General features: G+C 49.2%; 44 protein-coding genes and 2 rRNA genes (2 of these 46 only partly in view). 33 read left to right on the top strand and 13 right to left on the bottom strand.

Going from position 1 to position 57,671, the window contains the following annotated elements; all coding sequences use genetic code 11:
- The 7 genes from ACJJIE_RS20225 to glpQ form a co-directional block, all read left to right on the top strand.
- A protein-coding gene (locus ACJJIE_RS20225) for a VWA domain-containing protein (protein WP_413664370.1) crosses the window boundary here: on the top strand, positions 1–682 show its 3' portion. 323 nt of this gene lie to the left of the window's left edge; 682 of the gene's 1,005 nt are visible here — the last part of the coding sequence; the start codon falls outside the window, past its left edge; its stop codon occupies positions 680–682.
- Between the two features lie 23 nt (positions 683–705).
- Complete coding sequence (locus ACJJIE_RS20220) at positions 706–1,368, top strand: hypothetical protein (protein WP_282934292.1); 663 nt, start codon at positions 706–708, stop codon at positions 1,366–1,368.
- Positions 1,369–1,380: 12 nt separating this feature from the next.
- On the top strand, positions 1,381–2,043 hold the full coding sequence (locus ACJJIE_RS20215; RefSeq protein WP_444892778.1) for a hypothetical protein: 663 nt from the start codon (positions 1,381–1,383) through the stop codon (positions 2,041–2,043).
- Positions 2,044–2,073: 30 nt separating this feature from the next.
- Positions 2,074–3,537, top strand: coding sequence for a M48 family metalloprotease (locus tag ACJJIE_RS20210; RefSeq protein WP_444892777.1), 1,464 nt, complete (start codon positions 2,074–2,076; stop codon positions 3,535–3,537).
- Positions 3,538–3,637: 100 nt separating this feature from the next.
- A complete protein-coding gene (locus tag ACJJIE_RS20205) occupies positions 3,638–5,269 on the top strand; it encodes a long-chain fatty acid--CoA ligase (protein ID WP_444892776.1) in 1,632 nt (543 codons plus the stop codon).
- Between the two features lie 459 nt (positions 5,270–5,728).
- Positions 5,729–6,148: a hypothetical protein gene (locus ACJJIE_RS20200; RefSeq protein WP_444892775.1), complete on the top strand. Its 420-nt coding sequence runs from the start codon at positions 5,729–5,731 to the stop codon at positions 6,146–6,148.
- 165 nt (positions 6,149–6,313) lie between these two features.
- Positions 6,314–7,402 carry a glycerophosphodiester phosphodiesterase gene (gene glpQ, locus ACJJIE_RS20195; protein WP_444892774.1) on the top strand — a complete coding sequence of 363 codons (1,089 nt, stop codon included), beginning with the start codon at positions 6,314–6,316 and terminating at the stop codon, positions 7,400–7,402.
- A gap of 43 nt (positions 7,403–7,445) precedes the next feature.
- Here glpQ and ACJJIE_RS20190 read toward each other — a convergent pair whose 3' ends face one another.
- The 3 genes from ACJJIE_RS20190 to ACJJIE_RS20180 all read right to left on the bottom strand — a co-directional run bounded on the left by ACJJIE_RS20190 (position 7,446) and on the right by ACJJIE_RS20180 (position 10,696).
- The gene (locus ACJJIE_RS20190) at positions 7,446–8,225 is read right to left on the bottom strand and encodes an enoyl-CoA hydratase (RefSeq protein WP_444892773.1); all 780 of its coding nucleotides are present in this window, start codon (positions 8,223–8,225) and stop codon (positions 7,446–7,448) included.
- 214 nt (positions 8,226–8,439) lie between these two features.
- The gene (locus ACJJIE_RS20185; protein ID WP_282934299.1) at positions 8,440–9,360 is read right to left on the bottom strand and encodes a dimethylarginine dimethylaminohydrolase family protein; all 921 of its coding nucleotides are present in this window, start codon (positions 9,358–9,360) and stop codon (positions 8,440–8,442) included.
- 88 nt (positions 9,361–9,448) lie between these two features.
- The gene (locus ACJJIE_RS20180; RefSeq protein ID WP_444892772.1) at positions 9,449–10,696 is read right to left on the bottom strand and encodes a Zn-dependent hydrolase; all 1,248 of its coding nucleotides are present in this window, start codon (positions 10,694–10,696) and stop codon (positions 9,449–9,451) included.
- A gap of 129 nt (positions 10,697–10,825) precedes the next feature.
- On the opposite strand from ACJJIE_RS20180, the gene ACJJIE_RS20175 reads away from it, so the two are divergent.
- Entirely contained in the window at positions 10,826–11,608 is a 783-nt protein-coding gene (locus ACJJIE_RS20175) for a tryptophan 2,3-dioxygenase (RefSeq protein WP_444892771.1), read from the top strand.
- 126 nt (positions 11,609–11,734) lie between these two features.
- Here ACJJIE_RS20175 and ACJJIE_RS20170 read toward each other — a convergent pair whose 3' ends face one another.
- Both ACJJIE_RS20170 and ACJJIE_RS20165 read right to left on the bottom strand, forming a co-directional pair.
- Positions 11,735–12,160: an ExbD/TolR family protein gene (locus ACJJIE_RS20170; protein WP_413664360.1), complete on the bottom strand. Its 426-nt coding sequence runs from the start codon at positions 12,158–12,160 to the stop codon at positions 11,735–11,737.
- Between the two features lie 185 nt (positions 12,161–12,345).
- Positions 12,346–12,798, bottom strand: a complete 453-nt coding sequence (locus tag ACJJIE_RS20165) for a methylglyoxal synthase (RefSeq protein ID WP_444892770.1) — start codon at positions 12,796–12,798, stop codon at positions 12,346–12,348.
- 272 nt (positions 12,799–13,070) lie between these two features.
- Between ACJJIE_RS20165 and ACJJIE_RS20160 the strand changes: the two genes are divergently transcribed.
- Positions 13,071–13,475 carry a hypothetical protein gene (locus ACJJIE_RS20160; RefSeq protein ID WP_282934304.1) on the top strand — a complete coding sequence of 135 codons (405 nt, stop codon included), beginning with the start codon at positions 13,071–13,073 and terminating at the stop codon, positions 13,473–13,475.
- A 1,184-nt stretch (positions 13,476–14,659) separates the two neighbouring features.
- Positions 14,660–15,577: a hypothetical protein gene (locus tag ACJJIE_RS20155; protein WP_444892769.1), complete on the top strand. Its 918-nt coding sequence runs from the start codon at positions 14,660–14,662 to the stop codon at positions 15,575–15,577.
- 70 nt (positions 15,578–15,647) lie between these two features.
- Here the strand turns inward: ACJJIE_RS20155 and ACJJIE_RS20150 are convergent, their stop codons facing one another.
- The 4 genes from ACJJIE_RS20150 to ACJJIE_RS20135 all read right to left on the bottom strand — a co-directional run bounded on the left by ACJJIE_RS20150 (position 15,648) and on the right by ACJJIE_RS20135 (position 22,058).
- On the bottom strand, positions 15,648–16,568 hold the full coding sequence (locus ACJJIE_RS20150; RefSeq protein ID WP_444892768.1) for a phosphoribulokinase: 921 nt from the start codon (positions 16,566–16,568) through the stop codon (positions 15,648–15,650).
- An 83-nt stretch (positions 16,569–16,651) separates the two neighbouring features.
- Entirely contained in the window at positions 16,652–19,801 is a 3,150-nt protein-coding gene (locus tag ACJJIE_RS20145; protein ID WP_444892767.1) for an efflux RND transporter permease subunit, read from the bottom strand.
- The gene (locus tag ACJJIE_RS20140) at positions 19,798–21,003 is read right to left on the bottom strand and encodes an efflux RND transporter periplasmic adaptor subunit (RefSeq protein WP_444892766.1); all 1,206 of its coding nucleotides are present in this window, start codon (positions 21,001–21,003) and stop codon (positions 19,798–19,800) included. Before ACJJIE_RS20140 ends, ACJJIE_RS20145 begins: the two co-directional genes overlap by 4 nt.
- A gap of 344 nt (positions 21,004–21,347) precedes the next feature.
- A complete protein-coding gene (locus tag ACJJIE_RS20135; protein ID WP_444892765.1) occupies positions 21,348–22,058 on the bottom strand; it encodes a Crp/Fnr family transcriptional regulator in 711 nt (236 codons plus the stop codon).
- A gap of 345 nt (positions 22,059–22,403) precedes the next feature.
- Here ACJJIE_RS20135 and ACJJIE_RS20130 point away from each other — a divergent pair, with 345 nt between their 5' ends.
- The 4 genes from ACJJIE_RS20130 to ACJJIE_RS20115 all read left to right on the top strand — a co-directional run bounded on the left by ACJJIE_RS20130 (position 22,404) and on the right by ACJJIE_RS20115 (position 29,890).
- Positions 22,404–23,624 carry a TonB family protein gene (locus ACJJIE_RS20130; RefSeq protein WP_444892764.1) on the top strand — a complete coding sequence of 407 codons (1,221 nt, stop codon included), beginning with the start codon at positions 22,404–22,406 and terminating at the stop codon, positions 23,622–23,624.
- A gap of 150 nt (positions 23,625–23,774) precedes the next feature.
- Positions 23,775–25,835, top strand: coding sequence for a M13 family metallopeptidase (locus ACJJIE_RS20125; protein ID WP_444892763.1), 2,061 nt, complete (start codon positions 23,775–23,777; stop codon positions 25,833–25,835).
- 170 nt (positions 25,836–26,005) lie between these two features.
- Positions 26,006–27,892 (top strand): MFS transporter, encoded by a 1,887-nt coding sequence (locus tag ACJJIE_RS20120; RefSeq protein ID WP_282934313.1) that lies wholly within the window; start codon positions 26,006–26,008, stop codon positions 27,890–27,892.
- A gap of 174 nt (positions 27,893–28,066) precedes the next feature.
- The gene (locus tag ACJJIE_RS20115; protein WP_444892762.1) at positions 28,067–29,890 is read left to right on the top strand and encodes an MFS transporter; all 1,824 of its coding nucleotides are present in this window, start codon (positions 28,067–28,069) and stop codon (positions 29,888–29,890) included.
- Between the two features lie 78 nt (positions 29,891–29,968).
- Here the strand turns inward: ACJJIE_RS20115 and ACJJIE_RS20110 are convergent, their stop codons facing one another.
- A complete protein-coding gene (locus ACJJIE_RS20110) occupies positions 29,969–31,900 on the bottom strand; it encodes a cytochrome c/FTR1 family iron permease (RefSeq protein WP_282934316.1) in 1,932 nt (643 codons plus the stop codon).
- A 171-nt stretch (positions 31,901–32,071) separates the two neighbouring features.
- Here ACJJIE_RS20110 and ACJJIE_RS20105 point away from each other — a divergent pair, with 171 nt between their 5' ends.
- The 14 genes from ACJJIE_RS20105 (at position 32,072) to ACJJIE_RS20040 (ending at position 47,845) form a co-directional block, all read left to right on the top strand.
- Complete coding sequence (locus ACJJIE_RS20105; protein WP_282934317.1) at positions 32,072–32,551, top strand: glutathione peroxidase; 480 nt, start codon at positions 32,072–32,074, stop codon at positions 32,549–32,551.
- Positions 32,551–33,030 carry a MarR family winged helix-turn-helix transcriptional regulator gene (locus ACJJIE_RS20100; RefSeq protein WP_282934318.1) on the top strand — a complete coding sequence of 160 codons (480 nt, stop codon included), beginning with the start codon at positions 32,551–32,553 and terminating at the stop codon, positions 33,028–33,030. The genes ACJJIE_RS20105 and ACJJIE_RS20100 overlap by 1 nt, the downstream gene beginning before the upstream one ends.
- Positions 33,031–33,412: 382 nt before the next feature.
- On the top strand, positions 33,413–34,948 hold the full coding sequence (locus ACJJIE_RS20095; RefSeq protein ID WP_282934319.1) for a 2-isopropylmalate synthase: 1,536 nt from the start codon (positions 33,413–33,415) through the stop codon (positions 34,946–34,948).
- Positions 34,949–35,737 carry a uracil-DNA glycosylase family protein gene (locus ACJJIE_RS20090; protein ID WP_444892761.1) on the top strand — a complete coding sequence of 263 codons (789 nt, stop codon included), beginning with the start codon at positions 34,949–34,951 and terminating at the stop codon, positions 35,735–35,737.
- Positions 35,734–36,210 (top strand): ribosomal protein S18-alanine N-acetyltransferase, encoded by a 477-nt coding sequence (rimI, locus tag ACJJIE_RS20085; protein WP_282934322.1) that lies wholly within the window; start codon positions 35,734–35,736, stop codon positions 36,208–36,210. Before ACJJIE_RS20090 ends, rimI begins: the two co-directional genes overlap by 4 nt.
- A 123-nt stretch (positions 36,211–36,333) precedes the next feature.
- Positions 36,334–37,716, top strand: coding sequence for an MATE family efflux transporter (locus tag ACJJIE_RS20080; protein WP_282934323.1), 1,383 nt, complete (start codon positions 36,334–36,336; stop codon positions 37,714–37,716).
- A gap of 205 nt (positions 37,717–37,921) precedes the next feature.
- A complete protein-coding gene (locus ACJJIE_RS20075; protein ID WP_444892760.1) occupies positions 37,922–39,232 on the top strand; it encodes a YHYH protein in 1,311 nt (436 codons plus the stop codon).
- Positions 39,233–39,611: 379 nt separating this feature from the next.
- Entirely contained in the window at positions 39,612–40,967 is a 1,356-nt protein-coding gene (locus ACJJIE_RS20070; RefSeq protein ID WP_282934325.1) for a YHYH protein, read from the top strand.
- A 30-nt stretch (positions 40,968–40,997) separates the two neighbouring features.
- Positions 40,998–42,536 (top strand): YHYH protein, encoded by a 1,539-nt coding sequence (locus ACJJIE_RS20065; protein ID WP_444892759.1) that lies wholly within the window; start codon positions 40,998–41,000, stop codon positions 42,534–42,536.
- Positions 42,537–42,566: 30 nt separating this feature from the next.
- Positions 42,567–43,109, top strand: coding sequence for a hypothetical protein (locus ACJJIE_RS20060; protein WP_444892758.1), 543 nt, complete (start codon positions 42,567–42,569; stop codon positions 43,107–43,109).
- A 285-nt stretch (positions 43,110–43,394) separates the two neighbouring features.
- Positions 43,395–44,678 (top strand): YHYH protein, encoded by a 1,284-nt coding sequence (locus ACJJIE_RS20055; RefSeq protein ID WP_444892757.1) that lies wholly within the window; start codon positions 43,395–43,397, stop codon positions 44,676–44,678.
- A 232-nt stretch (positions 44,679–44,910) separates the two neighbouring features.
- Positions 44,911–45,435 carry a hypothetical protein gene (locus tag ACJJIE_RS20050; protein WP_444892756.1) on the top strand — a complete coding sequence of 175 codons (525 nt, stop codon included), beginning with the start codon at positions 44,911–44,913 and terminating at the stop codon, positions 45,433–45,435.
- Positions 45,436–45,706: 271 nt separating this feature from the next.
- Complete coding sequence (locus tag ACJJIE_RS20045; protein ID WP_282934330.1) at positions 45,707–47,164, top strand: ATP-binding protein; 1,458 nt, start codon at positions 45,707–45,709, stop codon at positions 47,162–47,164.
- A 6-nt stretch (positions 47,165–47,170) separates the two neighbouring features.
- Positions 47,171–47,845 (top strand): response regulator, encoded by a 675-nt coding sequence (locus tag ACJJIE_RS20040; RefSeq protein WP_444892755.1) that lies wholly within the window; start codon positions 47,171–47,173, stop codon positions 47,843–47,845.
- 42 nt (positions 47,846–47,887) lie between these two features.
- On the opposite strand, the gene ACJJIE_RS20035 is transcribed toward ACJJIE_RS20040, so the two are convergent.
- On the bottom strand, positions 47,888–49,654 hold the full coding sequence (locus tag ACJJIE_RS20035) for an aminopeptidase P family protein (RefSeq protein WP_444892754.1): 1,767 nt from the start codon (positions 49,652–49,654) through the stop codon (positions 47,888–47,890).
- A 276-nt stretch (positions 49,655–49,930) separates the two neighbouring features.
- Between ACJJIE_RS20035 and ACJJIE_RS20030 the strand changes: the two genes are divergently transcribed.
- From ACJJIE_RS20030 to ACJJIE_RS20010, 5 genes are all read left to right on the top strand, one after another.
- The gene (locus tag ACJJIE_RS20030) at positions 49,931–51,514 is read left to right on the top strand and encodes a peptide chain release factor 3 (protein WP_444892753.1); all 1,584 of its coding nucleotides are present in this window, start codon (positions 49,931–49,933) and stop codon (positions 51,512–51,514) included.
- A 62-nt stretch (positions 51,515–51,576) separates the two neighbouring features.
- Positions 51,577–52,194 carry a lysophospholipid acyltransferase family protein gene (locus ACJJIE_RS20025; protein WP_282934334.1) on the top strand — a complete coding sequence of 206 codons (618 nt, stop codon included), beginning with the start codon at positions 51,577–51,579 and terminating at the stop codon, positions 52,192–52,194.
- 11 nt (positions 52,195–52,205) lie between these two features.
- Positions 52,206–52,973, top strand: coding sequence for a TSUP family transporter (locus ACJJIE_RS20020; protein ID WP_444892752.1), 768 nt, complete (start codon positions 52,206–52,208; stop codon positions 52,971–52,973).
- 4 nt (positions 52,974–52,977) lie between these two features.
- Entirely contained in the window at positions 52,978–53,328 is a 351-nt protein-coding gene (locus tag ACJJIE_RS20015) for a hypothetical protein (RefSeq protein ID WP_282934336.1), read from the top strand.
- 30 nt (positions 53,329–53,358) lie between these two features.
- Complete coding sequence (locus tag ACJJIE_RS20010) at positions 53,359–54,768, top strand: M20/M25/M40 family metallo-hydrolase (RefSeq protein ID WP_444892751.1); 1,410 nt, start codon at positions 53,359–53,361, stop codon at positions 54,766–54,768.
- A gap of 793 nt (positions 54,769–55,561) precedes the next feature.
- On the opposite strand, the gene rrf is transcribed toward ACJJIE_RS20010, so the two are convergent.
- Positions 55,562–55,677, bottom strand: a 5S ribosomal RNA gene (rrf, locus tag ACJJIE_RS20005).
- Positions 55,678–55,884: 207 nt separating this feature from the next.
- Positions 55,885–57,671 (bottom strand): 23S ribosomal RNA (locus ACJJIE_RS20000); it runs 1,095 nt beyond the window's last position.

Below are 57,671 nucleotides of genomic sequence, written 5' to 3'. Positions count from 1 at the left end.
AGGGCAAAGTGAGGATGGCAAACTCAAAGGTGAGCTGACCATTGCACTACAATCCATCACTGATGAAATGCGTCGCCTACTGGGCGAGAACTACCAGCGTAAAAACAATGTTATTGGCGGAATCCCTGTCGACAGCGAATACATTCTCTTCATTATCGACACCTCCGGCAGTATGTTTAATTACGGCTGGGACCGAATGATGGCGGAGATGGTCAATACTCTAGACCTTTATCCCAATGTTAAAGGTATCCAGGTCATGAATGATATGGGGGACTATATGTTCTTCAATTATCGAAACAAGTGGATACCTGATACCCCAGGGCGCCGCCAAGCGATACTAAAGCGGTTGAAGTCCTGGAATCCTTTTAGTAACTCCAGCCCTGTTGAAGGTATCCAGAAAGCCGTCCGCAGCTTTTATGATCCCAGTAAGAAAATCAGTATTTATGTGCTTGGCGATGAATTCACCGGAAAATCAATCCGCAGGGTTATGTTAGCTGTCGAACGGGTAAATGCTAAGCACGGTGAGGGAAAACGAAATATCAGAATCCATGCAGTAGGATTCCCTGTACAGTTCTCTCGCCCTCCACACCTACAAACCACAGGACTGCGCTTTGCGGCCCTTATGCGCGAACTCACCTATCGAAACGGCGGCACTTTCGTGGGGTTGAATGACTTTCGCTAGTTAAATGATTCAAGGAGGAACATATGAGGTATAGGTCGACTTCCTTTGGACACCTAAAGGTACTTATTCTTGTAAGTTTCTTCCTGGGTGCTTGCAGTCATACAGTACAGGTGGATGGCAATTACCCTGCCCCAATAGGCGATCAATTGCCAATAACAGTAGGCTTCTACCTCAGTGAGGACTTTAAAAGTTTCACTTATAAAGAAGACAGTGAAGATCGTGAAGAATGGAATATAAGCACAGGCAGAGCACAAAAAAATCTGTTTGAAACAGTATTGGGTTCCATGTTTACCGATACCGTATCTCTATCCAGTTATCCACAAGAAGTCCCCGCCAATGTCGAACTGGTGATAGTTCCAGAAGTGCGAGAGCTGCAGTTCACAATGCCCAGAGAGACAAGAGTCAATATTTTTGAGGTATGGATTAAATACAACATGACCGCATTTGACCCCAGTGGCGGACAGGTTGCCAACTGGGTAATAACCGCATACGGAAAAACCCCTACCGCATTTTTACAGTCCCAGGAACAGGCATTAACTCAGGCGATAAATATCGCCCTGCGCGATGCCGGAGCAAATCTCTATACCGGGTTTGGGAAAGTTCCTGAACTACAGGCCTTTCTCTCTGGGAAGCGCCGATCGCTATCACTGAGAGAAATCAAGGTGAAAGCCAAAAAGGCTGAATAAGAGGAGTAAATCGTGTTCAAGCCACTTCTAGTTGCAGCGATAGTCTTTATTAGCGGTTGTACCACTGTCGTAATTGATGAGTATCGACGCTCCGATGGTGAGCTTGCCGAAGGAGATTCCGTCGTCATCCTCGGCCGTCGTCATTCCAGTGAATATGAAACAGAGCCTGATTTAATTGCTTGTGTTGGTAGAGAACTACACAACCCTGAGTTAGGTGTAAACATTATTCCAGAGCAAGACTTTGTCGATCTTATGTACCCCTGGTTTGAACCCAGGACAGCACCTATGCATGTTCGCTCCCTAGATCGCCTGATGGAAAATGAAAGTGTCCGTGAGCGAATGGAAACCTATGGAGTGAAGTACATCGTCTGGATTGATGGTTCGACGGAGACCACAGCCAGTGCCGGCTCTATCAGCTGTACCATCAGTACCGGGGGTGCAGGGTGCTTTGGCTTTGGGACCTGGGATAAAGAATCTGACTACGAAGCAGCAGTATGGGATTTCAGGGACCGCGAACTGTCTGGGAAACTTAGCGCAGATGCCAAAGGAACCTCCTATATGCCCGCAATCGTGGTTCCAATACCACTAATCGCCAGAGTCCAGAATAATGCCTGTAAAGGAATGGCGCTGCAGCTCCAACAATTCTTGATGCCAGCAGTAACACCCAGTTCATAAAAATTAAGACGCTACGGGAGGCCAGGGGTAATGAAATTTATCGAGCGTGTTTTTGCCAGCGCTATCCTAATACTCAGTGCAGGCTGTGCATTTAACCCTGCCACCAATAAGCCTGACCTGGTTCTAATGTCTGAGGACAAGGAGATCTCCATCGGTCGGGAGATGCATGAAAAGCTGATAGAGAGCACTCCAATCTATAAAGACCCAGTCCTAACCGCTTATGTTAATCATGTCGGGCAAAAAGTTGCCGCCGCCAGCGACAGACCGGATATCAAGTACCAATTTACGATCATCGACAGCCAGGATATCAACGCATTTGCCCTTCCCGGTGGGTATATCTACATCAACCGAGGCCTTCTAACTTACCTGCACTCAGAAGCTGAAATGGCCGCTGTACTAGCTCATGAGATTGGCCATATCACCGCCCGTCATGCGGTAAGGCAAAAAACAGCTGCGACCGGAGCCAGCGTTGTATCAGTATTGTCAGTTTTGGTTACCGGTAGTGGTGTAGTCGGAGATGTTGCAAATTTATATAGCACCGCTGCAGTGAAGGGTTACGGCCGCGAGATGGAACTGGAAGCCGATCGCTTCGGCGCCCAGTATATGTTCAACGCTGGTTATGACCCCCAGGCTATGATCAATGTTATTGGGCTATTAAAGGATCAGGAGACATTTGCCCGACGCCGTGCCCGTATTGAGGGCAAGAAACCGCAAACTTACCACGGTGTTTTTGCATCTCACCCTAGAAATGACCTTCGCCTACAGGAAGTTGTAAACGCTGCGGGCCAGCTTCCCGAAGATAACAAAGAAACCAAAGTAGAATACTATCGGGAAAAAACAGATGGCCTTGTGTACGGACAAAACACACAGCAGTCCACTAAAAATCGCTACAATCACAAGCGGCTGGGCTTCTCCCTTTTATTTCCCGATGGCTGGTTGGTAGAAAATCAACGTTCAGCCATTGTCGGCTCTGCACCTGATAAAAGTGCACAAATTACCATTACAGTTACCCAACGCGATGGCAACCAGCCCGCTGACATGGCTCTGCGCTCAGAGTTCGATCTACGACAACTGGAGAAAGGGGAGAAACTCAATCAATATCGACTTGAAGGCCATACCGGAAAAATTCCACCGCTTGAAAAAGAGGATGCAGATCCAGACAGAATTGCGGTAATTTTTTATGGTAGCAGACAATTTGTACTGCAGGGAAAAGTCACAAATGATGAAGACTCAGATCCAGAAGCTATTGATAAATATGACAATTTATTCCTGACCAGCATTAGAAGCTTCAGGCCGCTACGACAAACTGACATTGTAGAAGAGAAGGACATCAAACGCTTGCGCTACGTCCAGGCCAATGAAAAAACTACTTTTGCCTCCCTGGCAAAACATATGGAAATCGGCGAATATGCAGAGGAGCAATTACGCCTCTTAAATGGTTATTATCCCCGAGGAGAACCCAAGCCCGGAGAATGGATAAAGATCGTTCAATAATTTTATAAGAATCAGCCCCTAATCCTTTTTCTATCACCCCCCAAAATTTTGGAGGGTTAGTGTCTATCTGAAAATAAAAGATAATAATAAGGAGTAAGTGATGAATGGCATGATGATGCAATCCCAGCTCATCCTCACCGGTATTATGAAGCATGCTCTAAGCAACTCACCGGATAGTGAGATTGTTTCAGTTACCTTGGATAACCCCGATTTTCGTTATAGCTATCAACAAGCTTTTGAGCGAGTCTCGCAATTGGCAAATGCACTACAAAAGCTTGGAGCCAATGATGGAGATCGAATTGGTACTCTTGCCTGGAACGATCACCGGCATTTTGAACTCTACTACGCAACTTCTTGCAGCGGGCTCATTTGCCATACCATTAACCCCCGGCTTTTCCCTGAGCAAATATCTTACATTATTGAGCATGCCGCAGATCGATGGCTGTTTATTGATCCACTATTTATGCCCCTAATCGAATCTCTGGCAGAATATCTAGATTCGATTGAAGGCATCATTGTGCTAACTGATAAAGCACATATGCCCGCCACAAGCCTGAGCAATGTTTACTGCTATGAAACATTGATTGCAGCAGAGCCCACTGAGTTTCAATGGCCTGAATTAGAGGAAGAGAGTGCAGCAGCACTCTGTTATACATCAGGCACAACAGGCAATCCCAAAGGGGTGCTTTATTCCCATCGCTCTCTGATGCTGCATACCTACGGCGTATTGATGCCAGATGTCTTTGCGATTAGAAGGGACGAAGCCATATTGCCTGTTGTTCCCATGTTTCACGTCAACGCCTGGTCAATACCCTATGCGGCACCGGCTGTTGGAGCAAAACTCGTGTTACCTGGCCCCAAAATGGGGTGTGGAGAAACGCTCAGTCAATTAATTCAAAAGGAAGCCGTTACTATCGCTGCCGGCGTTCCAACCGTTTGGCTCGCCCTGCTCAAGTACCTGCGGGAAAGTGAAGAGACCCTACCCAGCTTGAATCGAGTAGTCGTGGGTGGATCGGCTTGCCCCTGGAGTATTATGGAGGAATTCGAGCAAAAGCATGGGGTATATACCCATCACGCCTGGGGCATGACTGAAATGAGCCCGCTGGGAACCTACAATGCCCGCATACCTGAGAACCTCTCTAAAGACGAAGCACAGGCCCTCAGGCTCAAGCAGGGTCGAGCGGGCTTTGGGGTCGAGATGCGTATTGTAGACCCCGAGGGAAATACCTTGGCACAAGACGGGCTGGCTTTTGGAGCCCTTCAAGTGCGTGGTCCCTGGGTCTGTGAGCGCTACTACCAATCCAAAGAGTCAGCACTTACCGAAGACGGCTGGTTTGATACTGGTGACGTTGCCACGATCGATGCTGACGGCTACCTGACAATCACTGATCGCACTAAGGATGTTATCAAGTCCGGCGGCGAGTGGATTTCCTCTATTGAGCTGGAGAATTTTGCTATGACACAGGCGGGAGTAGCCGAAGCCGCTGTTATTGGGGTTGCCCATGAAAAGTGGGCTGAGCGGCCTCTCCTGATCATTGTTCCTGCTGAAGGCAAAACACTAAAAACTGAGGAGATTCTGGCATCCTTTAAAGGGCATTTTGCCAACTGGTGGATTCCCGATGACTGTGTCATTGCCAAGGAAATCCCCCATACGGCTACAGGCAAAGTCAGCAAAAAAGACCTTCGAGAAATCTATGCCGACTATCTATGGTCTCACGAAGCCACTGTGTGAAGGGGATTAAGACGCTTTTGGCAGGCATCATCGCGGCATAGCAAAGCGTTGCACTGTAATAACGCAATTTTACCTACCTCAAGTCTTGATTAAATTTTGACGGCGCCGAAATAGCGCCGTTTTAGAGTGCTTAACTTCCTGTTAATACCTAAACCAGCGGTTCCTCTGTAGGCGACAATCTTTGCTTGCTGACTATTAACCCTTATCGATTCATGGTTTCCGGGCTGACTGGATATCGGTTTATCTTCTATTGACTTACCTAGGCGCACTAGCCAACCAGAATTGTCTAGAATTATCTTGAGTAGAAGTATCTGACTGTGGATATCCTGGAATATCTCAGTCCATGTGAGAGGGAATAGGGAATTTACACTTCCTTGCGTTGGATGGCACTGGCTTACAATCTAGCCATTATCATACTCCTCACAGCAACGGCATTTACTCATTAACGAGGAAGTCACAATGAAGAAATTATTCAGTTTGGTAATCGCTGCAATAATTACCATTTCTGCAAATACCCTAGCTTGGGCAGATAATGACCATGCCGCACAACTTGCGGAGCGCTTAGAGGCAACTAAAGCCAAGCTTAACCTCTCTGATGAGCAGGTAGAAAAAGTAAAGCCAATCCTGGAATCAGCCAATGAACAACGCCGCCAAGTGCTTGCAAAATACGGCGTTAACATAGAAAGTCCCTCTGGCGCTATCCAAAAGATGAGCTTTCGTGAGAAGCGCCAGTTAGGCAAAGAAATGGCCGCTATCAGAAAATCTACGCTCAGTGAAATGTCCACCGTACTGACGGATCAGCAATTAGCAGAGTTCAAAAAACTTCAAGAAGAAAATCGAGCAGCCTTCAAAGCCAAGCTTCAAGAGAGAAGAAATTAGAGTGTCCAGGGTTCATAATGCCTATCAGATAGACGAAGCCGCGCTGAATAGCTCTACGCTCGCTCTGCGAAAGCCTCGCCCCGACGGGGCTCTCGTATTCAGTTATATCCCTGTCATATTTCTCTGCTAGAAAGTGCCCCACAATTCATCACGGGCCTTTATCACATGTTAAAAAACCTTCTATCAGTAGTGTTGATTGGCTTTTCTGTAGCCGCAACACTAACCTGCGCGGACAACTTTGATCAGAGAAATAAACAAACTATTGTGGTAGCTCATAGAGGTGCCTCAGCCTACCTACCTGAACACACCCTCGAATCCAAAGCGCTGGCTTACGGTATGCGTCCAGACTATATCGAGCAAGATTTGGTACTCAGCAAAGATGATCACTTGATCGTAATGCACGATATTTATCTAGATAGCGTAACTAATGTCGCCAACGTTTTTCCCCAGCGCGCTCGCGATGATGGTCACTTTTACACTATCGATTTTACCCTGACCGAACTTAAACAGCTTCAGGTATCAGAGCCCTTCATAGATAGTGAGGATGGACTTCAAGCAAAATACCCTGAGAGATTTCCAATATGGAAATCTAGCTTTAAGCTGTCCACCTTTGAGGAAGAACTGGAATTGATCCAGGGGCTTAACCGATCCCTGGGCTACGATATTGGCATCTACCCGGAGATTAAAAAACCCTACTTCCATCACTGGGAAGGAAAAGATATTGCCTCTATAGCTTTGCAATCACTCAAAAAATACGGCTATACCGATCGCGATCACAAAGTTTTCTTCCAGTGCTTTGACGCAGAAGAGCTCCAGCGAATTAAATTTGAACTAATGCCCTCCATGGGGATGGATCTATCATTAGTTCAATTGATCGCCGCCACCGACTGGGGGGAAAAATTGGTCGAAGTGAATGGAGAAATTGAAAAGTACAATTATGACTGGATGCTGCAACAGGAGGGCTTGCGCAAAATCGCCACCTACGCAGATGGGATTGGCCCCTGGTATCCTATGTTAATGGAAGTGACGGATGGCCAACCAAGAGCTAACAGTGTTGTCCGCCGGGCACACCGCAGACAACTAGAGGTTCACCCCTACACCTTCCGCGCCGATACAGGCAAGGTTCCCGAAGAATTTGAAAGCTTCGAGGACTTCCTGCATTTCGCTGTATATCAACTGCGCATTGACGGTCTCTTTACCGACCACCCCGACAGAGCCGTTAATTATCTTTCCCGGGGACATAGGGATCGTTAAAAATGAAATCAAAAAAAAGGCCGCATAGCGCGGCCTTTTTTACTTAATCAAACTTGGAGAAGTCCGCTGGTCTCTTCTCCATAAAGGCCATAGCAGCCTCTTTAAACTCATCAGAGGCGAGGCGCTCCTTAAAGTAACGGCCTTCGTCTTGAATAAACTCTAACCCTTTCTCTTGAGTTGCTCTGCGCAAAAGCTGCTTAGTTAAACGCAGGGCGGCCGGAGCTTTCCTCGCTAACTCAGCTGCGGCTTCACGTGCTCGAACTATGGCCTGTTCTGGCGCCACTGCGGCATTACAGATACCAATCTCAACGGCTTCCTGAGCACTAAAACGCTTGCTCAACAGTAATAGTTCAGAAGCTTTAGCATGGCCGGCGATCCTGGGCAATAAGTAGCTGGAGCCATACTCTGGACACAGCCCCAGGTCCACAAACGGCATCTGGAACATGGCGTCGTCTCCAGCAAAAGACAGGTCGCAATGCAACAGCATGGTCGTACCAATACCTACTGCGGGGCCATTAACAGCTGCAACTACCGGCTTGGGGAAGTGGTAAAGAGCACTCATAAACTGGAAAACCGGAGACTCCTCCCCTTCGGCAGAGCCGCCCAGGAAATCTGTCAGGTCGTTACCACTGGTGAATATGCCCTCAGCACCGGTAATAATCGCGACGCGAACATCCGGGTTTGTAGCTGCGCTATTCAATAACCCTGCCATCGCGGTATACATGGCCATAGTCAGGGCATTTTTGCGCCCGGGTCGATTAATCGTAATCTCGAGGATGCGGTCCTTAAGCTGAGCCTGAATTTCAGCGCATTCGCTTTGCATATTGTTCTCCGGGGTAAGAAGTAGATTGGGCTACTTCAGTAGCCTAATTATGGAACCCCAACGGAAGCCACTTTTAATCCGCTGTAGGCCATCTATTTAGGAGATTCATATTAACCGCTACTCCCAGAGGTTCGAGTTCCTAATCAACCACTTTCGTTGACGGGATTAACCCGGTCACCAGTGACCGGGCCCTCTAGGTAACCAGCAACAGTAATCAAACTTTATTGGCTGAATCCCGGCGCAGAGGTTGGCACATGCAATGAACGCCACCGCCCCCCGGAGTGATCATAGAAATATCCGGGTCGATAACTTCCAAACCATGTGCGCGACACTTCTCCGCCAGCCCAGTATTGGTCTTAGGCAGCATCACTCGATCGTTCCCCAGGGCAACGACATTCACTCCAAGTTCCAATACCTGCGGGAAGGGAATATCGATAATCTCTATATTTCGGCTTTTAAACCACTGCACCAGCTCCGGCTCAACGGCATCAATGCAAATCGCTGCCAGCTTTTCCGCAAGCATGGCTACCATCACATCAATATGCAGGAAGAACGGATCGAACTGGTAGCCTTTAACTTCCCAGCCCTCTTTTTCCACCCAACTTTTCATCTGCTCAAACCCCTGCGGGCTGGTGCGTTCGCCGGAGTAGCCACACAGAATGACGCCGGGCTCTAACACCATAAAATCACCGCCCTCCAGAGAGCCTGCGGTGATAATGTCGTAAATAGGGATATCCAGCTCTGCATATTTCTTCACTATGGGCGCCCACTCACCACGGCGCCAAGGGCTGAACATCTGAGTCACGATAGGCCCCCAAGGGGTCATTACCGAAGAATCGCGACCGTAAATTTGGTAGGGCAATGTGCTGTCCGCTGGAATTAGGTGCGTTTTCACTCCCGCGTGGCGGTAGGCATCGAGCATTTCTCCATGCTGTGCCACTGCCACCTTGTGATCAAACTTCATCCCAAGACGCTCAGCACGTCGTGCACTCGCATTGCCAGTGCGCCAACTGAAGTTATCCACAGGTCCAATTAGAACATCCCGCAGCACACCGTATTCTGAATCCATCCCCCACTCACTCAGGGGGGCCGTACCGCCGTTATCCTGACGGTACTTCAAAGTAAAATTACCCATTCGCCTATATTCCAACTTGTTATCAATTATGCCGAAACAAAGACAGTGCATCGCCTGCAGATCGCAGAAGCACTACCTTAACTGCTACCTATACCAATTCCGCACTGTTTAGCATTGCATGAAGCAACACATTACAACCTGCCTCCAGGTGATCTGGTTCAGCCGACTCCGCCTCATTGTGCGACAGCCCTCCTTTACAGGGCACAAAGATCATAGAGACAGGGGCAACTCGGGAGACGTATACAGAATCGTGCCCAGCACCTGAGACCATCTTGCGATTGCTATACCCCAAGGTCTGCACAGCGCTGCTAACCGAATCAATGCAATGCGTATCAAAGGCGACTGGAGGTGAGTACCACTCTTCGCGGATATCTATTCTGGTACCCGTCTGTTCCTGCACTTTTTCAGCTGCTTTATACAAAGCTTCATGCAGGTGGTTTAGCCCTTCGGGCAAGGGGTGTCGTAGATCCAGTGCCAATACAACCTCTTCGGGAACAGTGTTGCGACTACCCGGCGCCGCCCTTAGATCCCCGCAAGTCATACGTGCATCTTCTGAATACTCTCGAACTTCGCGATACAGGCGCTCACATAAAAGAGACATTGCCTGGACTGGGTCGCGGCGATCCTCCATCGGGGTGGGGCCAGCATGACAAGGCATCCCGTAAAAAGTTACGTCATACCAACGAATGCCCTGCACGCCGGTAACAACACCAATAACTTGATCCTGCTTCTCAAGAATTGGACCCTGCTCGATATGCGCTTCAAATGAAGCCTTAATAACCCTCGGCTGAGCGGGCTCACTACCTAGATAACCGATCCGCTCCAACTCTTCACCGATGGTGATACCCGATTTGTCCGCGCGGCTGTGCCCATACTCCAAGCTAAATTCGCCAGCCCAAACCCCAGAGCCTACCATTGCAGGAGAGAAGCGTGCCCCCTCCTCATTAGTCCATACAACCACCTCTAGCGGGGCCTTGGTCCTGATGCCCTGATCTTCTACAGTGCGCAGAACTTCCAGGCCGGCAAATACGCCATATACACCGTCAAATTTGCCACCCGTGGGTTGGGTATCCAAATGAGAACCAGTCACTACCGCAGGCAAGCTGTTATCTGCTCCCGGTCGACGGGCAAAAATGTTGCCCATCTGGTCCACTCTGACCTCACAGCCTATATCTCGGCACCAGCGCACGAAAAGGTCGCGCCCTGCACGGTCTTCATCTGTCAGTGCTTGTCGATTGCATCCACCCGCTGGGGTCGCACCTATCTCAGCAATTTCCATCAGGCTATTCCAAAGGCGAGAGCCATTGACACGTAGGTTTTGTGCAGGGTTTTCCATTCAAAGAGCTCCGGGCTTTATAATGGGTCTAATATTAATCACTTTGCCGTAATTTTTGTTTTGATCCACACCGGCTAAAGAGAGCATTATTTTGTAACTGGTCAAAACACACTCAGGAAGCAGCTGACTATGACAATAACTTATAGCTCTTACCTAAAAGTAGACGAGCTTTTGCAGTGCCAGAAACCTCTTTCCGATGGCCCCGAGCACGACGAACTACTTTTCATTACTATTCATCAAAGCTACGAGCTCTGGTTCAAGCAAATGTTGCATGAACTGGATTTCCTGGTGCGACTGTTCAATGCAGGGGATCGCAATCGCGCTTTGCATACGCTAAAGCGTGTCGACACGGTTTATCGTACATTGATTCAACAGGTCGATATCCTGGAAACCCTCACCCCACTGGAGTTTATGTCTTTCCGCGATCGGCTATCCACAGCTAGTGGTTTTCAGTCGTACCAATTTCGCGAGTTGGAATTTCTTTATGGAGCCAAGGACCCGAAAAAGCTGGAAAACTATACCCCTGGCTCAGAGCACTACCAGCGCTTGATGAAGCGTCTTGAGGCGCCGACCCTTTGGGATGCTTTCCTAAACTTTTTGGTTCACGAGGGGCATAAGGTACCTATTACTGAGCTTGAAAGGGATTTTAGCCAAGTTGCGGAGCCTTCTTCAGCCGTCCAGAAAATACTGATCGATGTCTATCGAAATGATCCACTGGTAAGTGAAATCTGTGAGGCTTTGGTGGACATCGATACTTCGTTACAACAGTGGCGTTACCGACATGTAAAAATGGTCGAGCGAACAATTGGCAGGAAAATGGGGACTGGTGGATCGAGCGGGGTAGGTTATTTACAGGGAACCCTATTTAGACCGGTTTTCCCCGACCTCTGGGCAATTCGTTCAGAATTCTGATATCGGATTTGATTTGAGGGGTACTTAAGTACCCCCCCAATTTGTGACCAGTTCAAAACCATAATTCACAAATGAAAAAAGCCAGCAATATGCTGGCTTTTTAAGCGCGGGTAACTCACTGGGAACTTAGTCCTCGTAAGGTACCAGGGAGACCTGAATACCCAGGCTCACTTCCTTCGCGGCATCCGCAATCTGTACGTAAGTATCCGCACTAGACTTGTTGTGTGCACGCACAATCACCATTGCCTGCGGGTTCTCCGCATACATCTGGGCGATACGGGCCCGTACAGCACGGCTGTCAATACGGCTGCCATCCGCCATGGTGATTTCATCATTTGCGCTAACCATCAACAGAATATTCTGCTTGGTAGGATCTGGCTCAGCATTGCTGGTCTCATTCGGATCAGGCACATTCACATCCAGCGCCTTCTCTTTAACAAATGAAGCAGTCACGATAAAGAAGATCAACATGATAAACACAACGTCCAACATGGGCGTCAGGTCGATATCTGCCTTTTCTTCTTCTACGGCCTTTCCGCGTCGTCTACTCATAAAACACCGTGCAATTTTCAAATATCAGGGGTGCCGGATTGACCGGTCTAATCTGGTGGGCAAGATTGCCGCGATTTCGCAAGCATTGCAAGTGCGAGCGATAACACAGATAAATAAACTTTTAAAATCAATAAGTTACAGAATCGAGCCAACAGAAAAGATCAAATTTTAAGCAAAAATTCCGACTAACGTCCTGCTAGATAGCTGTGATAGTCAGGCACCTCATGCTCGAAGGATTGGTCCATCAATGGTGACTGTACCACCATATCTGCACTGCTCTGGTTGCAAGCCACTGGGATATTCCACGCTGCAGCAATACGCAGTAGTGCCTTGACGTCTGGGTCATGGGGCATGGGCTCAAAGGGGTCCCAGAAGAATATCAGTAAGTCCACCTGCCCCTCGCTAATCCTCGCTCCGAGCTGCTGATCACCTCCCAGAGGGCCACTTAAGAGCTTTTCGACACTTAAACCCGTCGCATCTTCAATTTTTTCACCAGTAGTCCCCGTAGCCAATAACTGGTGTCGTTTGAGCAGATTGTGATGTCTGAGACACCACTGAATCATGGCGTCTTTACGGTTGTCATGGGCTACCAGAGCCACTCGCTTTGTCGCCGGCAGTGCTTTAGCAATAAATTCCATTTGAACCTCAATATCAAGAGTCTCTTCTATAGTATCTCAAATAAGCACCGACAGATTTGATTTTCCCGTAGGTTTAGTCCCTGTTATCGCAACCCAACTCCTTTATAAAGACTTCCAAAATTACTACAAAACGATTCATTAGATTCGAAGAAGTAATGTGGATTAATTCAAAGACCTCTTTATTCATTGTTATCTAGAGTAAGATCCCCCTGAACACAGCCCCCCTCGCTATAATGCAACAGCAAGAAACCGGACCTTTATAAGGAGTAAGTATGAGCGTAGGAGCCTGGGAGCCACAGGTAAGTGGCCCACAGAATGAAACCAGTGAAGAATTCAACAGGGAGCAGTTGCTCAGACTTATCGAAATTGCAGAGTCAGATAAACCTTTTACAGAATCAGTAGGGGCGTTTGAAAAAGTACCCTCCACACTTATTCGCCTTCCCTTCCAACACTGGATCGAAGAGAGCGAACATTGGAACAGTGCCCAGCTGTGGCAACTGATTCGCTTCTTTACCTTGGCAGAAATGAATCTGCCAGGCTGGGACGCCGGCGCTGAGTCTGCAGTAATTCCCCTCGCCAAAGTACTCAAGCAACGCTCGACGCCATTAACAAAAGAACAACTGTTATGGATTCGCCAGAATTCCAACAATCGTTATTTGCCCTACGGGCCACTATAAAGCTACACGATTGACTCCATATCACCCCAGTGACAGAGATATTCTGTTACTGGGTCAGTCCTCTCCCCCTCTCCCATTGCAAAACTCATAAGGTTGCCTTTGGTAAGAGCAGCCACTCCAAAGCAGAAGCATTGCCCATAAAAATATCATTAAGATTGTTGATCAACGTACGGATAATCAGGACTGCATTCAAATAGCTTCTGGTATTACTTGCCTCTGAATAACTGCCCTCTACTCCTTTTATGACTAGCAGGGATGTCACGTGATAGCAAAACAAATGACTGGAGACCAAGCGCTCGCTTTCTCGGTAATTAAAAAGGCCTCGACTGAAGAGCACAAACTAATACAGTTCCGTCCCATTATATACATGGTTATAACTAGATTTATCACTGGTTTACTTTCCGCCATGTAAAAGTAAACCTCGCAGCAGCAATGGCAGATCCCGGCAGCCAAGCCCCCAAATACCCCAACCGGTTGGTACTTATATACGGGGCACTAGATCCCGTACATGAGTGTGAGTTCTCCCCCAGTTTTTAATTCCTTACTAAATACCAGGGTACGGCAATAGGACTCAAGCTGTCTCTGACATCTTGACACTTGCCAACTTTCCGCAATTTGAATATCACACTTCAATACGCAAGGTTACACAACCAGCTATGGAAGTTGCCTGCTATTTGTCGCAGGCTAAAGCTCGCAGTTAAGTTTTGTTAATCCGGCTCTCTGTTAATTGATGAACAGAAACTATCTGCCACTATCAAAATCCAACTATAAAAGCCAAAACAACTAAACCAACAGGTTCATAAAACTTACAAAATTACTCAACTATTTAACGCCACAGATACTGACTTGATACAAGGAATATTGAAGTTAAAGAATCACCAGTAATGAGTGCTTTCAAGTTCCCAAAAAGATCAAAAACACAGTTCAAACGGCCCCCATTTGAAAAATATGTAAAAAAAAGCCATTTTTTTTACATTAAATAGAAAAAAACCATCTAAAGGACTTGCAATTAGGTATACAAATAAGCTGCAATTAGCGCCGCTAGCTTGGGGGGACTCACTATCAATTGTTTTCTGCCGAAAACATGCATCTTGGACGGTGCCTAATTCCGTTAAAGATGGCTGAGAATAATTGATAGGAATGCCCCCACTTACTAAAACAATTCATTTTGCAGGGATATTTAAATGGCTACTAAAAAAGCTGCTCAAGTCGCTACCAGCGACGTCGCAAAAATGGAAGCGGAGCTACGCTCCCTTACCGCTAAACTGGAAACTGCCCGCCTTAAGCAGGAAAAAGACCTGACTGTCAAAGCCGAGAAATTGGCAAACAGTGCCAAGAAGGCTGCTGCTAAAGCAAAAACTACTCAAGATAAAGTAGCGACTGTTAGAGCTAAGAAAAAGACTGCTGCTCAACAGCAACAGCTGAAAAAAGCACGTGAAGCCGCCGCTGCAGCTAAAACTGCTGCAACTGAAGCCAAAACTGCCGCAACTGAAGCCAAAGATGCACTGGCTGAAATCAAAGCCGCCAACAAGCTGGCTTCTCAGGTAGCTAAGATCGTCGCTAAAGAAGAAGCTGCTGTAGCTAAGAAACTGGCTGCTGCTGAAAAGAAAAAAGCCGCTGCCGAAGCGAAGAAAACTGCTGCTGCCGCTAAAAAAGCCGCTGCTGCTGACAAGAAGAAAGCCACCGCAGCTAAGAAAAAGCCCGGCCGCCCAGCTAAAACTGAAGAAGCCAAGAAGAAGCCTGGTCGTCCCGCTAAGACCGAAGAAGCTAAGAAAAAGCCTGGCCGTCCCAAAAAAGACGCCACTGAAGCCAAAAAGAAGCCCGGTCGCCCAGCAAAAACTGAAGCCGCTAAGAAAAAGCCCGGCCGCCCCAAAAAAGCAGAGACCGCAACCGCCGCAGCAACTGATGCTGCTCCTGTAAAACGCGGTCGTGGCCGCCCACCTAAGGCAGAATCCGCACAAAAGAAGCCCGGTCGCCCAGCAAAAGCGGAAGCCGCTAAGAAAAAGCCAGGGCGCCCCAAAAAAGCAGAAGCCACAGCCGCAGCAGCAACTGAAGCTGCTCCTGTAAAGCGCGGTCGCGGTCGTCCGCCCAAGGCTAAGTAAGCCAGCGCTTAAGTAAAACTGATTTATTCAGTTAGTTTAAACCCTGGCCTCGCCAGGGTTTAAACAGATCTTACTGCATCCGCAAGCCCTTCACCTGATGCTCCTCCCCCAACTCAATAACACAATCTGCCCAACCCGGCATATCCTCTAGTAAGCTCCGCGTCACTCTTTCGTAGTGTTGTACAAACTGAACAATTTGTTGATCTGTCATCCCCATTCCGGAGCGAACCCTGAGTTTATGTTCCTGTAACTTACGCCACTCAACGATACATTCCATACTCGGCGCTTTGAGCATCACCCATACATCGATAAGCGAAAAAAGATCTCGATAAGAACCTTCCAACTGTTGATTAACATAATTTCGCCATTCGCCAGTACTATCTTCCCTGCACTCCAGTTCATTGAGCGGTCCTTCATGCCCTTCTGAAGGCTTGGCCCCTAGGCACCATCCTTCGAAGATAACAACATCAACTTGCCCCTTGAATACGGGCCACAAGTGCTCAGGGATCCGATCATCACGTCCTTTATCAAACCTAGGTAATGCGATAGCGGAATCAGTATTGGCTGCACACAGGGCCTTGAGCGTGCTGATTCCCAAGCCGATATCATGGGTTCCCGGCACACCACGAGTTTCGAGTAAAGGGTGTACCTGTGTAGCCAGCTTGCGGCGCTGTTCCAGCGTTAAATAGATATCATCCAGAGACAAAACACAGCAGCGATAGCCCATCGCCTGGTAAATACATTGCCACACATCTGCCAAGGTCGACTTGCCGGTACCCTGCCCCCCGCTAACCCCAATTAATAATGGATTACTGCGCTTATGGCGAGTCAGTACCCAAACTCCGAGGGGAAGAAAAATTTGTTCGAGTACCTGGAGGAAATCGCATGGTAATTGGTGCTCACGCAACAGCTCCTTAAAAGGCCCCGATAAACTCTCCTTAAGCTGTCCACTACGCTCTAAAACTTCATTCGGCCATTTAGCCTTATTCATAAATTCCCTGCTATAAAAACGGGGGCCTAAGCCCCCGAATTTTGTGATCACTAAGTATGATTACAGTACTTATATAGCCGTCACTAACTCGTTACCGACTCAATAACCCCCTCTGGATTACCCCTCTTCTTGGAGCGGCCCGGTAGTACTAACATAATGGGTGTGACCAATAACGTCAGCAAAGTGGAAAAGGTAAGCCCGTAAACAATTGCACTGGCTAGCTTCACCCAAAAAGAGGCTATCACTCCGTCGACAACAATATTGCGTCCGACCATATCCACACTGACGCCTAGCGCCAGGGGCAACAACCCGAGGATAGTTGTTGCCGTTGTCAAAAAGACCGGTCTCAACCTCTGTGTCGATGCCTTTACTGCTGCTTCCGTTGGCGTGAGGCTCGGCTCATTCATACGCACGAAATTATAGGTATCTATCAGTACAATATTATTGTTCACCACGATTCCAGCCAGCGCCACAATACCCACCCCAGTCATAATCACACTGAAGGTGCTTTGTGTTATTAGCAGACCAAGCATCACCCCCAAAGTGGACATAATCACAGATGAAAGTACCAATAAAGACTGATAGAAACTGTTGAACTGTGTTACCAACAGGATAAACATTAAAAACAGAGCCAGGAGGAAGGCTATGCCGAGGAATTGAAAAGACTCATTCTGCTCCTCATCCGCCCCACGGAATAGCAGCTCAACCCGGTTATCCACCGGATTAGTCTGCAACCACTTCCTTATTTCCTTCACTTTGTCATCCGGCAGAATCCCCTCTTGCGCATCAGCCTTAATTTGCATGCGAGTAATTCCGTCGATTCGCTCAATCTTATCGACCTTGGGCATGGCTTCCGTATGTACGAAACTGCTAATCGGAACGGTACCCTGCACGGTATTAACTTTTAGCTGATCGAGCGCGGCTATGCCTCTGGCACTTCTGGGGTACCTGATACGTATATCTACTTCTTCATCCGTATCATCGGGTCGATATTCTGCAACCCGGACGCCATTGGTAACCAACTGCACCGCCCTGCCAACTTCAGTTAGATCGGCACCATATAGGGCAGCCTTCGCTCGATCGACTTTCACTTCCCACTCGATACCTGGTAGTGGCGCGGTGTTTACAATATCTCGCAACCCGCCAATTTCCTCCATTGCACGGTGCAGCCGCCAGGTTTCCAGCAGTAGCTGCTCATAGTTCTGACTGCGCAACTCCAGAACAATATCCTTGCCTACCGGCGGTCCTCCTTCCATTACATTTGCGGTTACTTTAATTCCAGCAAAATCTGAGGTGCGGGAACGGATATCAGCAAAAATGTCGCGGCTCCGCCGCTCGCGTTCCTCTGCGGGATAAAGCTCCACTAACATATTGGCGATTTGATCTGGGGAACGATCAGAATTTCCAGAAATTCCGCCAGAACCAATAGTAGTGTGAGCTATTCGGACCTCAGGCACACTAAGCACGGCTCTTTCCACTTGCACCACCAGGGCTTTTTTCTCCTCCATGGACAAATTGCCCTGGGCCCTAATTTCTACATTGCCATATTGCTCTTCTGTATCCGTGAAAAATTCAACACCCGCACCAAAATTGACAAAGCCAATAAAGATGGCAACCAGAATGGCAATAGTGGTTAAGAACCCTCCCAGGGGGCGCTGAAGAACCTTCTCAAGAATACGCGCATACCAGCCGGTAATTCCAGGCAGGGCTCGAGGTAAGCCATCCTCTAACTGGCTCAGGTAGTTACGAGTAGAGGCATCCATTGCACTTTTGCCAAACAGTGAACCCAGCACAGGAGCAAAAAACAGGGCGTACAAGAGTGACCCCGCCAATACTGCAAACACTGTAACGGGCAGGTAACGCATGAAGTCTCCCACCACTCCAGGCCACAGCATGATCGGCAAAAATGCCGCAAGGGTAGTCGCCGTTGAGGCAACTACCGGCCAGAACATCCGGCTGACTGATGCAATATAGGACTCCCTTGCTGACAAGCCTTCAGCCATTTTCCGATCGGCAAACTCGGTAATCACAATGGAGCCATCAATTAACATACCGAGGGCCAGCAACATTCCGAACATCACCATAAAGTTAAACGAATAACCCAGATACCAGGTGATGATGGAACCAAACAGTAAAGAGAAGGGCACTCCCAGCCCCACCAGAATTCCCGAGCGAAAGCCGAGCGCGGCAACGACAATAATCATTACCAGTAGCATCGCGGTCAGGATGTTTCCCTGCATCTCACTGACCATATCCCGTGCGAAATCAGATTGGTCAAAAACAAACTCAACCGTAATTCCCTGTGGCAAAACACCAAATTCAGCCTGAACAACTTCCCGGACTCGATCTGCGACATCGACAGAACTGGCATCGTTGCGCTTTTCAACATTAATAGCGAGCCCCGGGCGACCATTGATACTGGTGTAGCTCACTGCATCCTTGAAGGTTCTGCGAATATCTGTAACAGCACCCAAGGTCACAACCCCATCGCGTGACTTCTTGAGCGGAATTTCATAAACATCCTGAGCGGTCTCAATCAACCCAGGGACTTTCACTGAAAAACGGCCCCGATTGGTTTCCAGCTCCCCTGCTGGAATTAACAGATTGTTCCCCAATACCGCGTTGATTAACTCCGCACTGGTGATCTGATAGTGCTCCAGTCGCACCGGATCAATCACTGCCTCAACGACCTCCTCCCTATTACCATGGAGATCTGCGCCGAGCACCTCAGGGATACTCTCTATCTTCCGCTTAAGCAATTCAGCTGAGCGCAGTAAAACCCGTTCATTCACTTGCTCGCCGGATAGGGTAACGACGATGGTGGGGAAAGGTTGAGCGGATACTTCCTCCACAGTGGGTTCGTCGGCATCCCGGGGCAGCTCAGCCCTGGCCCGCTCTACAGCATTGCGAATATCATCGACGGCATCATCTACACCAATGGCAGAATCAAATTCAATCACGATATATGCAAGGGATTCCCGGGCGACAGCAATCACCTCGACGACCCCTTCCACCGCACGAATTTCCTTCTCCAGAGGGCGGACCAGCAGGCGTACACCATCCTCTGGGGAAATTCCCTCGTGAGTGACCTGTACAATTACAAATGGGGGGTTCACCTCAGGGCTTGATTCAATTGTCATCGCTGCCCGAGCAACTATGCCAATTAAAACAATCAGCAGCATCAGGCATATTGTGCTGCGATTTCTCTGAACAGCGCTTTCCAACAGCTTCATCGCGAATCCCCCTCGGGAATCACTGAAGTTTCGGATACCGGAGTCACCTCAGCAGAATCTACCGGGGAAGCTTCCTTCGCTTGGTTCTCCCGGGAAAACTCTTCCCCAGTTTTCAGTATTTCTGCACGAACCAAATCTCCCGTAGTGACATATTCTTGTCCCACGGTAATCAGAGTGACTGTGTCGGGCAGTCCAGAAACCCAGACGCCGCCATCACCATCCCCAACCAATGAAACATTGATAAATTGCACTTGGTTTTTATCATTGAGAGTCCGCACCCCCAATTCACCGCTATCATCCAGCGTGAGTAGAGAGGCATTAATATGGTGGGCCGTAATTTCACCGGTCGGGAGGACCAGCTGACCACTCAAACCTCCAGGAAGTTGATTACCTGGATTATCTACTGCTACCTCCACTCGGTAAGCCCGAGTAATTTCCTGCGCCTGTTGACTGATATAACGGAGGTATCCGTCTACTAACAGCCCTCTTTGTAATTGGGCTCTGGCCGGCCCTCCCTCAACAAGGCTCCCCACTTGATCCTCTGAAACTTCGCCAACAATTAAGATGGGATCCAAGTCAAGAATGGTCGCGCATTCCTCTCCCCGGCGAATAAAATCTCCCAGCTCCACCGCTCGGCTATTCACTACTCCAGCAAATGGTGCACGAATTTGCAGTTTCTCTACCGTCACTTTGGCACGTGTGTACTCCGCCTTGGTTCGGGCAAGCTCAACTTGCTGCTGGGCCATTGCTGTATCCGACTGCAATCCTTTTTTCTTAAGTTTCTCAGCACCGGCAAAGTCTATTTCTGCTTTACGTTTTGCCGCTTCAGCTAATGCCAGTTGCTCAATGCGATCTTCAGCCTCGATTTCGCAAATGACATCCCCTTGTCTAACTGTCTGCCCTTCCGCAACTGGAAGTGCAGCAATAATGCCATCCAGTTCAGCGCGCAGACGTACATGCCGGTTAGCCTCAGTACGCCCATTCACTAGTATCTGAGTGGCGTATGGGCTGGACTCAATGATTTGGGCTTGAATTCGCAATTCAGGCTCTGGCTTCTTGGCAGTTACCTCTTTAGATTCTGACTGCTCATCCTCTGCACCGGAGAATAACTGCCCACTCAGCAGCCATAAAATAGCGATCACCGATACAATAATTGCCATTCGGTAATTGCGCTTCGACCAGATTGATGCCAATACATTCATAACTTACTAAACCTGTTGGGCAATGATGCGCTATCGCAAGAGGAGTCTTAAATCCAATTGAAGGGATCTGCGATAACAACTTGAAGCGAAGCGATTTTTACACAATCACAGCGACTTATAAAAAGCTCCTCTGTGTCCTACTCAAATTTTGTCCACAAATACGTGGTTAATATCAGGCAAATGAAATATACGCGTGATCTATTAATTTAGACTGGAATCAGCAGGTAGTTCACACTCTTTAAGAAAGGTGCACACATGTGCCAATAAAAATAAGTACAGAGAGGAGGGATAGCAGCCAGGAGCGAGAAAATAATTCTCCCGCCCTTGATTTGAGCGGGAAATCTTTACGATAGCATTGATTCCAGAAATCCAAGCATGTCGGATTCATCATCAACCAGCTCGCCAGAACCAAACTCCGCATTCCAGTCCAGAAGAATTTGAGCCAGAGCTTTCGCCTGTTCCGCTAAGGCAAGTAACTCTTCCCGGCTGTTTTTTGGTCCCGTATAAAGCTTCAGCTTCCTATGGCTATTCGCTAACTGATGCCCCGGATACTTGGACCTATAGACCTCAAGCTTCCAGCGCAATGAATGCACCATGTTCCGGTAGAAGACCAGCTTTGCCGGCAACTGTAAAAGTGATAAGTCTTCCAGGTCACCAAACAGCGTACAATCAACGCCCAGAACCTGAGTATCCTGGCTATTATTCGCGGCAAATACATCGGCACTGCGGGGCTCCGCTAATAGCATCGACAAATCACCAAACAACTCTCCCGGGCGTATTACCGCCAAAGGACGCTCATTTCCCGATGCCTCCTCAGCTGAGGGACTACTCACCTTCACATGTAACTCGCCGCGTAGTAAGAAGTAGACCCATTGATCCACATCCCCCGCACGCAGCAGCTGTTCACCCGACTGAAGACTGACCAACCGGGAGCGCTTTAGCAATACATCGTATTGCCACTCACTTGAGGCACGAATATCCCGAAATAGGTGAATGACATTGAGAAGACGATCCACAGCATCCCGTGGATACTCACTAAGAGGTTTAATTTCCATGCACAATTCAAATTTAGTGAAAACTATTCCATTTTCGAGCAAAGAGTGACCTCAGCCACTCTGCAAAGCGCCATTCTAAACGATATCGACCTATCACACCTGTTTATAGGTGTGATAATCGTTTCTTTACAGCCCCATTATCTTGGGCGAATGAGGACAGTCTGTCCCTATCAGGGTTGAACTCCGTTCCAGTTACAGTAGAGTTAAGCGCAGTGGGTAGCACATTGTACTCCCACAAGCTTTGGGCGCGCACTTTTTAATCTGACTTGTGTGCATTGGGGTTGGGGCCCCTGAATTCTTACATAGCGGAACATTTTGCTCTTGCTACTGAGACACCGTAGAACAATGAAATCGATAAAAATTGTCCTCTCTCTTTGGGTGGTTACATTTGCTCTGGCCGCAAAAGCAGCACCACTTTTAAATGGTCTAGCACTAGAAAAGCAGTTTAATAAAGATATTTATATCGCTGCAATTTACTCTGAAAGCCTGACCCGAGACTCCACTACATTACTCGATAACAACATTCCTCGGCGCTTGGAGGTTCGTGTTATCACCAAAAGTCTGCCGGCGCGGCGACTCCGCAATCAATGGATGGAAGCCATTGCCATTAACAACCGGGGCGATACGCTCAGCGGTCAGGCAGAAAACATGGTGACCTTTGCCAATCTGTTTAACGGGCGCTTTGCTCACGGTGATCAATTGAGTATCGAGTTCGCCGCCGATACCGGCTCGACAACAATCTCCCTTAACAGTATTCGCCTTGGAGAGATTGCCGACCCCGATTTCTTCAATACCTTGCTTCGAGCCTGGATTGGTCCTGTCCCCCCATCCACCGACTTCAAAGATGGATTGCTATCAGCAGGCCAAGTCTCGGGCAATCTGGTAACCACTTTCGAGGCCCTCGCCCCGACAAGTGAGCGAGTTGCAGAATTACAGCTCAAGAAAATAAGCCGAGAGGAAGCCGAAACCGCAGCAGTCGAGGAAGCTCCAGCTGAAACCTCAGTACCGAAACCTGCTATTCAAATAGCCGATCTGCCCCCTCCTACGCTAGCCCTTGCGGCAACTGCCCCTGCTGCTGCAGTGCCATCTGGTACAGGAAGTCCTGAAGGGGCAAATGAGCAGAATCCACAACTGGAGGAAGCTGCTCCCACACAGGCTGAGGATGAAGTTGAACTGATTACCCTATCCCCTGAAGGTGGCCCGGCATTAGCTGCCGATACAGAGGATATGATGGAAAATGAGGAAGAAGCTCCACTGACAGCTGATATGATCCTAGCACGTCAAATCTATCATTCCAGCTTACTGCGCCACACCTTCCGTTACATTCGCTACCCCAAAAGGGCCCAAGAACGAGGCCAGGAAGGTAGTGTTCGCTTAAATGTGACGATCGGCTCCCAGGGACAGTTGATAGATATCCAACCGATCCAGGAGTCCCGCTTCTCCAGTCTCAACCGAGAAGCCCAAGCTGCCGTTCGCCGAGCGGAGCCTTACCCTGGTGTACCTATGCAATTAGGTGCTGATAGCTACAATTTTTCAATTCCTATCACATTCCGCTTACCAGACTAGTAAGACACCTAAACTCCAAGCTCTGCTCAACAGGGCTTGGAGAGTTCAACTCACTTCAACACCCCCTATCCCCCGCTAGGCGCAGCCCCCTTGCCCAGGCTCCCCCCTGCTTTTAGTATGCTCTACGGACATTCAGCCAAAAGAGCAAAGATGAAAAAATTACTATTACCACTCGCTATCGCTGGTACCCTGATCGGAGTCCAGGCTCCCCTCTTCGCAGTCGCTCATGACCACACTAACAGTAAAGCTTCCATTGAACAGGTAAAGCTCTCCTCAGGTATTGACCTAAATGCCATGGATACCAGTGTGCGTCCCCAGGACGACTTCTTTGCTTATGTAAATGGCACTTGGCTGAAGAATACTGAGATCCCTGCGGACAAGTCCCGCTGGGGGGGGTTCTCTATTCTGAGAGATCAAAGTACCGAGCAAGTCAAAGCTCTGATTATGGAAGCCAGCCAAGGAGCCAAGGACGCCGATGCCAAGCAAATCGGAGATCTCTACAACAGCTTTATGGATAAAAAGCTGATCGAGAAAAAAGGCCTTTCCGCTGTATCCGGCGAACTCGCCAAAGTCGATGCAATTAAAAACCGCAAGGATCTTACCGATTTCTTCGCCTATGCGGATACCGTCGGCTACGATGTACCATTTGGTGGAAGTATCTGGCAGGACCTGAAACAAGTAGAAAACTACATGACCTTTCTGTGGCAGGCAGGCCTTGGACTCCCTGATCGCGACTACTACTTCGAGGACACTGAGAAGAGTAAGAAACTCCGCGAAGCCTATGTAACCTACCTCACTGATCTTCAAGACCTCGCAGGACTTAAAGAAGCTGACGACTTTGCTAACAAGATCTTCAAACTTGAGGAAAGCTTGGCAAAACACCATCGCAGCCGCGTTGATAACCGAGACCCGGAAAAGTATTACAACAAGAAAACTGTTGCTGAACTTAAAGAGCTAATGCCCGCTGTAAATTGGGACAGCTACCTGGCCAAAGCTCAATTGAAGAAGGCAGATAGTTTTATTGTCGGCCAGCCTGAGTACCTGGAAGCGGCCAATGAGATTATTGCCAATACTGAACTGGCAACCTGGAAGCGCTATCTGAAAGTTAAAGTACTCAATGCAATGGCGCCCTACATGCATGACGAAATCGCACAACTGCGCTTTAACTTCTATGGCACCACTGTTCACGGTATCGAACAGATGGAACCCCGCTGGAAACGCGGCGTGCAATTCGTCAATGGCTCTGTAGGCGAGCTGGTCGGTAAGCGCTATGTAGAAAAACACTTCCCGCCCGAAGCTAAAGAGCGCATGATCGTACTGGTTGACAATCTCAAAGCCGCATATCGCGATTCTATCGAATCCCTCGATTGGATGGGTAAGGATACAAAAAAGCAGGCTCTATTTAAGCTTAACAATTTCACCACCAAAATTGGTTACCCGGATAAATGGCGTGATTATAGTGATTTAACTGTTAGCACCGACGACCTGGTTAGTAATGTACTCGCAGCCAAACTGTTTGAATCCTCTTATGAGCGTAATAAGTTAGGCAAACCTATCGACCGCGGCGAGTGGAGTATGAGCCCACAAACAGTGAACGCTTACTATAACCCAGCCATGAATGAAATTGTGTTTCCCGCAGCCATTCTACAACCACCATTCTTCAATATGAGTGCAGACGATGCAGTCAACTACGGCGGTATCGGCGGTGTGATCGGCCACGAGATTGGGCACGGGTTCGATGATAAAGGCAGTAAATTTGATGGGCGCGGCTATCTCAACAATTGGTGGACCGACTCCGATCGTGACAATTTTGAGCAGCTGACCAGCAAGCTCGTATCTCAGTACAACGCCTACGAGCCGCTTGAGGGTGAGCACATCAACGGCGAGCTGACCCTGGGCGAGAATATTGGCGATTTATCAGGCCTGGGAATTGCCTATAAAGCTTATAAAATGTCTTTAGATGGAGAAGAAGCACCTGTTATTGACGGCTTTACTGGCGATCAAAGGGTATTTATGGGCTGGGCTCAGGTGTGGCGCAGCAAGATGCGCGATAAAGCCCTCAGTGGCCGTTTGAAGGTAGATAGCCACTCCCCCGCTGAATATCGTGTGAAAGGCGTACTGCCAAATATCGATGCTTTCTACGAAGCATTCGATATTAAGGAAGGCGATGGTATGTACCTGCCTGAAGAGGAAAGGGTAACTGTCTGGTAAATCGGTGCCCTCACCTGGCCGCCCATGCGGCCAGGTTTCCCCTCGAACAATTCTACCTCTCCCTCAACAACCCCTAATCTATCGTACCAATGTACCCACTATCACGGGGGATACCTCCCGTCGGCAGTATGACTTACCATTAGCTCACTTAAATAAGAAGAGAGTTGCCAATGGCTAACCAGTCTCAGTTTCATCTTCTCACTAGCCGCCGCTTTTTGCCGTTCTTCTGCACCCAATTCCTGGGCGCCTTCAATGACAATGTCTATAAAAATGCCCTAATTGTCATGATCGCCTTTCGCCTGGTGGAAAGTGAAGCGAACGCACTAATTAATCTGGCTGCTGGTTTGTTTATTCTTCCCTTTTTCTTATTTTCTGCCTCCGCCGGTCAGATCGCAGACAAATACGACAAGGGGAGGTTGATACGCTGGATTAAGCTAGGGGAGATCGGTATCGGTGCACTGGGCGTTTTCGCCCTTTTTAGCGGAAGCAACGCACTCTGTTTAACTGTGCTCTTTCTCCTGGGCATACAGTCCGCCTTTTTTGGCCCGGTGAAGTACGCGATTATCCCTCAACACTTGAAGCGTTCCGAACTGATAGGGGGCAATGCTCTGGTGGAAATGGGGACATTTGTGGCCATTTTGACGGGAACAATTGTCGGTAGCCTACTTGCGGGCCTCTCAGGCCAAGGTCAGCAGGGAATCCTTTACTTAGGCCTGGTAATTATGGGCGCAGCTACCCTGGGATATCTGGCCAGCCGCTCAATCCCCACAGCGCCAGCCCCCACACCCAATCTCAAAATAAACCCTAACCCCATTACTCAAACCCATAAAATACTCCGTGCCAGCGCGAATACTCCCTCAATTTTCTACTCCATTATTGGAATATCTTGGTTTTGGTTAATGGGGGCCGCGTATCTGACACAAATTCCCAGTTTTACCAAGAATGTCCTAGGTGGCAGTGAATCAGTGGTTACATTGCTGCTCTGCAGTTTTACCATTGGTATTGCCATTGGGTCTTTAATCTGCGAGCGCCTATCCAGTGGATTTATTGAACTTGGCTTAGTGCCTGTTGGCGCGGCTGGCCTAACCATAAGTGGCATTGCTCTGGGTATTGTCGGGGGGAACTTCACCGAACTCCACGAAGCCAGCTTTACCGCATTTCTAGGTACTGACGGTGCATTCTCTATTCTCAGTTGCTTGGTGCTACTGGGCATATTTGGTGGCCTCTACATAGTCCCTCTCTACACCATGATTCAGGACCGTTCTGATCCGGCAATTCGTGCACAAATTATCTCTGTAAACAATATATTGAACGCCCTCTTTATGGTGGTTTCGGCTCTGCTTGGAATTATGTTCCTCAATATATTGGGCGCGACCATTCCACAGTTCTTTCTTGTTATTGCACTTATGAATGCAGCTGTCGCCATCTTTGTGTTCGCCAAAGTGCCAGAATTTGCTATGCGATTTTTGATCTGGGCCCTTTCCCACACTATGTATCGGGTAAAGCACCAGGGACTTGAACAGATACCTGCAGAGGGACCAGCCTTAATCGCTTGTAATCATGTGAGTTATGTCGACGCACTACTACTCGCTGGTGCTGTCCGCCGCCCTATCCGCTTTATTATGTATAAGCCGATCTATGAAATCCCAATTTTGCACTTCGTCTTCAAAACAGGCAGGGCAATTCCAATTTGCTCCAAGCAGAAAGACCCTGAAGGGTATGAACAGGCTTTTCAAGCCATTGAGGAAGGGCTAAAAGATGGAGATCTTCTCTGTATATTCCCCGAAGGCCAGTTGACTAAAGACGGAGAACTACAGCCATTTAAAGCCGGCATAGAAAAAATTCTGGAGAGAACCCCCGTCCCTGTAATTCCTATGGCCCTCCAAGGTCTCTGGGGAAGCTTTTTCAGCCATAAAGACGGCCATGCTTTCACTACATTGCCCAAGCGCTTTTGGTCGCGGGTGAGCGTCGTTGCCGGCAGGCCTGTCGAAGCAGCCGGTGCCAAGGCAGAGGCTCTATACCGCCAGGTGCTGGGCTTGCGCGGAGAGAAACGCTAGCCGCCCCTTTTTCTTGACCAACAAGGGTATGTGCCTACTTCACTGGTAGGCACATAAATTCTTCTCCTGCCCCACAACGCCAGCCCCCTCCTTAAATCATTCCGATCACCTATTCTGATAGCGAGAATAGAAATACATAGCTGCTAAGGGCGGCATAGGGACGAAGGCCTAACCATGGCGCAAAGCAACCAGTTCAAGCTCCTCGCCAGTCGCCGCTTTATGCCACTGTTTCTCTCACTATTAGGTAGTGTTTTTAACGACAATCTATTCAAAAACTCCCTGCTAGTCTTACTGGCATTTCATTTAGCCAAAGCAGAAGCCAATACACTGATTAACCTCGCCAGTAGCCTCTATTTCATACCGTATTTTCTATTTTCACTCACCGCTGGACAATTGGCTGATAAGTATGAAAAGGGTCGGGTCATCAGAATTATTAAAGCCATCGAAATACTAATCGGTGTCCTCGGGGCCGTTGCACTACTCACTGACAACCAAGTTTTAAGTTTTATCGTATTAATACTTTTTGCCACCCACACAGCTTTCTTTAGCCCTGTCAGATATGCCATCTTACCGCAGCACCTAAAACAGTCAGAATTGCTTGGAGGCAATGGCTTAGCCCAGGTTGCATCCTTTTCCGGAGTGCTTATTGGAACAATTGTCGGCACCCTTCTCGCCGGTGATGTGGGCCAGGGAAAACCAGGGCTTTTATATCTGAGCCTGGTGATGGTCACTGTCGCTGTACTTGGCTATCTCGCCAGTAGGGCAATCCCCCCCGCTCCTTCCTCAGCCCCCAATTTGAAAATAGATTGGAACCCCATCAGCCAAACCCTGAGAATTATGCGGGAAGTGATTAAAACACCCACAGTTTTTTACGCAATTATTGCAAACTCCTGGTTCTGGTTATTTAGCACGGCATATCTAACCCAGGTTCCCAGTTTTGTAAGAAATGTGCTTGGCGCCAGTGAACCAATAATCACGATACTACTCTGCTGCCTAACTGTTGGCGTTGCTGTAGGCTCACTAATGTGTGAAAGCTTGTCTCGCGGGCGTATTGAACTGGGCTTGGTGGCAGCCGGCGGGCTGGGAATGACTGTGGCGGGACTTTGGTTGGGCATCCTATCGGGAAACTATCAGATGCTCTCCAACGCATCCCTTAGCCAATTTCTACAGAGTGACGGTGGACTGAGCATCTTATTTATCACGACTTTTATCGGCGTTGCCGCTGGTATTTTTATCGTACCGCTATACGCCATTATTCAGGAAAGGACAGCAGAACAAATTCGCGCGCAGGTTATCTCTGTCAATAATGTCCTTAATGCCGTATTTGTAGTCATTATTTCTTTTTCTATTATTGGGTTACTCGGGCCTGCGGGAATGACAATTCCCCAAATATTTTCTCTGCTGGCCGTACTAAATTTCGCCCTTTTAGTACTCCTACTTTTTCGAATGCCGGTAATGTTATTCGATACCCTTACTTGGCTAACCTATATCCTGCCCAGGCGCACAAAATATGAGAGACTTGAGCAAATCCCCACCGAAGGCTCAGCACTTCTACTTGCCCGTTACTCTAACCTGCTAACACCATTTATTATTAGCGGAGCAACACAACGCAAGATTCGCTTTATCCCCAGCGACGCCATTATTAACAGCCCAAGGCTTCATGCACTTTTACGAAAAAGTGACTATTTCCCAAAAAACTACTATGAAAACGAAGCTTCAGAACTCAAGAGAAAGCACATTGCCATTCAAGAAGCGGAGGCCAACAGGGATCTTCTGTGTATTTTGATTGAAGAAAGCAACAGGAAAGAGATTGCGGAGCTAGTCACGCTACTCAAGGAGAGTTTTCAAGGCACATCATTGCCTCTTATCCCGGTATCACTCCAAAGTTCGTTTGGCCATAAACGAAACCTGAAGAGAATAGTGCAGGTTGGCAGCTCAATACCGCTTGCAGAAATTTCTCCAGAACGGCTATCCGATATCCTCAAGGGTGGCGAATAAAGAGGAGAAAAAAGGGATAAACAGGAGGCAGGCTATCAAAAATAGGGTACCCACAAGTTGCGAGTACCCGAAGTCCGCTTAGGCCGCTTTCGCAGAACTGGAATCTGAGCGGTTGCCTTTCAGCAACAACCACAGAGCAGCAACCAGTATCGCCCCCTGAACACCAACGCCTTGCCAAGTTGGGTTAATGCCCAGCCAGTCAAAACTGAGGTTTACCGGCAGCGGAGAAATTGCAATCCACGCCGCTTCTTGCAGTGCGGAGACTGCCTTGCCGGCAAGTACGAATGATAATAAAAGCAGCAAATAGGTCGTCATAGAGAAGAACTTGCCAATAGGCAGACGCACGGAGAAGCGCACAAAAGTAACACCCAATACAACCAGCAATACCGCACCAGCAGCGAGGCCACCCCACAGGGCGCTGTACTGGCTGGAAGCAGTTTGTACCAGTAAAGCTTGGTAGAAGAGGATGGTTTCAAAGATTTCGCGATATACGGCGACAAATGAGAGCCCGGTGATGCCCCACAGGGCGCCAGCGCTAAGGCTGCGGTTGATGCTGTTCTGGATATATTGCTGCCACTGATCGGCCTGTGTTTTACTGTGCATCCAGAAACCTACATAGAAAAGCACAATAGCAGCTAGAAGCGCTGCGACTCCTTCCATAACCTCCCGGCTGGCGCCACTGATGGAAACCAAACTCTGCGCGGCAATCCAAGTAACAACACCTGTGACCGCGGCGCTGATCCAACCGAAGTGTACAAATTTCAACGCATCGCGGCGACCGGTTTTGACCAGGATGGTTGTCAGTGCAATCACAACCAGCAGCGCCTCGAGGCCTTCGCGCAAAAGAATCAGCAAGCTTTCAATGAACAGTATACCCGCAGAGAGAGTTGTCTCCTGCATTAAAGATTCGGCGCGCCCGAGTTGCTCAAGAATTACCTGTACCTGAGCCCCGACTTGCTCGGGGTTACTATCGGCATTCAGTTGACTGCGCAGCCCCAGCAGCTCCCGCTCAGTGGCTTTACGCAGATCGGCATCGAGGGAATCCAGAGAACTCTCCGCCATCTCAAAACCGTCCAGGTAGGCACTAATAGCTAGGGTGCGGGCGTGATCGTAGTTACCTTCCTGGTAGGCCACCAGGGACTTTTCCAGTTGCGCACGGGCTATCTCAATCGGCTGGGTGCCGAGGCTCTCTTCACCAGCAAAGAAGGGTGTGGGGTCGGCACGCAGGGAGCCAACTGCCGCGCCGGACAGTTCCGGGCGATCACTCTGCAGCACATTGGGGCTGTACATCACTATATCCTGCAAGCTCGGCTCAGCGCCTTCGCCCTCCCCCACTTCACCTTGGAAAGCCAGGCCGCCAACATAAAATGCCAGGGACCAGCGCTGCTGCTCATTCAGGTTTTTGAAGGCGGTCATTGCAGTGCCATCGATACCGTTACTGATAGCATCGTAAAGGCCCAACAGGGAGCGATTTTCAGCGCGCTCCAACTCGTAGAAGTTTGTAGGCGCCGGCTCCAACTGTGCCGCTAAGGGGCCATCCCCTCTACCCTCAATACCATGGCAGGTAACACACTGCGCCTGGTAGATAGCGCGACTCTCATCCACATTCAGCAATGCAGTGGGCAAAGATAGCTCGGGGGCGATAGATAGTAGCCCCTGACGCAACTTGGCGGTATGCGCTTGCACTTCCTGCACATTGGCCTTGCGGAGAATCGCCGCTTGCAACGCATCCGCCTCGGTGCGGATCATCGCCGCTTCGGGCGACTCTTGCAGTTGTGCGCCGCGATCGATCAGTACCGAGGCGAACTCCTGCATCTCTGCAAACTCATCGTCACTAATGATCTCCCCGTCTGCCACCGCTTCCGGGTAATCCACACCGATGTACTCTGCCATCTGCATCAGCTGGCGCAATTCCTGCTCTGAAAGACCGGAGGCCTGGGCTTGGACGGGTAGAACCGTAATGGCCAGTAGCGCCACTAGCAGGCGGGCCAAGTGTAAGGTGAGGCGCATGGAGAATCCTTTACTGTTATTGCAAAAGGGTTTTATCAATCTGGCGCATAATATAATTGGTAATCATTCTCACAATAAAGCCTGCAAAAGGGCTACTCCCAAATAAAGCGGTTGCAAAAAAGATTGTGCACAACTAAATTTAGCAAAATACAAACCGTCGAGGCTCTCCCAATGACCGATCTCTACTCAATTCCTGTGCAAACCGCTGATGGGCAAAAGACCACTCTGGCCGATTACAAAGACAAGGTGGTGCTAGTTGTTAACACGGCCAGTAAATGTGGCTTCACCAAGCAATATGCGGGCCTTGAGGATTTATATAAAAAATACAAAGACCGTGGATTTACCGTCTTGGGCTTTCCCTGCAATCAATTTGGCAAGCAGGAACCCGGTAGCGATGAGGAAATTCAGGAGTTTTGTGAACTGAACTTTGGAGTCAGCTTCCCCGTCTACGCCAAGCTGGACGTCAATGGCGATGAAGCTCACCCGCTGTTTGTGGAGCTCAAGAAACGTGCGCCGGGCCTATTGGGAACCGAGGGCATTAAGTGGAATTTCACGAAGTTCTTGATCGGCAAGAATGGCGAGAATGTTAAACGCTACGCGCCGAAGGATGCACCAGCATCCCTGGAGACAGAAATCGAGCGCATGCTCTGATGGTTGTCTGTGATGACGATTCCGGCGAGCTGGCACTGAACCGCCAGCTATGTTTTGCCCTCTACGCCGCATCCCGAGCAATGACCCGCGCCTACCAGCCGATGCTAAAGGAATTGGGGATCACCTATCCGCAATATCTGGTTTTAATGGTTCTGTGGGAGTGGGCCAACACCAAGGCGCCATCGGAAGAAGAGCAGAGCGTCAGTGCACTGGGGCAGAGGCTGATGCTGGATTCCGGCACCTTGACCCCGCTGCTCAAGCGGATGGAGCAAAACGGCCTGGTCAAGCGTCGCCGCAGCAATCTGGATGAACGGATAACCCTGATCACTGTGACAAAGGAAGGCCTTGCCCTTAAACCAAGAGCCAGAGAGTGGGTGACAGCACAGCTGGACAACAGCCGTATCAGCCGCAGCGAGGTAGAGCAACTACACGGAGACTTGTGGCAGTTTCTGCATAAATTGACCGATACCGCCCCTTAAGAGCGGGCCCCATTGAAAGCTCCAGTGGGGCCGCCCACCAAAGCAAGGATAAAAACATCAAAAACCCGACATAAATGAAAATAATATAACAAAATAGGAAAATTAAACGCCAATATTAGGATCAGCATTGACCTTTAACTTGATTACACTTCATAATGCCCTGAATCCGACCTAACGCGGAAACTGTTGTATATGAAGACTCCATTTATCACTCAGCGCCAGTCTTTTCTTGCCCTAGCTTTCTCGCTACGACTGCCCCTGCGCGGCATATAATTTTTCTCCCCCCCACCCCCAACAGAATTCCAAACTTTATTTGAGCGATGCATAGACAGCGGCAAGGCCCCCTGTTTAGCCTCAAAGCAAATAAGGAGAACAAACGAAAATGAGCACTAAAAAAGATAAGTTAGTCATTTTTGATACCACTCTGCGCGATGGTGAGCAGAGTCCTGGCGCCTCTATGACGAGAGAGGAAAAAATTCGCATCGCCCGCATGCTTGAGAGAATGCGTGTCGATGTCATTGAGGCTGGATTCGCGATTGCCAGTCCCGGAGACTTCGAGTCGGTCAAGGCCGTCGCTGAAGCCGTTACCGAATCACGGGTTTGCAGCCTTGCCCGAGCGGTCAATGCCGATATCGTGCGCGCTGGCGAAGCCCTGAAGAATGCCAACGCCTCGCGTATCCACACATTTATTGCCACTTCTCCAATCCATATGAAATACAAGCTGCAAATGGAACCGGAAGCGGTGTTGCAGCAGGCAGTGAAAGCGGTTCAAACAGCGCGCAACTTTACTGACGATGTGGAATTCTCCCTTGAGGATGGCAGCCGCTCCGAGCCGGAATTTATGTATCGCATCATCGAAGCGGTTATTGCGGCAGGAGCCGGCACTATCAATATTCCCGACACCGTTGGTTACGGAGAGCCGGAAGAATATGGGGCTATGTTCCGCCGCGTTATCGAAAACGTTCCCAACTCCGACAAAGCCATCTTTTCGACCCACTGTCACAACGACCTGGGCCTCGCCGTTGCCAACTCCCTGTCGGCCGTGATGAACGGTGTGCGCCAAGTGGAATGCACCATCAATGGCTTGGGAGAGCGCGCCGGTAATGCCTCCCTGGAAGAAATCGTTATGGCAGTACAAACCCGCCAGGATCTCTACCCGGTAGAAACAGGGCTGGATACCAGCCACATCGTGCCCACTTCGAGAATGGTGTCGTCGATTACCGGCTTCCCGGTACAGCCCAACAAGGCCATTGTCGGTGCTAATGCCTTTGCCCATGAATCCGGTATTCACCAGGATGGTGTTCTGAAACACCGCGAGACCTACGAAATCATGCGCGCTGAAGATGTAGGCTGGGGTCAAAACCGTCTGGTTCTCGGTAAACACTCCGGCCGGGCTGCTGTCCGCGCCCGCTACGAAGAGCTGGGGGTAGAATTCGCCGATACCGAAGAATTCCAGCAGGTATTTGCCCGCTTTAAAGACCTCGCCGACAAGAAACATGAGATCTTTGACGAAGATCTGCAGTCTCTGGTGAGCGGAGGCGAATCCCCAGTGGAACGGTTCCAACTGAGCGACCTGGATGTGCGCACCAAAATCGGTTCAGCCCCCCAGGCCTTTGTCAGCCTCACCATTGACGGAGAACTCCGGCAGACTGAAGCCAGCGGTGGCGGCCCCGTAGATGCCACCTTCAAAGCTATTGAACAGCTGGTAAACAGTGGCGCCGATTTAAAACTGTATTCTGTAAATGCGGTCACCCAGGGAACAGACTCCCAAGGGTCCGTTACAGTGCGCCTGGAAAAGGACGGCCGCCTGGTCAATGGCGTTGGCGCGGATACGGATATCCTGATTGCTTCAGCACAAGCCTACATGGATGCGTTAAACTTGCTCGCCAGCAGTGAGAGTAAGAAACAGGGCGTATAAGTGAACGAGCTTCAGCGAGCGGAATATTTATCAGTACTTGGGGTTCCAAGCTATGTGCCCCGATTCGTATTGCCGCTCGCACCCGATCCTCGCCAGGCCGAACTGCCTCCCGCCGAAGAGGCTCCTGGGACTCAGCAGCCTCCGGTTGCAAGTGGAATAGCTCAAAATCCACTGCCCCACTCAGCAGATCAGATAATTACCCAGCCGGTGCAGAGTCTGGAGCGCAACGCCCGTGTGCTAGATGAAATAAGCGCTCTCACCGACCAGACAAAACGCCCACAAGAGACGGTGGCAGTGACACCGGCTCCTGTTGCCCCCCCCCAGCACAATGTTAAGCCTTTTGTTTTGAACTGCTGGCGTATTGGGGAAGAACTCCTGGCCGTGGACAGCCACGAGCCCGGTGCAGCTCTCCCCCTGGAAGCCCTGTTCAACAATATTCTCCGCGCCTTGCACTGGCACCAGCTCCCCCGGCAACAGGAACGCCTGCAATGGCCTTTAACAGAAAATCGCTTTGGTCCAGCCGAAGACGCCTCACAGGCTCGCGATACATTCTCCAGCTGGTTAGAGGCCTCTTATTCTCGCATGCCGGTTAAATCCATCTGGCTGATGGGTAGTGAGGCTCAAGATTTTTGCACTCCAATCCCTTTGGAAAGCCAGGTTGTCGAATGGCAGAGGGCCCGCTTAATTAGTACGCCCAGCCTCTCGCAACTATTGCGAGCCCCCGAACTTAAACGCCCCCTGTGGAATCTGTTGCGCACTAGTTATCCGACTGAAACCCGCGCAGAATGACCAATTTAAATTACACTGAGCTACAGTTGCGCTCCGCCGTTGCCGACGACTGTGCATCTCTGGCCCAGTTGGCAAAAAGTGCCCACAGTCATCCGTGGAGTGAAGCCCAATACCAGCAGAGTCTCAGCGCTGGCCACTACTGCTGGGTCCTGATCCAAGGCGATGACATTATCGCCTGTTGCGTGATCAGTAGTCTGTTTAACCAAGCAGAAATCCTGGATATTGCCGTATCCCCAGCGCGACGCCGACAGGGCCTCGCTGAGGCACTACTAAACAGCGTGAAAACGGAATTGCCCAGCGAAATTGAACGAGTTTTGCTCGAGGTGCGGGTATCCAATCTCGCTGCGCGCTCCCTCTATCGCAAACTGGGTTTCTCTGAAGACGGGATACGCAAAAATTATTACCCCGCGCAAAACGGCATGCGCGAGGACGCTGTACTCATGAGTCTCGCTCTGAATGACACTCAGTCGTAGAATGAGCCTCTCATTCGGAATTCCCGCCTTACCGACAAGGCCTTGAACGGCAGGCAACCACTCCTGCTCTGTAACACTATTCCCGACTTCCCAACCCCCTCGTTGGATTGACAAGAGTTATACATGTCTCTATCAAAAAGCAGCCCATCACTGCTGGAAGGCTCAGTTTCCAGTCACTTACAGAGACTGGCGCTACCCATGGTCTGGGGAATTCTCGCCGCCATGTCCTTTAATATCGCTGATACCTATTTTGTCTCCCAGCTGGGCGATGGCCCCCTGGCAGCGATGAGTTTTACCTTTCCGGTAGTGATGGCCATAAACAGCTTTGCTATCGGCCTCGGCGCAGGTACCTCTTCGGCTGTGGCCCGGGTTTACGGCGCAGGGGATATAAAGAACGTTCGCCGCCTGGTAACTGACGCATCTGTACTGGCACTGCTGATTGCTATTGTGATTACTGCAATCGGCCTGGCCACCATGCGCCCTCTATTTGAGCTGCTGGGCGCCGGCCCCGATATGCTTCCGCTTATTGCCGATTACATGATCCCCTGGTATCTGGGAACCATCTTTGTCATTGTCCCGACCGTCGCGCTCGCTGCTCTTCGCGCCATTGGTAACAGCGCGGTAACCGGCCGTATTATGGTGGCGGTAGCCCTACTGAACCTGATTCTCGACCCCATTTTGATTTTTGGGCTTTTCGGCTTTCCCCGGCTTGAGCTCCAGGGAGCAGCTATCGCTACGATTATCGTGCGCGCCCTGAGCTTTATTGCTGCACTTTACTTCATCATCAAAAAAGAACACCTAATGACAGCCCCACAATGGCGGCTGAGCGGCCTACTCGAATCCTGGCGCAAAGTGTTGGCTGTCGGGCTTCCCGCTGTGCTCACCAATGTCATTATTCCCGTATCCGGAGGTGTTGTCGTTGCACTCGTTGCCGTGCACGGCGAAGATGCCGTCGCAGGCCTGGGAGTCGCACTCCGAGTAGAACCCCTGGCACTCATTGTGTTTTACGCACTTTCCTCTGTGGTCGGCCCCTTTATGGGACAGAACGCCGGGGCGGAAAAGACCGACCGCCTGCGGGAAACCGTGAGCGTACTGGCAAGATTCTGCCTGGTATTTGGAGCGGGACTGGCGGTGCTTCTCTACTTTGTTGCAGAACCTATCGTAAGTCTGTTCAGTGATTCCACTGAAGTTCTCGCCGTCGCTGTTGCCTACCTGACCCTGGTACCTCTCAGCTATGCCGGCTACGGCTTTGTGATGTCTGCCAATGCCGCATTCAATGGACTCGGGAAACCGCTGCCTGCAACTGTTATTTCTTTCCTGCGGGTACTGGGCCTCTACCTGCCCCTAGCCTGGATTGGAAACAGCCTGTGGGGCATGACCGGCCTGTTTGTCGCTACAGCAGCATCAAACCTGATTCTCGGCTTTGTTTCCTGGTGGTGGCTGCGCCGCGATACGCACCAGCGCACAGCAGAGACAACAACCAGCCCCGAGCTGTCAACCAACTGATCAATCTATGGGCCGAATCACTCCTGATTGGGCCCATATCTATCCACCCCCCCCAAAAAAACACAACACAAGGAAATCAGTGCCTTAACGGGCAGCGTACACATTACTTCCCATTTTTGCCGATAACTTCAAATTCCTCCAAACCCCGGCAGACAGCAGCATAGCCCGCCTTCTTCTCTTACTACGAAACATGGATGGTGATTCGATGAGGCTTCAGGAGAGTTTCCCCTTTCAAACCCGTACCCTATTAATCAGCGCACTGACAATACTTCTGGTTTGTACACCATTAACAGGGTGCGACAACGACGATTCAGACCCACCTCCATCAGACGACGATACTGGCGATGACAGCAGCCCCTGGGTGCTAAATACCGACGATGAACGGGCGCCTTACATCTATGAGAGCAATAGTAATGAGCAGGTCCTGGTCAATGTGCAAAGCATCGAAACTGTTACTGTCGACGGCAGGGAATACAGTCAAGTCACTGCATCCGGCATCCCGGATTATGAAATTGAAATCACCACCGCTATTTACAACGAGCTAATCAATCGCCCCAAGGCAAACACCGACTTTGTCTATGGCAGCCCCACAGTACAAATTGGCGATATCGTGAGTTTTGGCCAGGATATCGGCTTTAGCAGTAATCCAAATACCTGCTACGCCGAAGCAGGGTTTGGGTTTTGGCCGCCGGGCCCGGTCTGCCCAGAAAATGTTTCCCACAACAGCTATTTTCCAACTGAGCCAGAGGTCTCGGAAGAAGACTGTGAGAGTGGACTCGGACCGCAGGGTTATTGGGTCAACGGAACCTCTATCTACCAGTGGAGCGATGGACAGTCTGTGAATGGTACCTGGCACACTTTGGCACCTGTCGCTGAGATGTACGATGTTGATATTTGTGGTGGACACGCTGCCCGGGGAGACTATCACCACCACTTCTACAGCGATTGCCTGGCCGACTTGGTTGGAGATACTGGAGATAGCCACTCCCCCGTCTACGGGTTTACCGCCGATGGCTATCCCATTTATGGCCCTTGGGAGGCCGATGGTGTACTGGCAATAAGTAGCTGGGTCACTAGAGACTATGACGATGCCGACTCTAATAGCGGCTGCGGGATTACAGGCGAGCGCCGTTGTTTACTGGTAGATGAATACGATTTATCACAGGGCACAAATTCACTTGCCCAATCCGGCCCCAGTACCAGCGATACATTTACGTCCCTATCAGGCAACCTTTTTCAAACCACCAGCGGTTTTTTTTACGAAGACTATTACTGGGACTCCAATTTGACCGACCAGGAAGGCGCTTATCTGGATCAATACAATGGGCACAGTGACAGCGAACGTGGTTATCACTACCACCTAACGGTAGAGCTGAATGATGAAGGGCAGCTGACACCATCATTCCCCTATACCTTTGGGCCCCGCTTTTACGGCAAACTCGATGACCAGACAATTGTGAATGTTTGCTCCGATGAAGTCGGGGGAGGTTTTCCCCCTGGCCCACCGCCCATGTAGCTAGGCCAGAAAGAAAGCAGCTATTTACTACATTTTGTTTCGGTCCGGAATAGATCAACAATTTCAGACCGAAACACACTCCCCCGATAAATTTCCAAAAGCCAATAGGGAACCAATCAGTCAGCTAAAATCTCATTGAGAATTATATTCTCTCCAAGAAAATAAAAATAAAAAATTATAACCCTAAAAGAAACGATTAAATAACCTAGTTTTTGCCTTTTATCGCTAAAAAAAAATCCATACTTATGACTTTACGCACAAAGTAAAAAAAAGGTCCAAGAAATTTATCACACCGCAAATCAGGTCAATATTTGTCCACATTTTCTCCACTTTTATACGCTAATTTCAGACTCACCCCCCTCCTAATTCACGGTGTGATATGAAATTAACGGAAATTTTTCAAAGGGATCGACAGTCCATTTTGCCCTATGCAATATCTTTGGTACTGCTTTCCGGTGCACTGCAGGCATGTGGTGGAGGCAGCAGCTCTTCATCTGACTCATCAGACACTACAGCGGAAGACAGTAGCAGTGATTCAGATTCCAGTAGCGATGACGGCTCGTCAGATGATAGTGGCAGCTCAGACTCAAGCGCCGACAGCGGGGTTTGGATTTTAAATACTGATGATGAGCGCGCACCCTATACCTATGAAACTAACAGCAATGAACAAGTATTGGTAAATGTTCAAAGCGTTGAATCTGAAACTGTCGACGGTAAAGAATATACTGTTGTTTCTGCAACTGGCATTCCAAATTACACTATCGAAATTACACAAACCGTTCTCGATGCTCTACTGGAACGCCCAAAAGCATCTTCTGATTTTCTAACAGGCAGCCCCTACGTAAGCGTCGGAGATATTGTCAGTTTTGGTCAGGATATTGGTTACCAAAGTAATTCTTCTTGTGGCGCTGAAGCTGGCTATGGCTTTTGGCCGCCTGGGCCCGTTTGCCCTGAAAATGTTTCCCACGTTGGTTATTTTCCTGTTGACCCTGAACCCGCAACTGATAGTTGCGAAACCGGTTTAGGCGTACAAGGTTATTGGGTAAACGGAACCTCTATTTATCAATGGAGTGACGGGATGAGTGTTGATAATACATGGCATACACTCGCCCCCCTCGCTGAAGCCTACGATGTTGATATTTGCGGTGGCCATGCGGCAAACGGCGATTATCATCACCACTTTTACAGTGAATGTCTCGCAGAAATGGTCGGCGATATTGGTGACGACCACTCTCCAATTTATGGCTACACTGCCGATGGCTATGCAATTTACGGCCCCTGGGAAAGTGAAGGTGAATTGGCGGAAAGTAGTTGGGCTATTCGCGATTACGACGATACCTCATCCGAAAGTGGCTGTGGTGTTGCCGGCGAACGCAGCTGTTTATTAGTCGATGAATACGATATTTCCCAAGGTGTAGAAACCACTTCTAATACTGGCCCAACCACCAGCGATTCATATACCTCGGCCTCTGGAAATGAATTTGAAACAACTGCTGGTTTTTTCTATGAAGATTATTATTGGGATGAAGAACTTACGGCCCAAGGTGGAGTCTATTTAGATCAGTACAATGGCCATTCGGATGATGAGCGAGGATACCATTATCACCTTACGGTCACTGTCGATAGCGATGGACAATTAATCCCCGCCTTTCCCTTCACTTTTGGACCGCGTTTTTACGGAAAATTGGACGACCAAACTGTTGTCAGCCGATGCTCAACAACCGTAGGGCGGTAACCAATAAAGATAAATTGAGGTAACCTTCTCGTGAAAATTAACGGGTACTTTCTTGCCGGCTCATTAGTCTGGCTATCTGCAGCCACTGTTGTGGCTCAACCTAATCCCAGCTCGGGGCATAACAACGATCAACGTTCGGTTAGGGAAGTACCTGTTCGTAATAGCAACGGAAGAAACTGGCAAAATAATAATTCGGAAAACACTAGAAATAACAATGCAGATTCCTCCACCAACTCAAACGACGATGTAGCAGAGGAAGAAAACTCAACAGATACTACAGTAGATGATTCATCAGAAACGTCTATCGATGAAACAGAAGATACATCTGGTAATAATGGGGACTCATCTACGGACGTAAACGAAGACAATTCCGACTCCTCAGATAACTCCACCATTTCAGACGACGAGGAAAATTCAACAACAGGCGACTCAGACATTACTTGGATTGTCAATTCAACGGACGAACGTGCGCCCTATATTTACGAAAATAACAGTAATCAGCAGGTACTGGTTAACGTGCAAAGTGTTGAGCCTGTGACCGTTGCCGGAAAAGAATATACCCGTATATCAGCTACCGGTATCCCGGACTATCAAATTGAAATAACACAGGAAATATTAGACGCACTCATTAACCGCCCAAAAGCCTCTTCAGATTTTGTCAGTGGCTACCCTCAGGTGCAGGCAGGTGAGGTTGTTAGCTTTGGCCAGGACATCGGCTATCGCAGTAATTCCAGCTGCGGCTCTGAGGCAGGTTACGGTTTCTGGCCCCCCGGCCCCGTCTGTCCCGAAAACGTTTCCCATGTAGGCTATATTCCTGCTGAACCAGAAGCATCCACAGACAACTGTGAAACTGGGCTTGGCGTACAGGGCTACTGGGTAAATGGGACCTCTATTTACCAGTGGAGTGACGGGCAGTCTGTAAATAATACATGGCACACCCTGGCCCCCATGGCAGAAGTTTATGACGTGGATATCTGTGGTGGCCATGCGGCCAACGGCGATTACCACCATCACTTTTACAGTGACTGTCTAGCTGAAATTGCCGGAGATACCGCAGATGGCCACTCTCCAATTTACGGCTACACTGCCGATGGATACGCAATTTATGGCCCTTGGGAAGACACAGGTGTTCTAGCTAAAAGCAGCTGGGCAGTCCGGGATTACGATGATCCCCGCTCTGATACCGGGTGCGGTGTTGCCGGGCAACGCAGCTGTCTGCTAATAGATGAATATGATATTGATCGCGGTGTTTCCAATACAAATAACACCGGCCCCACTACCAGCGGCAGCTACACTTCTCAATCCGGAAATGAATTTGAAACTCCTGCAGGTTTTTTCTACGAGGATTACTACTGGGATGAAAGCCTTACTGCGCAAGGTCGCGAATACTTGGATCAATTCAATGGGCACACTGACAGCGAAAGAGGTTATCACTACCACCTGACAGTGACGCAAGACAACAATGGCCAATTAGTTCCAGCTTTCCCATTTACCTTCGGCCCGCGCTTTGCCGGCAAACTGGATGACCAAACTATCGTCAATCGGTGCTCAACCACCGTTGGTCGCTAACTCATATTCAAACTTGGGAGTAAGAGTTAAATGAAAATGCACAGGTTCTTTATCGCTGGGTCTTTGGCCTGGATCGTTTCAGCCTCTATGACCGCGTATGCGGCACAGCCAAATCCTCACGCGGGCCACAATGGCGATCAGCATCCAGTGATAGAGATACCTCTGCATGTTGCCGCCCCCAGAATCGAACTGGACATGAGCCGCGACGATATGTCCGGCTATAACCTACATATTGACTACGATCGGTTTGAACTGGAATCTCCTCGCTTTGCCAATGATGATTCTAAGCAGTTTCTAGAGGGGCACGCCCACCTTTACATCAATGGGGAAAAAATCCAACGCCTTTATGGCTCAGATTTACATATTCCCGGAAAATTACTAAAGCCCGGTTTTAACCAAGTCACCGTAACTCTCAACGCACACGACCACAGCACCTGGAGCCGTGGTGGAAAGCGAATACTGGCAACCTTATTTGTGCAACTCGATAAGAAGGAACTAGTACTTCATCGTTTTTCAACATCACCTCTTGGGGGCAACAAACAAATTGCCAAACTTAGTCAACCTAAAAGCTAATTGAAGGCCGGAGGTCTTCTGAAGAAAACGTTCACACTAAAGTAGAAAAATATATTATGAATCGATATTCAACAATTAAACACCTATTAGGTATCCCACAATAAAATACCTATATTTTATTTAATTGATGGAACATCGACTTTAAATCCAAGGCATAAATCAGAAAAAATCAGGAGTTAATAGCGGGTATAAATTCAAACTGGCTGGCCATCCACATTTCGTTCACTTTTGTACGCTAAGTTCGAGGCGCAACCTCTCCTCAAGCCATGGTGTAATATGACAATAATGAAAATTCTAGACCGGACTGGCCAACCGGCATTCTCTTATGCACTAGCGTTAATAATATCTCTCGGAGCACTACAGGGGTGCGATAGCAGTTCGTCCTCTGATGATGACGACTCCTCTGAAACCTCTTCTGATGACTCAGATTCCAGCACTGATACCGGTGTCTGGATCATGAATACCGACGATGAGCGCGCTCCCTACATTTACGAAAATGATAGCAATGAACAAGTTTTGGTAAATGTCCAGAGTGTTGAGACCGAAACTGTAGATGGTAAGGAATATACTGTTGTCTCAGCAACAGGGGTCCCCGACTATGAAATTGAAATTACCCAGAGCATTCTCGACGGACTACTTGAACGTCCATTTGCCTCCTCTGACTTCGAGACAGGCAGCCCCACAGTAAGTGTCGGGGATATTGTCAGTTTTGGACAAGATATTGGCTACACAAACATAGGCACCTGCGACGTTGATGCTGGCTATGGATTTTGGCCCCCAGGGCTTATTTGCCCAGAAAATGTCTCTCATGTTGGATATTTTCCTGTCGAGCCCGAACCCGCCACAGAAGATTGTGCAACCGGACTCGGAGTGCAGGGCTATTGGGTAAATGGCGTCTCTATCTATGACTGGGGAGATGGCCAATCTGTGGATGGTACTTGGCAAACCCTAGCACCAGTCGCGGAGATCTACGATGTTGATATTTGTGGTGGACATGCTGCAAATGGAGATTATCACCACCACTTTTACAGCGACTGCCTTGCCGACCTCGTCGGCGATATAGGCGATGACCACTCCCCAATTTACGGCTATACCGCTGATGGTTACGCAATCTACGGCCCCTGGGAAGGCGAGGGGGAACTCGCAGAAAGCAGCTGGGCAGTGCGCGACTATGACGACCCCACTTCAGAGAGTGGTTGTGGGGTTGCAGGTGAGAGAAGTTGCCTGTTGGTGGATGAATATGACCTTTCTCAGGGGGTTGAAACAACATCCAATACCGGCCCTACGACAAGTGACTCTTATACATCTCTTTCCGGTAATGAATTCACAACAACCGCTGGCTTTTTCTATGAGGACTATTATTGGGATGAAGATCTGACCAATGAAGGTGGAGTTTATTTAGACCAGCATAACGGCCATACAGATGACGAGCGAGGATACCACTACCACCTGACAGTAACTGTCGATGATGACGGCGAGCTGGTTCCCGCTTTCCCCTACACTTTTGGGCCCCGCTTTTATGGCAAGTTAGATGACCAAACCATTATCAGTGAGTGCTCAACACAGTAACTTGATGTGCTGACATTTAAAACTGAGTTGCTTGATTTGGGCAGCAGATATCTCCATGGAGCCGCAAAAAACTCTGCGGCTACCCTCTCTTCCCGAAGATCAATACCTGGCGGGGGAGATGTTTGGAGATAACGGCCCGGTAAACAGATAACACGAGCACCTTGGGGTATTCACAACGACAACTCACGACTAAATATTAAGTGCTGCCCCCAAACCTGGGATTGAGACTATTATGAAAACTCTACAAACCTTAATAGTGGGATCCATTATTTGGGGACTAGCTAACTCCGCCACAGCACAGCAAGATCCACATGCTGGCCATAAAGGCGATCAGCACCCTGTAGTTGAGATCCCCCTACACAATGCCGCACCTCGTATCGAACTGGATATTCGCCGCGATAAAATGTCTGGTTATAACCTTCATATAAACTTTGATCGGTTCGAGCTGGAGTCCCCTCGCTATGCCAATGACACCTCAGAGCAATTTCTAGAAGGCCATGCCCACCTTTATATCAATGGCAAGAAAATACAACGAGTGTATGGTCCAGATTTACATCTACCTGACAAACTGTTTAAACCAGGGTTCAATCAAATCACCGTTACCCTTAATGCCCATGACCACAGCACATGGAGCCGCGGAGGAAAGAGGATTCTTGCAACCCTGTTTATCCAGCTCGACAAGCGTGAGCTTATATTACACCGCTTTTCCACATCACCCATAGGGCAAGGCTCCGGTATTGACCTGCCCAGCCGGTGACAACCAACCGGTACACATGTAAGAGCTATTCTTATTCTTACCTATTTCAGGGCATGGAGGCCCCAACAACAGCTTTGGATTACCAAGCCAATCTCAGCTCACCCCACCTACCCTTATCGGGGGCCAGGTTCATTGGGTGTTAAAAGATTGCTCTGGCATTTGCTGTAAGTGTAGGCTTACTCTCCTGGCTAGTATTTTCCGAATGCCGGCACAGTAAACTACACTCAAGCCCTCTATGAACTCAGGCTATTGGAGTCCCAAGCTATCGGCTATGTCGCTAAATATTCGCTATAAACTCAGTCTCGCTTTCTTATTAACTACTGCAATTACTGTTGGCGGAATGTTCGTATTCTTTCAATGGAGCTTTAATCATGGCTTCATGAACTATATCCAGTCCCAGGAATTGCGCGAAGTGGGCGATCTGGTGGATGAGTTACAGAGTATCTACGCCAGCGAGGGGAGCTGGCAATCCATGGATGGCAATGGCTTGCGCTGGCAACAGCTTCATATGCAAGTTATGCCCAGTTACTTTGGGGATATGTCACCCCCGCCTCACCCACGCCGCCCACCTCCGAGTAGGAGAGGCCCTCACCGGCCACCGGAACCCCCACCTGAACACTCCGGGGGCAAATCACTAAGCGGTCGTCTAACCCTATTAAACAAAGAGAAAAGGCCCCTGATAGGCCGTTTTTCAGGGTCTGAGAATATGGCGATGCAGCCATTGGTCGTAAATGGGGAAACTGTTGGTTACCTAGCTATCAACCCACTACCTGTACTCGATGACGACTTAGCAGTGGGATTTGTGAAAGAGCAATCACAAACCTTCGCTATTATTTCTATTGCCACTTTCATTCTGGCACTGGCAATAGCCCTACCCCTTGCCTGGCAGTTGGTCAGGCCTATTCGCAAGTTAACCGAAGCCACATCTCAACTGACATCGGGCAACTTCAAGATCCGCATTGACATAGAACAGAGGGATGAACTGGGCCAGTTAAGCGCTGACTTTAATCGCCTCGCTGCAACTTTGGAGGCCAATGAACATGCCCGAAACCGTTGGATGGCAGATATTTCACATGAACTGCGCACACCTCTTGCAGTATTAAAAGGGCAGATTGAGGCCATTCAGGATGGTATCAGATCAGCCTCACCAGAGAACATGCGTATACTACATAGCAAAATTCAACAATTGAGTCGCTTAATAGATGACCTCTATGAGTTATCGCTCTCTGACGCAGGCGCTTTGAGTTACTGCAAATCCGACATTTCCCTGGAAAAAACCCTACGAAGCATTATCGAAGACTTTGAAATTCCATTCGAACAGAAAGATATTTGTTTAAGTAGTAACCTCCAACTATCGGAAGACAAGCTTGTTTATGCAGACGAAGCACGCCTCAACCAGTTATTTAGCAATCTGTTAACCAATAGCCTGCGCTATACCGATAGTGGAGGACAACTTAAAATAGCGGCCCGCTGTGAAGCCCGAACAGCCATTATTACTTTGGCCGATTCTGCTCCCGGTGTTGCTAGTGCTGATATACCACACCTGTTCGAGCGTCTGTATAGGGCTGACAGTTCCCGAAGCCGTGAGACTGGCGGTGCGGGTTTGGGATTATCAATTTGCCAGAATATTGTTACAGCCCATGAGGGTAGCATTTCTGCAACTCCGTCCACGCTGGGCGGCCTTGAAATTAGTATTTTTTTACCCCTCAGCCAAAGGATTAAATGGTAGGAAGTTATGAGCGCCAAAATATTAATAGTTGAAGATGAAACCGAGCTTGCGCACTTACTACTGGAGTATCTTCATGCTGCCAACTATCAAGCCGAGATCATTTCCGATGGTAATCAGGTTATTCCCAAAGTGGAATCCATGAAGCCAGATTTAATCCTTCTCGACCTGATGCTACCCGGGAGGCATGGGATGGAAATATGCGAAGAAATTCGCCAAAAAGGCAATGATGTCCCCATTATTATTATGACAGCGCAAATTGAAGAACCCGATCGTTTGCGTGGCCTTGAGTCTGGAGCCGACGACTATGTATGCAAACCCTACAGCCCCAGAGAGCTTGTGGCCCGAGTAAAAGCAGTATTGCGCCGTCGACCGTTAATGGAGCAAACCCAAACAAATGGCATTGACTTAGATAGAAATACCGGACAACTGCGAATTAGCGGCAAAGACGCCAACCTTACTGCGCTGGAATTCCATCTGTTTGACCTGCTTTACAGTGAGCCCGGTCGAATTTTTTCCCGTGAACAAATAATGGATCGCATCTATTCCGATTACCGTGTAATCAGCGATCGAACTATTGATAGCCATATCAAAAAAGTACGCAAGAAAATATCGGTGCTTATGCCCGATAAAGAATTAATACACTCTGTCTACGGTGCTGGATATAAGTTTGAGATAAATTAAAATTAAGACTACCTGGGGGCAAGCAGCCCCCAGGGTTTAACCTTACAAAGCTTCAGTTGCCAATTTTAGCCATTCGGCAGTTTTTTCAGTAACCAATGGGGTAATCACATCCCGCACCCTCTGGTGGTAGCGATTCAGCCATTCCCGCTCGGTCTCAGTAAGTAGTGCCACGTCAATCAAATTACGGTCGATCGGAGCTAACGTAAGTTCTTCAAATTCTAGAAAATCTGGATAATTTTCGCTCTTTTTCACAAACACCAAATTTTCAATACGGATACCGTACTGCCCAGTGAGATAAAACCCCGGTTCATTGGAAACGATCATCCCCGGCTGAAGAGCAACACCTGTTACAGCTTTACCTATCCGCTGTGGACCCTCGTGAACACTTAAGAAGCTACCAACACCGTGACCAGTACCATGGGCATAATCCAGCCCTACTTCCCACAGCGAACGGCGTGCAAGCGCATCAATTTGCTCTCCACAAGTCCCCCTGGGGAATCGCAAAGTCGCAATTGCAATATGTCCCTTTAAAACCCGGGTAAAATTTTCTTTTGCCGAAGGCGGGAACTCACCCAGAGCGACTGTTCGGGTAATATCAGTGGTGCCATCTGGATATTGGCCTCCAGAATCGCACAGATATACCCCTTCTGGCTTCATAGCCAAACTGGATTCAGGGCTCACCCGATAGTGAACAATGGCCCCATTCGGACCATAGCCGGAAATTGTCTCAAAACTGTTGCCCTGAAAGCCTTCGCGAGCCTCCCTTTTACTTCGTAAAAGCTTCACTGCGGACAATTCGTCAAAATGGCCTGTGGCAACCTGTTCAGGTATTTCCGCCAGGAATTCACACACCGCAGCACCATCCCTTTCGTGTGCAGCCTGGCTGCCTGCCAGTTCAATCGCATTCTTACAGGCCTTGGCTTCAGTGACCGGGTCACCTTCCAGCATTAGTTCAATATCCAGTGCCCGCAATTGCTGTAAAGTCCAACTGTTGCTAATCAGGGGATCTATCCATATTTTATTGACGTGGCGGCGCTTAATATTTTCAAATAATTCCCCTTTGGCCACGACTAGACTTACATCTTTATCCAAGTGCTCAATCAACGCATCCCCTACAGCGCCCTCCCCCAAGTAAAGAGTGGCACTGCCATCCCGGTAAAGTACTGCATTAGCCAAGGCCACTGGTAAGTGTGGAATATCCTCTCCACGGATATTAAAAAGCCAAGCACAGCTTTCAGGGTTTGGTAGCCATAAAGCATCGGCTCGTTTTTCTACGAGACGTCGGGCAATCCTCTGCCGTTTCTCTTTGGAATGCTCACCAGTAAAGATGAAGGGGTGTGGGCGCGCAGGCCCACAGGGAGATGCAGGGCGGTCATTCCAGATGGCATCAACGGGGCTCTGCTCCATCGGCTGCAGTTGGATATCCCTTTCAGCCAGTCGCTTCTTGATCAAGGCCAATCCCGGCTCCGTGTGCAGTCGCGGGTCATACCCCAGAGACTGACCGGCATCCAGCTGACTACACAGCCACTCAATGATCGCGACTTGACTGAGGCTCATTAACTCAATGGGTTGATCACCAAGTTGTTGCTGCGCCTGCAAGGTATAGCGACCATCAACAAACAATGCCGCTTCTCGACTGCCTACCGCAGCCATTCCTGCGGAACCAGTGAAACCTGTCAGCCAGGGCAGTCGCTCATCTGCCGCAGGAACACTTTCATTTTGGTACTCATCAGCCCGGGGTACCAAGAAAGCATCGACACCCTGCCGCTGCAACTCTTCCCGCAATGCCTGTAAACGCTCCCGGCTCATAACCTCTCCCCTTCAATAACTGAGTTTGCCACTGCACCGCTAAAAGCCCCTCGATGACTGTTGGCCACAACAGAGTACAGTGTTAATCCAAATGGATTTGAGCAAATTGTCCAGGTGTGCCAGTCCCGCTGGCAACTCAGCCCATTGACATGACCCCATTCGCCGAGCTGGTAAACTGACAAGTCTAATTTCGCAGTATACCCCACCCTCGGAGCAACGCCTGCGTGTATAATACGCCCCTATTTTTTTCGAATATCCAGTGATCGAATCTAAAGTATGGGTCAAAGTTCTTCCCTGGCAGGCTTTGCCGGCCGCCGCACCTTCGCCATTATTTCCCACCCGGACGCCGGTAAAACAACCGTGACCGAAAAGCTTCTTTTGTTCGGGAATGCAATCCAGCAAGCGGGCTCCGTTAAGGGGAAAAAAGGCCCCCACGCACGCTCTGATTGGATGACGATGGAACAGGAGCGCGGTATTTCTGTTACCTCTTCCGTTATGCAGTTCCCCTACAAAGAGAGGACTGTAAACCTACTGGATACACCGGGGCACGAAGACTTCTCTGAAGATACCTACCGGGTACTCACAGCCGTCGACTCCGCACTGATGGTGATTGACGGGGCCAAAGGTGTGGAAGACCGCACCATCAAGTTGATGAATGTGTGCCGCTTGCGAACAACACCGATTCTCTCATTTATCAACAAACTCGACCGGGATATTCGCGACCCGATCGAGGTAATGGATGAGATTGAAGAAGTTCTCAATATCCAGGCTGCCCCTATCAATTGGCCTCTGAGTTCAGGAAAAGGTTTCAAGGGGGTCTATAACCTATACACCGATACCATCCATGTATTCTCCCAAGGTCAGGGCCACAGAATTCCCGATGATATTCAAATTAAGGGTCTGGACTCCGCTGAGGCTGACGCACTACTTGGCGAGTACGCCGAGGATATTCGGGAAGAGATTGAATTGGTTCGTGGAGCCACTCATGAGTTTGACCTGGAAGCTTATCTTGCCGGTGAACTGACCCCGGTATTTTTCGGTACGGCCTTGGGTAATTTTGGCGTAAGGGAAATGCTCGATGGTTTCGTTGAGTGGGCGCCCCCCCCTCAATCCCGGGAAACCAAAGAGAGGAGAGTAGAGCCCAGCGAAGATAAGTTCTCCGGCTTTGTTTTTAAAATCCAAGCAAATATGGACCCCAAACACCGCGATAGAATTGCCTTTATGCGTGTCTGCTCCGGCACCTACAATCGCGGTATGAAAATGAAGCATGTGCGCATTGGCAAGGATGTAAAAATTGCCGATGCGGTGACATTTATGGCTGGCGACCGAACCCACGTAGAAGAGGCCATTGCCGGCGATATTATTGGTTTGCACAACCACGGTACTATCCAGATCGGCGATACCTTTACCGAAGGCGAAGCACTGAAATTTACCGGCATTCCCAATTTCGCCCCGGAGCTGTTCCGTCGCATACGCTTAAAAGACCCTCTCAAATTAAAGCAATTACAGAAAGGACTTCAACAGCTTTCTGAAGAGGGGTCCACCCAGGTATTTTTCCCACTGGATAACAACGACATTATCGTGGGCGCAGTTGGTGTACTACAGTTCGAAGTAGTCGCCTACCGGTTGAAAGACGAATACAAAGTTGAAGCCATCTACGAAAACGTCAACGTGAATACTGCGCGCTGGGTAGATAGTGAAAGTGCCAAAGAACTAGAGAATTTCAAGCGCAAAGCCAGTACCAACCTAGCACTCGATGGCAGCGGACACCTGACCTACCTGGCACCGACGCGTGTTAATTTACAATTGGCTGAAGAGCGCTATCCGGAAGTTCGCTTTTATGCCACGCGGGAACACTAAAGCAGCAAGGCTAAATACCTTTGCTAAAACCTTAGTGTGACAGCAGTAAAAAGAGGCAAATAATGAGTCAGTTTGTAGAAATACCTACTGAAGTACCCAATGAAGTACCTCAGCTGGGCAATCGCATCACCAAAGCTATTGGCAAGTTGATAATCAAGATGCTCGGCTGGCGAATGGATGGGGAAATCCCTCCAGAAAGGAAAGTCATGGTGGCTTTGGCTCCCCACACATCCAATTGGGATTTTGTGGTTGCCATGCCATTTATTATGGCCTTGGGTATTAAAATTTCCTGGCTCATGAAGAAGGAAGCTTTTTTCTTCCCATTTAAACGGCTATTTATGTGGCTTGGAGGTGTTCCTACCGATAGGCGCGCCGCAGGTAATATCGCTCTACAAGTTGCATCGAGTTACCGGGAAAATGAAAAAATGTGGGTGGGGATTACTCCCGAGGGAACTCGCAAAAAAGTAGGGCGCTGGAAGAGCGGTTTTTTAAGGATTTCCTATACTGCCCAAGTGCCTATTTTGCTTGTTGCCTGGGACTTCCCCAATAAGCGTATTTGCATTGACTCCCTGTACCAGCCCAGCGGCAATCTGGAACAGGACATGGCAGAGATCCAAAAGCGCTTTAGCAAGTATCAGGGGTACTACCACGATGATGAAAGTACTCTTGAAAAGGGGTAACCAGTCCACTCGTGATACAGTTAAGTAGTGAGCTTTCTACTTATACCTACCTGATACTGACAGTAATCGCCTTTACCGCAGGCTTTGTCAGTGCGATCGCCGGGGGAGGGGGAATAATCACCCTCCCCGCTTTACTCTGGGCCGGCATTCCCCCACTCGATGCTCTCGGTACCAATAAGTTTCAAAGCGTCTTTGGCACCCTATCATCCACCATTAACTTCCTGCAAAAAGGCCAGTTGAATTTACGCCCCCTCTGGCCAGGACTACTTGCTGCAATTATCGGTTCCTGCCTAGGCACCTTAACAGTCGCTTCACTTGGGGAGGCTGGCCTCAATACCTTACTTCCCATCCTGCTCATTGCTATTGCCCTCTACTTTATTCTGTCCCCCCGCATTTCCGACATTGATTCAAAACCCAGAATCAGTAACGTTACTTTTAATCTAGTTGTTGGCGGTGGGCTCGGCTTTTACGGGGGCTTCTTTGGCCCTGGGATGGGGTCTATCTGTGCAGCCGCCTTCGCAGCGCTACTCGGCTACAATATGCGTGCGGCTACGGCATCAACAAAACCTATTGTGCTCGCTACCAATGTGACCTCTATGCTAATTTTTATCGCTGGAGGCCATATTTTTCTATTGCTCGCTATCGCTATGTCTTTTGCCCAGGTTGTAGGAGCTCGTCTCGGCTCCAACCTCGTGATTGCAAGAGGTGCCAGTATTATCAAACCGGTAATCATTATTGCCACCATTGCTGTGGCAATAAAACTATTAGTGGAGGATTGATATCGTGACCTGGCTGGCAACGCTTATTCTTTCTTTCATTGCCTTTGTTATTGTGGTTTGGGTTCTTATGCACCTGCGCAGACCCAGATTTCGAATGGACCGAGGCAGTTTTGTTAAGGGCCTTGAAGATGTAATCACCGGGCAAGCCAGCGATACTGAATGGCGAGCACTCCTCGCCTGCCCAATGCGACACGACCCAAAGCTTGAAGAGATGCGACAACGTTGCCTCAATATTGAAGACAGCGAATATACTGGCGAACCGCCCTACTTATTTACAGAAAAAGGCCTGCGTAAGTTACGTGAAATTCGCGAGCAACTGATCGCGGCTTCATCAAATAACGAGCCAAAAGCTTAAGACTGAAGAGTATTAACAAAGGATAGACCGATGTTGAAACCACTGCTTTCCCTTACCGGGGGACTGATCACTACCATGGCACTGGGAATAGCCCAGGCAGCCCCTCTGTCACAGGAAGATGTATCTGTGGCGGAAGTATTACGTGACCGGGCACTGGAAAGCTCCGACGCCTACAGTATTGTAGAGTCTTTGACCGTCGAGGTTGGACCACGACGGACAGGCACTGAGGGCGATAAAAGAGCCGTTGCCTGGGCACAAGACAAAATGAAGGCATTTGGCTTTGATCGCGTCTATACCGAGCAAATTGAGGTACCCCGCTGGATACGTGGCCATGCTCACGCCGAAGTCATATCCCCTTTCCCCCAGCCACTAGTAGTCTCCTCCCTCGGCTATGGCGCCGCCACTCCTGAAGGAGGGTTAACAGCTGAAATTATCGAGTTTCCCGATGTGCAGGCCCTGTTGAAGGCCCCGGCCAGCCAAGTGAAAGGTAAAATCGCTTTTATCAATAAGCGTATGGAGAGAGCGCGCACGGGAGAAGGCTACGGCCCTGCGGCGCAAGGCCGCAAGTTGGGAATGCGCGCTGCCGCTGAAAAAGGGGCTGCTGCCATGCTGTTGCGCTCCGTAGGAACCGACTCAGACCGATTTGCTCACACCGGTATGATGTCGGTTGATGATGTGGAAAACCCAGTCCCTGCACTCGCACTTTCCGCTCCTGATGCAAACCTGCTCGAGGCTATGCTCCAACGCGGCAAGCCAGTCCAGGTAAAACTTGATGTTGAAACTGAGCGACTGAGTGACGGCCCTTCTTTTAATGTCATCGGTGAGATTACTGGCCGTGAGCAACCTGAAGAAGTCATGATTATCGGTGCGCACCTGGATTCCTGGGATGAAGGCACCGGAGCCTTGGACGACGGAGCTGGGGTTGCCATTGTTATGGAAACTGCACGTCTAATTGCTGAGCTGCCACAGCGCCCCCGTCGTACCTTGCGAGTCGTGCTGTTTGGTGCAGAGGAAATCGGATTGGTAGGTGCTAAGCAGTATGTTGAGGCACACGTAAAAGAACTGGACAATATTATTGCCGTCTCCGAATCAGACTTTGGAGCAGGGAAAGTCTGGCGTTTCGATACCCGTCTCCCTGAGAGCAAATTTGATATTGCAGATCAAATGATGCAACTCCTCGCCCCCCTGGGTATTGAGCGCGGAAATAATGAATCTTACGGTGGCCCAGACAGCAGTGTGTTTGTTGCGCGCGGTGTGCCAGCCTTTGGTCTATACCAGGACGGTACCGACTACTTCGATTATCACCACACACCCAACGATACCCTGGATAAAGTCGACCCTGAGAATCTTCGCCAGAATGTAGCGGCCTGGGTTGTAATGTCTTTCCTGACCACCGAGATGGAAGGAGACCTGGGACGAGTACCTACTGCCTCTGAATAAATAAGAGATACAGACGACATTTTTAAAGCCCCACTTTGTGGGGCTTTTTTATCCCCAAACTTTTCTTCTCTCACATACTGGCGTACCAATCAGCCGCAGTAATCCACAGATTTATCGCTCATAACACTGTTAATAACTGATGTCCGTTTTATGGCGTCTTTGTTACCAACAGAAACCATGGATAGAGCTGTGTATAACTCCGGGATATCCCCGGCCAGCCCCGTGGTTGCTTGGCTGCACTCAAGGCGGGTAAAAAAGCAGCACTTTTTGCGCGGATTTCCACAGCCAGGTGTTACTAACAGAAAGTCTGGATAGAGTTGTGCATAACTTTAATAAACGGGCTACAGGCCCCGTGGTTACAGGGTATTACTGCAGAGACTAAAAAATCACCGATATTTTTACCGGCTAAATTTAATTTTTGGCGGGAGTGGCATGGGTACTTTTCTGGTTTTTACGCGAGTTATTTTTGTTGGATTATTTTTTGAGTGAACGCAAAGGCGTTTGCTACGGAGGTCGGTAAAGACCTATTTTTATAGGCTTTTTAGGAGAGCGTCTGTTTAAGGTGCTCAGGTAGTTTTAGGTTTTTCTTTTTTTTAATTACTGACTGATTTTTTAAATAGAAAGTTGAGCATTAAAGTTTTTCAGAATTACTTTTATTTTTTCTATTTAATTTTTGCCAAGTACTTTCTGCTCTCTCTTCCCTTTCTTAGTTTTTTTATTTTTGTTTTTTTAAAATATTTTTTCAGCCATAAAAAAAGGGCCACCCTGTTGGGTGGCCCTTTTCGGATTAGAAGCCTGACGATGACCTACTCTCACATGGGGAAGCCCCACACTACCATCGGCGATGTTGCGTTTCACTTCTGAGTTCGGCAAGGGATCAGGTGGTTCCACAACTCTATTGTCGTCAGGCAAACTGGCTTGGGTTGGCGTTGGTCTTATAAGCAAAGTGCTTGGCCTGCCGCGTTATCGCTGTTTGCCTCGGTCATATTATTGACCGGCGATAACCCCAAATAAGTCGGTAAAATAATCTGTAGTAATACACCGCAAGCGATCATTGTGTGTCTTTCATTCCACAATCCGCTAGCTTAGCTAGTCGTTAGTAACCATCTCTGTTGTATGGTCAAGCCGCACGGGCAATTAGTACTGGTTAGCTCAACGCCTCACAACGCTTCCACACCCAGCCTATCAACGTGGTAGTCTTCCACGGCCCTTCAGGAGGCTCAAGGCCTCAGGGAGATCTTATCTTGAAGGAGGCTTCCCGCTTAGATGCTTTCAGCGGTTATCCCGTCCGAACATAGCTACCCGGCAATGCCACTGGCGTGACAACCGGAACACCAGAGGTTCGTTCACTCCGGTCCTCTCGTACTAGGAGCAACTCTTCTCAAATCTCCAACGCCCACGGCAGATAGGGACCGAACTGTCTCACGACGTTCTAAACCCAGCTCGCGTACCACTTTAAATGGCGAACAGCCATACCCTTGGGACCGGCTTCAGCCCCAGGATGTGATGAGCCGACATCGAGGTGCCAAACACCGCCGTCGATGTGAACTCTTGGGCGGTATCAGCCTGTTATCCCCGGAGTACCTTTTATCCGTTGAGCGATGGCCCTTCCATACAGAACCACCGGATCACTATGACCTACTTTCGTACCTGCTCGACATGTCTGTCTCGCAGTCAAGCGCACTTATACCATTATGCTCATTGCATGATTTCCGACCATGCTGAGTGCACCTTCGTACTCCTCCGTTACTCTTTGGGAGGAGACCGCCCCAGTCAAACTACCCACCATACACTGTCCTCGATCCGGATAACGGACCAGAGTTAGAACCTCAAACATACCAGGGTGGTATTTCAAGGACGGCTCCACAACAACTAGCGTCATTGCTTCAAAGCCTCCCACCTATCCTACACAAATAGGCTCAAAGTTCAGTGCAAAGCTGTAGTAAAGGTTCACGGGGTCTTTCCGTCTAGCCGCGGGTACACTGCATCTTAACAGCGATTTCAATTTCACTGAGTCTCTGGTGGAGACAGCGTGGCCATCGTTACGCCATTCGTGCAGGTCGGAACTTACCCGACAAGGAATTTCGCTACCTTAGGACCGTTATAGTTACGGCCGCCGTTTACCGGGGCTTCGATCAAGAGCTTCGCCGAAGCTAACCCCATCAATTAACCTTCCGGCACCGGGCAGGCGTCACACCGTATACGTCCTCTTACGAGTTTGCACAGTGCTATGTTTTTAATAAACAGTCGCAGCCACCTGGTCACTTCGACCGGCCTCAGCTTAGGGAGCAAGTCCCATCACCAAAACCGGCGTACCTTCTCCCGAAGTTACGGTACCATTTTGCCTAGTTCCTTCACCAGAGTTCTCTCAAGCGCCTTGGTATTCTCTACCTGACCACCTGTGTCGGTTTAGAGTACGATTCACTATTACCTGAAGCTTAGAAGTTTTTCCTGGAAGCAGGGCATCAACCACTTCACCCACTAAGTGGGCTTCGTCATCAGTTCTCAGCCTTAGGGACCCGGATTTGCCTAAGTCCCCAGCCTACAACCTTAAACATGGACAACCAATCGCCATGCCGGCCTAGCCTTCTCCGTCACTCCGTCGCAGTAATAGCGAGTACAGGAATATTAACCTGTTTCCCATCGACTACGGCTTTCGCCCTCGCCTTAGGGGTCGACTAACCCTGTCCCGATTAGCGTTGGACAGGAACCCTTGGTCTTCCGGCGGGGAGGTTTTTCACCTCCCTTATCGTTACTCATGTCAGCATTCGCACTTGTGATACCTCCAGCAGACCTCCCGATCCACCTTCAACGGCTTACACAACGCTCCTCTACCATGCTCCTAAGAGCATCCGCAGCTTCGGTTATCAGTTTGAGCCCCGGTATATCTTCCGCGCAGGCCG

The organism is Microbulbifer maximicatervae (SeqCode), from assembly GCF_052467325.1.
Note: the sequence above shows the minus strand (reverse complement) of the source record. Positions and strands in the feature narration are given on the sequence as shown.

What these genes read in the sequence shown, in the direction of transcription:
- ACJJIE_RS20220 (WP_282934292.1), top strand. Translation starts at nt 706, where the DNA reads ATGAGGTATAGGTCGACTTCCTTTGGACACCTAAAGGTACTTATTCTT.
- ACJJIE_RS20210 (WP_444892777.1), top strand. Translation starts at nt 2,074, where the DNA reads ATGAAATTTATCGAGCGTGTTTTTGCCAGCGCTATCCTAATACTCAGT.
- ACJJIE_RS20205 (WP_444892776.1), top strand. Translation starts at nt 3,638, where the DNA reads ATGAATGGCATGATGATGCAATCCCAGCTCATCCTCACCGGTATTATG.
- ACJJIE_RS20200 (WP_444892775.1), top strand. Translation starts at nt 5,729, where the DNA reads ATGAAGAAATTATTCAGTTTGGTAATCGCTGCAATAATTACCATTTCT.
- glpQ (WP_444892774.1), top strand. Translation starts at nt 6,314, where the DNA reads ATGTTAAAAAACCTTCTATCAGTAGTGTTGATTGGCTTTTCTGTAGCC.
- ACJJIE_RS20190 (WP_444892773.1), bottom strand. Translation starts at nt 8,225, where the DNA reads ATGCAAAGCGAATGCGCTGAAATTCAGGCTCAGCTTAAGGACCGCATC.
- ACJJIE_RS20185 (WP_282934299.1), bottom strand. Translation starts at nt 9,360, where the DNA reads ATGGGTAATTTTACTTTGAAGTACCGTCAGGATAACGGCGGTACGGCC.
- ACJJIE_RS20180 (WP_444892772.1), bottom strand. Translation starts at nt 10,696, where the DNA reads ATGGAAAACCCTGCACAAAACCTACGTGTCAATGGCTCTCGCCTTTGG.
- ACJJIE_RS20175 (WP_444892771.1), top strand. Translation starts at nt 10,826, where the DNA reads ATGACAATAACTTATAGCTCTTACCTAAAAGTAGACGAGCTTTTGCAG.
- ACJJIE_RS20170 (WP_413664360.1), bottom strand. Translation starts at nt 12,160, where the DNA reads ATGAGTAGACGACGCGGAAAGGCCGTAGAAGAAGAAAAGGCAGATATC.
- ACJJIE_RS20165 (WP_444892770.1), bottom strand. Translation starts at nt 12,798, where the DNA reads ATGGAATTTATTGCTAAAGCACTGCCGGCGACAAAGCGAGTGGCTCTG.
- ACJJIE_RS20160 (WP_282934304.1), top strand. Translation starts at nt 13,071, where the DNA reads ATGAGCGTAGGAGCCTGGGAGCCACAGGTAAGTGGCCCACAGAATGAA.
- ACJJIE_RS20155 (WP_444892769.1), top strand. Translation starts at nt 14,660, where the DNA reads ATGGCTACTAAAAAAGCTGCTCAAGTCGCTACCAGCGACGTCGCAAAA.
- ACJJIE_RS20150 (WP_444892768.1), bottom strand. Translation starts at nt 16,568, where the DNA reads ATGAATAAGGCTAAATGGCCGAATGAAGTTTTAGAGCGTAGTGGACAG.
- ACJJIE_RS20145 (WP_444892767.1), bottom strand. Translation starts at nt 19,801, where the DNA reads ATGAAGCTGTTGGAAAGCGCTGTTCAGAGAAATCGCAGCACAATATGC.
- ACJJIE_RS20140 (WP_444892766.1), bottom strand. Translation starts at nt 21,003, where the DNA reads ATGAATGTATTGGCATCAATCTGGTCGAAGCGCAATTACCGAATGGCA.
- ACJJIE_RS20135 (WP_444892765.1), bottom strand. Translation starts at nt 22,058, where the DNA reads ATGGAAATTAAACCTCTTAGTGAGTATCCACGGGATGCTGTGGATCGT.
- ACJJIE_RS20130 (WP_444892764.1), top strand. Translation starts at nt 22,404, where the DNA reads ATGAAATCGATAAAAATTGTCCTCTCTCTTTGGGTGGTTACATTTGCT.
- ACJJIE_RS20125 (WP_444892763.1), top strand. Translation starts at nt 23,775, where the DNA reads ATGAAAAAATTACTATTACCACTCGCTATCGCTGGTACCCTGATCGGA.
- ACJJIE_RS20120 (WP_282934313.1), top strand. Translation starts at nt 26,006, where the DNA reads ATGGCTAACCAGTCTCAGTTTCATCTTCTCACTAGCCGCCGCTTTTTG.
- ACJJIE_RS20115 (WP_444892762.1), top strand. Translation starts at nt 28,067, where the DNA reads ATGGCGCAAAGCAACCAGTTCAAGCTCCTCGCCAGTCGCCGCTTTATG.
- ACJJIE_RS20110 (WP_282934316.1), bottom strand. Translation starts at nt 31,900, where the DNA reads ATGCGCCTCACCTTACACTTGGCCCGCCTGCTAGTGGCGCTACTGGCC.
- ACJJIE_RS20105 (WP_282934317.1), top strand. Translation starts at nt 32,072, where the DNA reads ATGACCGATCTCTACTCAATTCCTGTGCAAACCGCTGATGGGCAAAAG.
- ACJJIE_RS20100 (WP_282934318.1), top strand. Translation starts at nt 32,551, where the DNA reads ATGGTTGTCTGTGATGACGATTCCGGCGAGCTGGCACTGAACCGCCAG.
- ACJJIE_RS20095 (WP_282934319.1), top strand. Translation starts at nt 33,413, where the DNA reads ATGAGCACTAAAAAAGATAAGTTAGTCATTTTTGATACCACTCTGCGC.
- rimI (WP_282934322.1), top strand. Translation starts at nt 35,734, where the DNA reads ATGACCAATTTAAATTACACTGAGCTACAGTTGCGCTCCGCCGTTGCC.
- ACJJIE_RS20080 (WP_282934323.1), top strand. Translation starts at nt 36,334, where the DNA reads ATGTCTCTATCAAAAAGCAGCCCATCACTGCTGGAAGGCTCAGTTTCC.
- ACJJIE_RS20075 (WP_444892760.1), top strand. Translation starts at nt 37,922, where the DNA reads ATGAGGCTTCAGGAGAGTTTCCCCTTTCAAACCCGTACCCTATTAATC.
- ACJJIE_RS20070 (WP_282934325.1), top strand. Translation starts at nt 39,612, where the DNA reads ATGAAATTAACGGAAATTTTTCAAAGGGATCGACAGTCCATTTTGCCC.
- ACJJIE_RS20060 (WP_444892758.1), top strand. Translation starts at nt 42,567, where the DNA reads ATGAAAATGCACAGGTTCTTTATCGCTGGGTCTTTGGCCTGGATCGTT.
- ACJJIE_RS20055 (WP_444892757.1), top strand. Translation starts at nt 43,395, where the DNA reads ATGAAAATTCTAGACCGGACTGGCCAACCGGCATTCTCTTATGCACTA.
- ACJJIE_RS20050 (WP_444892756.1), top strand. Translation starts at nt 44,911, where the DNA reads ATGAAAACTCTACAAACCTTAATAGTGGGATCCATTATTTGGGGACTA.
- ACJJIE_RS20045 (WP_282934330.1), top strand. Translation starts at nt 45,707, where the DNA reads ATGTCGCTAAATATTCGCTATAAACTCAGTCTCGCTTTCTTATTAACT.
- ACJJIE_RS20040 (WP_444892755.1), top strand. Translation starts at nt 47,171, where the DNA reads ATGAGCGCCAAAATATTAATAGTTGAAGATGAAACCGAGCTTGCGCAC.
- ACJJIE_RS20035 (WP_444892754.1), bottom strand. Translation starts at nt 49,654, where the DNA reads ATGAGCCGGGAGCGTTTACAGGCATTGCGGGAAGAGTTGCAGCGGCAG.
- ACJJIE_RS20030 (WP_444892753.1), top strand. Translation starts at nt 49,931, where the DNA reads ATGGGTCAAAGTTCTTCCCTGGCAGGCTTTGCCGGCCGCCGCACCTTC.
- ACJJIE_RS20025 (WP_282934334.1), top strand. Translation starts at nt 51,577, where the DNA reads ATGAGTCAGTTTGTAGAAATACCTACTGAAGTACCCAATGAAGTACCT.
- ACJJIE_RS20010 (WP_444892751.1), top strand. Translation starts at nt 53,359, where the DNA reads ATGTTGAAACCACTGCTTTCCCTTACCGGGGGACTGATCACTACCATG.